Origin of the sequence: Streptomyces nogalater (assembly GCF_039532885.1) — a bacterium.
GTDB classification, from domain to species: Bacteria; Actinomycetota; Actinomycetes; order Streptomycetales; family Streptomycetaceae; genus Streptomyces; species Streptomyces nogalater.
Map to the genome: position 1 here is coordinate 1 of NZ_BAAASM010000075.1, position 55767 is coordinate 55767.

The 55767-nt window shown below is 73.8% G+C and carries 54 protein-coding genes and 1 pseudogene (1 of these 55 only partly in view); 29 read left to right on the forward strand and 26 right to left on the reverse strand.

Features of this window, described 5'->3' with window-relative positions; genetic code table 11:
• Positions 1–178: 178 nt before the first annotated feature.
• From ABD350_RS36060 to ABD350_RS36100, 9 genes are all read left to right on the forward strand, one after another.
• A complete protein-coding gene (locus ABD350_RS36060) occupies positions 179–1174 on the forward strand; it encodes a PfkB family carbohydrate kinase (RefSeq protein WP_344353370.1) in 996 nt (331 codons plus the stop codon).
• Between the two features lie 203 nt (positions 1175–1377).
• Entirely contained in the window at positions 1378–2289 is a 912-nt protein-coding gene (locus ABD350_RS36065; protein WP_344353372.1) for an ABC transporter substrate-binding protein, read from the forward strand.
• 19 nt (positions 2290–2308) lie between these two features.
• Positions 2309–3364, forward strand: coding sequence for a beta-ribofuranosylaminobenzene 5'-phosphate synthase family protein (locus ABD350_RS36070; protein ID WP_344353374.1), 1056 nt, complete (start codon positions 2309–2311; stop codon positions 3362–3364).
• Between the two features lie 33 nt (positions 3365–3397).
• Positions 3398–4402 (forward strand): phosphoribosylaminoimidazolesuccinocarboxamide synthase, encoded by a 1005-nt coding sequence (locus ABD350_RS36075; protein ID WP_344353375.1) that lies wholly within the window; start codon positions 3398–3400, stop codon positions 4400–4402.
• A gap of 79 nt (positions 4403–4481) precedes the next feature.
• Complete coding sequence (locus tag ABD350_RS36080) at positions 4482–4784, forward strand: hypothetical protein (protein ID WP_344353376.1); 303 nt, start codon at positions 4482–4484, stop codon at positions 4782–4784.
• Positions 4781–6034, forward strand: coding sequence for an amidohydrolase family protein (locus ABD350_RS36085; protein WP_344353377.1), 1254 nt, complete (start codon positions 4781–4783; stop codon positions 6032–6034). Before ABD350_RS36080 ends, ABD350_RS36085 begins: the two co-directional genes overlap by 4 nt.
• 56 nt (positions 6035–6090) lie before the next feature.
• Positions 6091–7185 (forward strand): LLM class flavin-dependent oxidoreductase, encoded by a 1095-nt coding sequence (locus ABD350_RS36090; RefSeq protein ID WP_344353378.1) that lies wholly within the window; start codon positions 6091–6093, stop codon positions 7183–7185.
• A complete protein-coding gene (locus tag ABD350_RS36095; protein WP_344353379.1) occupies positions 7185–7928 on the forward strand; it encodes an acetoacetate decarboxylase family protein in 744 nt (247 codons plus the stop codon). Before ABD350_RS36090 ends, ABD350_RS36095 begins: the two co-directional genes overlap by 1 nt.
• Positions 7915–9192 (forward strand): CaiB/BaiF CoA transferase family protein, encoded by a 1278-nt coding sequence (locus ABD350_RS36100; protein WP_344353380.1) that lies wholly within the window; start codon positions 7915–7917, stop codon positions 9190–9192. The genes ABD350_RS36095 and ABD350_RS36100 overlap by 14 nt, the downstream gene beginning before the upstream one ends.
• Positions 9193–9209: 17 nt before the next feature.
• Here the strand turns inward: ABD350_RS36100 and ABD350_RS36105 are convergent, their stop codons facing one another.
• The 5 genes from ABD350_RS36105 to ABD350_RS36125 are packed head-to-tail and all read right to left on the reverse strand — an operon-like array spanning position 9210 to position 13499.
• The gene (locus tag ABD350_RS36105; protein ID WP_344353381.1) at positions 9210–9767 is read right to left on the reverse strand and encodes a TIGR03086 family metal-binding protein; all 558 of its coding nucleotides are present in this window, start codon (positions 9765–9767) and stop codon (positions 9210–9212) included.
• 60 nt (positions 9768–9827) lie between these two features.
• Complete coding sequence (locus tag ABD350_RS36110; RefSeq protein ID WP_344353383.1) at positions 9828–10412, reverse strand: hypothetical protein; 585 nt, start codon at positions 10410–10412, stop codon at positions 9828–9830.
• A 36-nt stretch (positions 10413–10448) separates the two neighbouring features.
• Positions 10449–11003, reverse strand: coding sequence for an NUDIX hydrolase (locus ABD350_RS36115; RefSeq protein WP_344353385.1), 555 nt, complete (start codon positions 11001–11003; stop codon positions 10449–10451).
• 55 nt (positions 11004–11058) lie between these two features.
• Positions 11059–12357, reverse strand: coding sequence for an acyl-CoA dehydrogenase family protein (locus ABD350_RS36120; RefSeq protein WP_344353387.1), 1299 nt, complete (start codon positions 12355–12357; stop codon positions 11059–11061).
• A 23-nt stretch (positions 12358–12380) separates the two neighbouring features.
• Positions 12381–13499: an acyl-CoA dehydrogenase family protein gene (locus tag ABD350_RS36125; RefSeq protein WP_382466662.1), complete on the reverse strand. Its 1119-nt coding sequence runs from the start codon at positions 13497–13499 to the stop codon at positions 12381–12383.
• A gap of 322 nt (positions 13500–13821) precedes the next feature.
• Between ABD350_RS36125 and ABD350_RS36130 the strand changes: the two genes are divergently transcribed.
• From ABD350_RS36130 to ABD350_RS36155, 6 genes are all read left to right on the forward strand, one after another.
• Positions 13822–14691 carry an isopenicillin N synthase family oxygenase gene (locus ABD350_RS36130; RefSeq protein WP_344353390.1) on the forward strand — a complete coding sequence of 290 codons (870 nt, stop codon included), beginning with the start codon at positions 13822–13824 and terminating at the stop codon, positions 14689–14691.
• A 67-nt stretch (positions 14692–14758) separates the two neighbouring features.
• A complete protein-coding gene (locus ABD350_RS36135; protein ID WP_344353392.1) occupies positions 14759–15496 on the forward strand; it encodes a phosphoribosylaminoimidazolesuccinocarboxamide synthase in 738 nt (245 codons plus the stop codon).
• A complete protein-coding gene (locus ABD350_RS36140; RefSeq protein ID WP_344353393.1) occupies positions 15486–16193 on the forward strand; it encodes an SDR family oxidoreductase in 708 nt (235 codons plus the stop codon). The genes ABD350_RS36135 and ABD350_RS36140 overlap by 11 nt, the downstream gene beginning before the upstream one ends.
• A gap of 150 nt (positions 16194–16343) precedes the next feature.
• Entirely contained in the window at positions 16344–17261 is a 918-nt protein-coding gene (hisG, locus tag ABD350_RS36145) for an ATP phosphoribosyltransferase (RefSeq protein WP_344353394.1), read from the forward strand.
• 93 nt (positions 17262–17354) lie between these two features.
• Entirely contained in the window at positions 17355–18872 is a 1518-nt protein-coding gene (locus tag ABD350_RS36150; protein ID WP_382466675.1) for a glycoside hydrolase family 43 protein, read from the forward strand.
• A gap of 133 nt (positions 18873–19005) precedes the next feature.
• Positions 19006–19407 carry a tetratricopeptide repeat protein gene (locus ABD350_RS36155; protein WP_382466676.1) on the forward strand — a complete coding sequence of 134 codons (402 nt, stop codon included), beginning with the start codon at positions 19006–19008 and terminating at the stop codon, positions 19405–19407.
• A 307-nt stretch (positions 19408–19714) separates the two neighbouring features.
• On the opposite strand, the gene ABD350_RS36160 is transcribed toward ABD350_RS36155, so the two are convergent.
• A complete protein-coding gene (locus tag ABD350_RS36160) occupies positions 19715–20770 on the reverse strand; it encodes a type I phosphomannose isomerase catalytic subunit (RefSeq protein ID WP_344353397.1) in 1056 nt (351 codons plus the stop codon).
• Positions 20771–21217: 447 nt separating this feature from the next.
• Between ABD350_RS36160 and ABD350_RS36165 the strand changes: the two genes are divergently transcribed.
• On the forward strand, positions 21218–23299 hold the full coding sequence (locus ABD350_RS36165; RefSeq protein ID WP_344353398.1) for a SpoIIE family protein phosphatase: 2082 nt from the start codon (positions 21218–21220) through the stop codon (positions 23297–23299).
• A gap of 34 nt (positions 23300–23333) precedes the next feature.
• On the opposite strand, the gene ABD350_RS36170 is transcribed toward ABD350_RS36165, so the two are convergent.
• The 4 genes from ABD350_RS36170 to ABD350_RS36185 are packed head-to-tail and all read right to left on the reverse strand — an operon-like array spanning position 23334 to position 26909.
• Positions 23334–24578, reverse strand: a complete 1245-nt coding sequence (locus ABD350_RS36170; RefSeq protein ID WP_344353399.1) for a cytochrome P450 family protein — start codon at positions 24576–24578, stop codon at positions 23334–23336.
• Positions 24575–25690 carry an amidohydrolase family protein gene (locus ABD350_RS36175; protein WP_344353400.1) on the reverse strand — a complete coding sequence of 372 codons (1116 nt, stop codon included), beginning with the start codon at positions 25688–25690 and terminating at the stop codon, positions 24575–24577. The genes ABD350_RS36170 and ABD350_RS36175 overlap by 4 nt, the downstream gene beginning before the upstream one ends.
• The gene (locus ABD350_RS36180) at positions 25687–26574 is read right to left on the reverse strand and encodes an NAD(P)-dependent oxidoreductase (RefSeq protein WP_344353402.1); all 888 of its coding nucleotides are present in this window, start codon (positions 26572–26574) and stop codon (positions 25687–25689) included. Before ABD350_RS36180 ends, ABD350_RS36175 begins: the two co-directional genes overlap by 4 nt.
• Positions 26571–26909, reverse strand: a complete 339-nt coding sequence (locus tag ABD350_RS36185; RefSeq protein ID WP_344353404.1) for an antibiotic biosynthesis monooxygenase family protein — start codon at positions 26907–26909, stop codon at positions 26571–26573. The genes ABD350_RS36180 and ABD350_RS36185 overlap by 4 nt, the downstream gene beginning before the upstream one ends.
• 298 nt (positions 26910–27207) lie before the next feature.
• Here ABD350_RS36185 and ABD350_RS36190 point away from each other — a divergent pair, with 298 nt between their 5' ends.
• Complete coding sequence (locus tag ABD350_RS36190) at positions 27208–27945, forward strand: SAM-dependent methyltransferase (protein WP_344353406.1); 738 nt, start codon at positions 27208–27210, stop codon at positions 27943–27945.
• Positions 27946–28294: 349 nt separating this feature from the next.
• A complete protein-coding gene (locus ABD350_RS36195; RefSeq protein WP_344353408.1) occupies positions 28295–29392 on the forward strand; it encodes an enoyl-CoA hydratase/isomerase family protein in 1098 nt (365 codons plus the stop codon).
• A gap of 357 nt (positions 29393–29749) precedes the next feature.
• Here the strand turns inward: ABD350_RS36195 and ABD350_RS36200 are convergent, their stop codons facing one another.
• From ABD350_RS36200 to ABD350_RS36210, 3 genes are read right to left on the reverse strand one after another with little or no spacing between them, the layout of a single operon-like run.
• A complete protein-coding gene (locus ABD350_RS36200; RefSeq protein ID WP_344353409.1) occupies positions 29750–30718 on the reverse strand; it encodes a threo-3-hydroxy-L-aspartate ammonia-lyase in 969 nt (322 codons plus the stop codon).
• Between the two features lie 49 nt (positions 30719–30767).
• Positions 30768–31937, reverse strand: a complete 1170-nt coding sequence (locus ABD350_RS36205; protein ID WP_344353410.1) for a DSD1 family PLP-dependent enzyme — start codon at positions 31935–31937, stop codon at positions 30768–30770.
• 14 nt (positions 31938–31951) lie between these two features.
• Positions 31952–32605, reverse strand: a complete 654-nt coding sequence (locus ABD350_RS36210; protein ID WP_344353411.1) for a helix-turn-helix transcriptional regulator — start codon at positions 32603–32605, stop codon at positions 31952–31954.
• Between the two features lie 163 nt (positions 32606–32768).
• Here ABD350_RS36210 and ABD350_RS36215 point away from each other — a divergent pair, with 163 nt between their 5' ends.
• The gene (locus ABD350_RS36215) at positions 32769–33548 is read left to right on the forward strand and encodes a thioesterase II family protein (RefSeq protein ID WP_344353413.1); all 780 of its coding nucleotides are present in this window, start codon (positions 32769–32771) and stop codon (positions 33546–33548) included.
• A gap of 61 nt (positions 33549–33609) precedes the next feature.
• On the opposite strand, the gene ABD350_RS36220 is transcribed toward ABD350_RS36215, so the two are convergent.
• From ABD350_RS36220 to ABD350_RS36230, 3 genes are all read right to left on the reverse strand, one after another.
• Complete coding sequence (locus ABD350_RS36220) at positions 33610–34110, reverse strand: peptidylprolyl isomerase (RefSeq protein WP_344353415.1); 501 nt, start codon at positions 34108–34110, stop codon at positions 33610–33612.
• A 276-nt stretch (positions 34111–34386) separates the two neighbouring features.
• Positions 34387–35460, reverse strand: a complete 1074-nt coding sequence (locus tag ABD350_RS36225) for an NAD(+)/NADH kinase (protein WP_344353417.1) — start codon at positions 35458–35460, stop codon at positions 34387–34389.
• A 145-nt stretch (positions 35461–35605) separates the two neighbouring features.
• Positions 35606–36472, reverse strand: a complete 867-nt coding sequence (locus ABD350_RS36230) for an alpha/beta fold hydrolase (RefSeq protein ID WP_344353418.1) — start codon at positions 36470–36472, stop codon at positions 35606–35608.
• A gap of 106 nt (positions 36473–36578) precedes the next feature.
• Between ABD350_RS36230 and ABD350_RS36235 the strand changes: the two genes are divergently transcribed.
• Positions 36579–37031: a winged helix-turn-helix transcriptional regulator gene (locus tag ABD350_RS36235; RefSeq protein ID WP_344353419.1), complete on the forward strand. Its 453-nt coding sequence runs from the start codon at positions 36579–36581 to the stop codon at positions 37029–37031.
• 168 nt (positions 37032–37199) lie between these two features.
• A complete protein-coding gene (locus ABD350_RS36240) occupies positions 37200–38939 on the forward strand; it encodes a sigma-70 family RNA polymerase sigma factor (protein WP_344353421.1) in 1740 nt (579 codons plus the stop codon).
• A 34-nt stretch (positions 38940–38973) separates the two neighbouring features.
• Here ABD350_RS36240 and ABD350_RS36245 read toward each other — a convergent pair whose 3' ends face one another.
• A complete protein-coding gene (locus ABD350_RS36245; protein WP_344353422.1) occupies positions 38974–39735 on the reverse strand; it encodes a helix-turn-helix transcriptional regulator in 762 nt (253 codons plus the stop codon).
• A 54-nt stretch (positions 39736–39789) separates the two neighbouring features.
• On the opposite strand from ABD350_RS36245, the gene ABD350_RS36250 reads away from it, so the two are divergent.
• A complete protein-coding gene (locus tag ABD350_RS36250; protein WP_344353423.1) occupies positions 39790–40986 on the forward strand; it encodes an MFS transporter in 1197 nt (398 codons plus the stop codon).
• Here ABD350_RS36250 and ABD350_RS36255 read toward each other — a convergent pair.
• Positions 40953–41861: a CAP domain-containing protein gene (locus ABD350_RS36255; protein WP_344353424.1), complete on the reverse strand. Its 909-nt coding sequence runs from the start codon at positions 41859–41861 to the stop codon at positions 40953–40955. The two genes, ABD350_RS36250 and ABD350_RS36255, sit on opposite strands and share 34 nt — an antisense overlap.
• 454 nt (positions 41862–42315) lie before the next feature.
• Between ABD350_RS36255 and ABD350_RS36260 the strand changes: the two are divergent.
• A pseudogene (locus tag ABD350_RS36260) lies at positions 42316–44047 on the forward strand (purine-cytosine permease family protein).
• A 158-nt stretch (positions 44048–44205) separates the two neighbouring features.
• Here the strand turns inward: ABD350_RS36260 and ABD350_RS36265 are convergent.
• A complete protein-coding gene (locus tag ABD350_RS36265; RefSeq protein ID WP_344353426.1) occupies positions 44206–44400 on the reverse strand; it encodes a DUF2795 domain-containing protein in 195 nt (64 codons plus the stop codon).
• Between the two features lie 169 nt (positions 44401–44569).
• Here ABD350_RS36265 and ABD350_RS36270 point away from each other — a divergent pair, with 169 nt between their 5' ends.
• The 4 genes from ABD350_RS36270 (at position 44570) to ABD350_RS36285 (ending at position 47259) form a co-directional block, all read left to right on the forward strand.
• Positions 44570–44716 carry a hypothetical protein gene (locus tag ABD350_RS36270; protein WP_344353427.1) on the forward strand — a complete coding sequence of 49 codons (147 nt, stop codon included), beginning with the start codon at positions 44570–44572 and terminating at the stop codon, positions 44714–44716.
• A 9-nt stretch (positions 44717–44725) separates the two neighbouring features.
• Positions 44726–45049: a DUF2795 domain-containing protein gene (locus ABD350_RS36275; protein WP_344353429.1), complete on the forward strand. Its 324-nt coding sequence runs from the start codon at positions 44726–44728 to the stop codon at positions 45047–45049.
• A 93-nt stretch (positions 45050–45142) separates the two neighbouring features.
• Positions 45143–46648, forward strand: a complete 1506-nt coding sequence (locus ABD350_RS36280; protein ID WP_344353431.1) for a purine-cytosine permease family protein — start codon at positions 45143–45145, stop codon at positions 46646–46648.
• Between the two features lie 212 nt (positions 46649–46860).
• The gene (locus ABD350_RS36285) at positions 46861–47259 is read left to right on the forward strand and encodes an SseB family protein (protein WP_189755302.1); all 399 of its coding nucleotides are present in this window, start codon (positions 46861–46863) and stop codon (positions 47257–47259) included.
• 57 nt (positions 47260–47316) lie between these two features.
• On the opposite strand, the gene ABD350_RS36290 is transcribed toward ABD350_RS36285, so the two are convergent.
• From ABD350_RS36290 to ABD350_RS36305, 4 genes are all read right to left on the reverse strand, one after another.
• Entirely contained in the window at positions 47317–47724 is a 408-nt protein-coding gene (locus ABD350_RS36290; protein ID WP_344353434.1) for a MarR family winged helix-turn-helix transcriptional regulator, read from the reverse strand.
• Positions 47725–47797: 73 nt separating this feature from the next.
• Positions 47798–48175, reverse strand: coding sequence for a VOC family protein (locus ABD350_RS36295; RefSeq protein WP_344353435.1), 378 nt, complete (start codon positions 48173–48175; stop codon positions 47798–47800).
• 191 nt (positions 48176–48366) lie between these two features.
• The gene (locus ABD350_RS36300; RefSeq protein WP_344353437.1) at positions 48367–50676 is read right to left on the reverse strand and encodes an ABC transporter permease; all 2310 of its coding nucleotides are present in this window, start codon (positions 50674–50676) and stop codon (positions 48367–48369) included.
• Positions 50673–51380, reverse strand: coding sequence for an ABC transporter ATP-binding protein (locus ABD350_RS36305; protein WP_344353438.1), 708 nt, complete (start codon positions 51378–51380; stop codon positions 50673–50675). The genes ABD350_RS36300 and ABD350_RS36305 overlap by 4 nt, the downstream gene beginning before the upstream one ends.
• A gap of 140 nt (positions 51381–51520) precedes the next feature.
• On the opposite strand from ABD350_RS36305, the gene ABD350_RS36310 reads away from it, so the two are divergent.
• Positions 51521–52390 (forward strand): sensor histidine kinase, encoded by an 870-nt coding sequence (locus tag ABD350_RS36310; RefSeq protein WP_344353439.1) that lies wholly within the window; start codon positions 51521–51523, stop codon positions 52388–52390.
• Positions 52387–53070, forward strand: a complete 684-nt coding sequence (locus tag ABD350_RS36315; RefSeq protein WP_344353440.1) for a response regulator — start codon at positions 52387–52389, stop codon at positions 53068–53070. The genes ABD350_RS36310 and ABD350_RS36315 overlap by 4 nt, the downstream gene beginning before the upstream one ends.
• 94 nt (positions 53071–53164) lie before the next feature.
• Here the strand turns inward: ABD350_RS36315 and ABD350_RS36320 are convergent, their stop codons facing one another.
• The 3 genes in view from ABD350_RS36320 to ABD350_RS36330 are tightly spaced (each overlapping or abutting the next) and all read right to left on the reverse strand, a layout consistent with a single transcriptional unit that may run on beyond the window.
• A complete protein-coding gene (locus ABD350_RS36320; protein WP_344353441.1) occupies positions 53165–54196 on the reverse strand; it encodes a LacI family DNA-binding transcriptional regulator in 1032 nt (343 codons plus the stop codon).
• The gene (locus ABD350_RS36325) at positions 54193–55098 is read right to left on the reverse strand and encodes a carbohydrate ABC transporter permease (RefSeq protein ID WP_344353442.1); all 906 of its coding nucleotides are present in this window, start codon (positions 55096–55098) and stop codon (positions 54193–54195) included. Before ABD350_RS36325 ends, ABD350_RS36320 begins: the two co-directional genes overlap by 4 nt.
• On the reverse strand, positions 55095–55767 hold the 3' portion of the coding sequence (locus ABD350_RS36330; protein WP_344353444.1) for a carbohydrate ABC transporter permease. Its footprint extends 266 nt past the window's final position; 673 of the gene's 939 nt are visible here — the last part of the coding sequence; its start codon lies beyond the right edge, outside the window; it ends in the stop codon at positions 55095–55097. The genes ABD350_RS36325 and ABD350_RS36330 overlap by 4 nt, the downstream gene beginning before the upstream one ends.

Here is a 55767-nt window from a genome sequence, read left to right on the forward strand (position 1 = left end):
GGACGTGGATGATCGGGAACTCGCCGAAGTCCGACATCGTGCCGGCGCTCGCCGCCGGGCTGGGGGCGGTGTACGTGCCGCATCCCGACACCTGGGTGCTGGAACACCACCCGTTCCCCGAGAGCACCGAACGGCTGCTCCAGGTGGACCGCTTCACCGACCTGGTCGAGCACTTCTGATGGCGCCCGCGAGCCTGGTCGCGCTCGGGGACGCCCTCGCGGACCTGGTGGTCCCCGTCCGGCCGGAGGTGTGCGCCCGGTTCGGCGTGGAGCCGGGCGCCGCGGACTTCCTGGAGTTCGACGCGCTGGCGGAGGTCGTGGCCCGGCTGGAGGGAGAGGGCGCGCGGGCCGTGGTGTCGGCGGGCGGCAGCGCCGCCAACACCTGCGTCGCCTTCGTGGCCGACGGCGGCCGGGCGGCGCTCGCCACGGCGTCGATGGACGACGCGCTCGCCCAGGCCGTCCGGGACGACCTGGCCGGCCGCGGGGTGAGGGTGCCGGTCCGCACCCCGGGCCGGGGCCGCACCGGGCGCTGCCTGGTGCTGCTGCTCCCCGACGGCGAGCGGGCCTTCCTCATCTGGCAGGGCGAGCGCCGACGGCTGCGGATGCTGCCGGAGGCGCTGGAGGCGTGCCTGGCCGACGCCGGCTCCTGCCAGGGGATGCTGGTCGAGGGGTATCTGCTGGCCTCCGAGGACGGCTGCGCGGCGGCCCGCGACGCCCTGCGGCGCGCCGTCGCGCTCGGAGCCCGCCGCGTCCTCGCCCTCTCCGACCCCGCACTCGTGCGCACCCGCCGCCGGCGCTTCGCGGAACTGCTGGCCACCGGAGTCGACGTCGTCCTCGGCAACGAGGCCGAGGCCACGGCGCTCACCGGTGCCGGCGACGCCGAGGCGGCGGCCGCGATGCTGGCCGGGCACGGCATGCTCGCTGTCGTCACGCTGGGCGCCCGCGGCGCGCTCGCCCACGGACCGGGCGGCCGGCACCGCGTCGCCGCGCCCGGCTCCCCGGTCACCAGCGCGGTCGGCGCCGGCGACGCCTTCGCCGGCGGCTTCCTGGGCGGGCTGCTGTCGGACCTGAGCCCTCCCGAGTGCCTCGCGCTCGGCGCGGCCAGGGCGCGGGCGGTCCTCACCGTGCGGCAGGCGCGGGCCCCCGTGCCGCCCGAGCCGGCCCGAAGACCCTGAATCACCCGCACGAGATATTCGGCCACGGTTTCCCCGGCGGAAAATCCGGGAGAACGGCGCGACGGTTTTCCCTGCCCCGATTCGGCGTGTCCCGATTCGACCTCCCCCAATTCGACGGGAAACAGGCGGGGTTGGCAGTCCGCTGCCGTTGTGATACTTCTTCAGTCGGGCGGAATATGGTTTCGGAAGAGGGGTCGTTTCTCATGACGGTTACCGTGCGCACCGAAGGTGTCGGCCCGTCCGCCGTCTTCGCGCTGCCCTGGCTGGTCGCCGACGAACTCGGCTATTTCACCGAGGAAAACGTCGCGGTGGAATTCATCCGGAACCGCGCGGAGCAGAAACTGACCGAACCGGTGGCGGACCACGAGCTGGTCGACTCGATCCGCAACCACGTGCCCTTCGAGGAGGGGCAGGTCGACCTGTACCGCGCCTGCGAATGGGGGCAGATCCGGCGCGCCCACGACAGCCGCCGGGGCGCGAGGATCATCGGGAAACGCTCGTCGGTCGCCGTGATGGCGCTCATGGCGGCGCCCGGTTCGGCGTACCTCTACCCGCAGACCCTGGCGAACGCGCCCGTGGCGGTCAGCTTCCACAACGGCAACCACTACGCGGCGATCCAGATGCTGGAGGGCTTCCTGGAGGCCGACGAGATCAAGACGGTGGGCTACCACACCCTCGACGGCTACCGCGCCGTCCAGTCCGGTGAGGCCGCGGCCGTCGCCCTGTCCGAACCGTGGATCGCCCTGGCCGAGAAGCAGGGCTTCCAGAAGGTCATCGAGACCCACTACGCGGGGCTGGAGCTGGTGGCACCGGACTTCGACCGCGCCGTCTACGCGGCCTGCAACCGGGCGGTCAACCGGGCGGTCGCCGCGCTCGGCCAGGACAAGCGCCCCTACCTGCACTACCTGATCGACTCGCTGCCCGAGGTCTTCGCGGGCGAGATCACCCCCGACGACTTCCACCTGCCCCGGCTGCGCTACGTACCCCCGAGGCCGTACACCCGCCTGGAGTTCGAGAAGGCCTACGCCTGGATGCGCCGCTGGGGCCTGATCGAGCCGGGCGCCCGCTACGAGGACCTGGTGATCGAGGACGCCCAGACCGACGCGGTCCACTGAGGAGACGGGGGAAGACGCCATGTCCGAGGCGCTGTCGCAGGAATGGGGCGTGCGCGTCCGCACCGGATGCCGCGTCAGCTTCACACTGATCGACCTGAACGGCGAGACCGGCCGCCGCAACGGCATGGCGTCCATGGCGCTGCGCTCGCCCGGCCTGGAGGCCGTCGTCCTGCCGCACCACGAGAACGCGGTCGAGGCGGACGAGAACGGCTCCGCCCACCGGGAGGCCGTCGGCGCCCTGCTGGACCGGCTGCGGGAGGCGTGGGGCGGCCCGCCGGCGAAGGTGGTGATCCGCAAGGGCCTCCCCCCGCACACGGGCTTCGGCTCCGGTACCACCACGGCCGTCGCCGTGGGCCGCGCCTACGCCCGGTTCGCCGGTCTCTCGGTCGACACCGCGGAGATAGCCCGGACCGCCGGCCGGGCCGGCACCTCGGGGGCCAGCCCCAACCTCATAGAAAGAGGCGGCTTCCTGGTCGACGGCGGCCATCTCAACCCCGACGACTTCGCCGAGGACCCCAAGCGCTACCTGGTCCCGACCCGGTTCGCGGGCGGCGGGAAACGGCCCCCCGTGCTGATCTCGGCGCCGTTCCCGACCTGGCCGGTCCTGGTGATCATCCCCGACGGCCACCAGATGCACGGCGAGACGGAACGGCAGTTCTTCGCCCGGACGCTGCCCATCCCGGCCGAGGAGGCCCGCCGCACCGCCCACGCGGTCCTGATGAACCTGGCCACCTCGGTCCTCGAAGCCGACTACCCGGCCTTCTGCCGCGCGGTGAACTTCCTGACCTACGAGAGCCACTTCAAGCGGGAGCAGATCGGCATGCAGTCCGCCCAGGTGAAATACCTGCTGGAGGAGGCGCGGCGGGGGCAGGGCATCGACGCCGTCGCGATGAGCTCCGAGGGACCGATGTGCTACGCCTTCACCCGGCGTCCCCGGGCCGCCGTCCGCTGGCTGTCCGAGCTGCGGGACGCGGGCGTCGTCCGCGAGTTCTGGTTCAGCGGCGCCCGCAACGTCCCCGCCGACGTCGACTGGATCCCGGTGCTCGACGACGACGACCGGACCACCGTCGCCTGACCCCGCCGGGACCGAGCACGCGAGGAGGCAGCAGTGCCGAAGAGGTACTCGACCAAGGATCTCGACGTCCGGCGGGCACCGGCCGACGGGCGCACCGGAGTGGGCAGTTTCCGGTTCACCGACGACTACTCGGTCTTCCACTACGGCAAGATGCCCGACTCCGTCCCGGGCAAGGGCGAGGCCTGCTGCCGCATCGCGGCGTTCAACTTCGGCCTGCTGGCCGAGGCGGGCGTGCCCAGCCACTTCCGTGCCTTCCACCCGCCCGACCGGCTGGAGTTCGACCTGCTGAGGGTCGTCGACCCGCGGGAGCGGGCGCTCGGGCCGGCGGACGTCAACCACCTCGTCCCGCTCCAGGTCATCTTCCGCACCATGCTCCCCGAGGGCTCCTCGGTGCTGCGCCGCCTGAGGCTGGGCCGGCTGGAACCGGCCGACATCGGCCTCGCGCGGCCCCCCGTCCCCGGCACCGTACTGGACCGCCCGGTCATCGAGTACACCACCAAGCTGGAGGAGATCGACCGCTTCGTGGGCCGGGAGGAGGCCGCGGCGATCGGCGGGCTGGACGCGAGGCAGCAGGCCGAACTGGAGGACCGCACCCGGCTGGTGGCCGAGGTGGTGGCCGGACACGCCCGCCGCGTCGGGCTGGTGCTCGCGGACGGCAAGGTCGAGTACGGCCGGGACGCGCGGGGCCGGCTGATCCTGGTCGACCACGCGGGCACCCCCGACGAGGCCCGGCTGCTGCTGGACGGCGCCCACGCCGACAAGCAGGTGCTGCGCGACCACTACGCGGCCAGCGGACTCCAGTCCCGCGTGGAGGAGTGGGTCCGGGAGGGCCGCCCCCGCTCGACGTGGCCCGCCCCCGACCCCCTCCCGCGCGAAGTGGTGGACCTGGTGGGCGAGATGTACCGGTCGCTGTGCGAGCTGTGGACCGGCACCCGGGTGTGGGGCGCCGAGGACCTGGACCGGGTACTGGCCCGGCTGGCGGCCCTCGCGCCCACCGCCCCCCGTACCGAGCGCGGGACGGGTGCGGCATGGACCTGATCATCGCGGACTGTCAGGCGGGCGGCGCCCGCGACGACGCCCCCGCACCGCCGCGGGGCCGCCCGCCCGGAGGTGGCCCGTGCCCGTCGGGTGCACCGCGGCCGGCGCGATGACCGTGGAGCGCGAGCGGCTCGCGGACCGCACCGCGCCGGACGCGCGGCCCGGCACCACCAGGGCCTCCGGCACCGGACACCCCGGCCGCTCCCCCGGCCGCGGCAGGGGCCTCGCCGGACCTCCGCCGCGGAGAACCGCGCGCGGCCCGAAGACCCGGCCGGCCGGGCACGGCGAGCGCCGCGTGCCGCTGCCGCACGACCCCGGCCGGCCCGCCCGCCCGGCAGCGAGAACGCCGGCCACCGCACCCAGCGAGGAGGGGCGAGCGTGAACGAGCGGGAGAGCAGCGGGCGTTGGCTCATCACGGCCGACCGGGTCTGGGACGGGACCGCCGGCACACCCCTCCGGCACGGCTTCGTCCTCCTCGACGGCGACCGCATCGCCGCCGTCGGCCGCCAGGCGGACCTCGGTACCGGCGACACCACGGCCGGCCCCCGGCTGGACCTGCCCGGGGCCACCCTCATGCCGGGACTCGTCGACGCCCATGTGCACCTGACCTTCAGCGGCTCGGACGTGCCCGTCCGCGACTACCGGCGGGAGGCCCGTACCGGCGCCGCCGCCCTCGCCGTACGCGCCGTGGTCAACCTGCGGGCCGCCGTGGAGGCCGGCGTGACCACCGTCCGCGACCTGGGCACCCTGAACGAGGTCGCCTTCCCGCTGCGCGCCGCGGTGGCCGACGGCCGGATCCCCGGGCCCCGGGTGCTGACCAGCGGCCGGCCGATCACCGTCACCGGCGGCCACTGCCACTGGTTCAGCCACGAGTGCGACTCGCCCACCGACATCCGGGTGGCCGTCCGGACCCAGGTACGCGACGGCGCGGACTGGATCAAACTCATGGTCAGCGGCGGCAACCTGACACCCCGGACCAACCCGGTGCGGCCCCAGTTCAGCGAGGAGGAGGTCCGGGCCTGCGTCGACGAGAGCGACCGGCTGGGCCGCCCGGTCGCCACCCACGCCTACGACCCGCTCAGCATCCGCCGGGCCGCCGCCGCGGGCGCGCGCACCATCGAGCACTGCCTCTTCGAGACGGCCGACGGCATCGCGTACGACCCGGCCACCGCCGACCTGATGGCCGCCCGCTCCATCGCCTTCGTCCCCACGATCAGCGGCGCCCTGCACCGGATGCGGGACGGCACCGGGCTGATCGCCCCCCGGTTCCGGGACCGGCACCAGCGTGTCCGCGAGGTCTTCCGGCTGCTGCTCGCCGCCGGAGTGCCCATGGTCGCGGGCTCGGACGCGGGCGTCCCGCACCGCGCCTTCGACGGCTTCCCGGCGGACCTGGCCGCCCTGGTGGGGGAGGACGGCATCGGACTGACCCGGCACCAGGCGCTGGTCGCCGCCACCTCCGGCGCCGCGGCCGGGCTCGGCATCGAGGACGCGGGGGTGCTGACGCCCGGACACCGCGCCGACCTGCTCGCGGTGGACGGCGACCCGCTGCGCGACATCGGGGCCCTGCTGCGCCCGCGGCTGGTCGTCGCCGCCGGACGCCGGGTGCGCGGGCCGGAGACAGGGGCCGGCTGACACACACGGCGGCACCGCACGCAGCCGGCCTCGGGACGAGCCTGACGGGAGCACGCATGAAATTCGGCATCTTCTTCGAACTGTCGGTACCGCAGCCGTTGGGCCACGCCGACGAGATACAGGCCTACCAGGACGCCCTGGAACAGAGCAGGCTGGCCGACGAACTGGGGTTCACCACGGCCTGGGCGGTCGAACACCACTTCCTCCAGGAGTACTCGCACTGCTCGGCCCCCGAGGTCTTCCTCACCGCCGTCGCCATGTCGACATCGCGGCTGCGCGTCGGCCACGGGGGCGTGGTGTGCGTGCCCCAGATCAACCACCCCGTGCGCGTCGCCGAACGGGCCGCCGCCCTCGACATCCTCTCCGGCGGCCGGTTGGAGGTGGGCACCGCGCGTGCCTCGACCATCACGGAACTCGGCGGCTTCATGGCGGACCCGGACAGCACCAAGATGTCCTGGGACGAGTACATCGACGTACTGCCCCGCATGTGGACCGAGGAACGCGTCCGCTACGACGGCACCACCTTCACCCTGCCCGAGCGCCCCGTGGTGCCCAAGCCGGTGCAGGACCCCCATCCGCCGCTGTGGGTGACGGTGACCTCGCCCGGCACCGAGCGCGACGCGGCCGACCGGGGCATCGGCTGCCTGGGAGTCGCCGCGGCGGGCTTCAAGGAACAGGAACGGCGCACCGGCGAGTACCGCAAGCGCATCCAGCAGTGCGACCCGGCCGGACGCGCGGTCAACGACCAGGTGGCCACCATGAACTACCTCTTCTGCCACGAGGACGACGCCACCGCGAGCCGGATCGGCGGCACCATGTTCAACGCCTTCGGCATGCTCAACAGCCAGCTGCTGTGGGCGCGGGAGGTCTATCCCACCCCGGCGTACCGCTCGCTCGGCAACCTCGCGCCGGGCGGCGTCGACCTGGTCCGCGACGACGACCCGGCGGCCCGGCGCCCCGTTCCCGAGGGCGTCGCCATCGGCGACCCGGACCGCATCGTCAAGGCCATCAAGATCTGGGAGAGCATGGGCGTGGACGCGATCAACTTCCTGCTGAACACGGCGAACCTGGTACCACAGGACCAAGTGCTGGCCAGCATGCGGCTGTTCGCCGCCGAGGTCATGCCGCACTTCGCGACGGGCGGCAACTGATGCTCAGCGGGACCGCCGACCCCGAGGCGATGGCGGCGTCCGCCCCCTACGTCGCCGCCCCCGCCACCGAACCGCTGGTCTGCCACGGCGCGGAACTCCTCCAGATCGTCTACCAGATAGACGGCCACGCCCGGCAGGAGGTCCTGCCCCCGGCCCTGCACCCGGTGAACCCCCCGGTGATCATCGTGTCCGTGCTGCGGGCCGCCGAGAGCGACGCCGGACCGTTCACCCTGGCCGAGACCCGCGTCGTGTGCCGCAGCGGCGCGCGCGGCAGGGGTTTCCACGTGTCGGATTTCATCGACGGCGAGGAGGCCGCCCGGCTGCTCGCCCGGCGCTGGGGCTACCGGGCCCGCCCGGCCGCCGTAGCGCTGCGCCTGCGCTACCACGGCGCCGCCGCCGAGGTCCGCGCCGACGGCCGCCTGCTGCTCGACGCCCGCCTGCTCGACCCCGTCCCGCTGGCCCCCGCCGACCTCCGGTTCACCGACTCCATGCACCTGGCCCGCACCCCGCGCGGCAGCCGGCTCATCCAGGTCGAACGCGCCTACGACGTCACGGCCGCCCAGCGCGGCCGGCCGGTGCTGGCCGCCTTCGAGGCCGCCGGCTGGGGCGAGCCCCGGCTGCGCCCCTCGCACCCGATATCGGCCGTCTCGCTCACCGGTGACGTGGTGTTCCGGCCGGTCCGGTACCTCTGCCGCGCCGACGTGAGCGCCTCGGAAGGGACGGAACGCCTTGACCACGCCTAGCTTCGAGGACGCGCCGGACGGCGGGAGCGCCCACCTCACCGGCCACGAGCACGCCGCGCCGATGCGGCCCCGCCCCACCGGCCCGCTCAGGGGCGTCCGGGTGGTCGACCTCACCCGCGCCGTGTCGGGCCCGTTCTGCACGATGATCCTGGGCGACCTCGGCGCCGACGTCGTCAAGGTCGAACCGCCCGCCGGGGACCTGCCCCGGTTCGCCGGCCCGTTCACCAGGGACGACACCGGCCGGCACTACGGGGGGCTGTTCGCCAGCATCAACCGCAACAAGCTGGGCATCGTCCTGGACCTGGGCGTGCCCGCCGACCGGGAGCGGCTGCTGCGGCTCGTGGACACCGCGGACGTGCTGGTGGAGAACTACCGGTCGGGCGTGATGGAGCGCTGGGGACTGGAGTACGAGGCGCTGCACGCCCGCAACCCCCGGCTGGTGTACGCGGCGATCCGCGGCTTCGGCGACCCGCGCACCGGCGCCAGCCCCTACGTGGACTGGCCCGCCTACGACATCGTCGCGCAGGCCATGGGCGGTCTGGTCAGCATGACCGGTCCGGCCGGGCACGAGGGCGTCCGCGCCGGCCCGACCATCGGCGACCTGTACCCGGCCACGCTCGCGGCCATCGGCATCCTCTCCGCGCTGCACCACGCGCGTGCCACGGGGGAGGGCCAGATGGTCGACGTGGCCATGGTCGACTCGATCGTGTCCCTGTGCGAGACCGCCGTCTACCGCTACTCCTACACCGGCGTGGTCAGCGCCCCCACCGGCAACAGCCACCCGCAACTGGTGCCGTTCGACATCTTCCCCACCAAGGACGGCCAGTGCGCCATCGCCGCCCCGACGGACAACCACTGGAAGGTGCTGTGCGAGACGATCGGACGCCCCGACCTCGTCGCCGACGAGCGGACCCGCACCAACGGTGACCGGGTCGCCAACGCCGTGCTCGTGCACCACGCGATCGCCGGCTGGACGCTGGAGCGGACCACCGCCGAGATCGCCGTGGAACTAGGCGGCCGGGTCCCGCTGGGACCGGTGAACGACGCCGCCGACCTGTTCACCGACCCCCACGTCCGGGCCCGGGAGATGCTCGTCGCCGTGGAGCAGCCGGGCGACGCCCGCCCGGTGGTGTTCCCCAACTGCCCGATCCGCTTCACCGCGACCCCGTCGGGTGTGTACCGGCGGCCGCCGCTGCTCGGTGAGCACACCGAAGAGGTCCTGGCGCGACTCGACGCCGACGGCGCGGACCCGGCACAGCGGTAGACGACGGTCAAGGGGGCTCAGGGGCGGCGGCCGGCGAGGGCGAGCAGCCGGGTCTGCGGATCCGCGCCCGGTTCCACCGGCACCTCGGCGAAGCCCCACTGGGCGAACATCCGCGGGCGGCTGTCGAAGAGTTCCAGACAGGCGTCGACCAGACCGGCCGGCAGCCGGGGATCGGGCTCCCGCGCGCGGCCGATGTCCCAGCCGTGGATCAGCACGTCCACGAACCGCTGCCTGGCGTACACCCGGCCCGGCCGCTCGCCGTAGGACAGCGGCCACAGCCGGTCCATGGCGTCCTCGGCCGCGAACGCTCCGGTTGCGGCCGCGACGGAGGCCGCGTGCGCGGCGGCCGGGTCGTCACCCAGCAGATCGCCGTCGAGTTCCGTGCCGACGTCCTCGATCGTCCGGCCCTCGCCCAGCGCGCGCACCCACAGGTTCCCGGCCACGAGATGGTTCACGACCTGCCGTACGTTCCACCGCTCGCACGGGGTCGGCGCCTCCCACCCGTCGGCCCCGACGGCGGCGACGAACCGGTCCGTCGAGAGGAGGGCTTGCGCGTGCAGGGCCCGGATGTCCATGGCAGAAGACCACCGTTCTCGATGTCGTCGGTACAGGGGCTGGGCTGGGCGGGGCGGGGCTCAGGGCCGGGGCCGCCCCGGCCGGGACTCCGCGAGGCGGGCGAGGAACCGGTGGACCGACCGGTCGTAGGCCGCCGTACGGACGAACGCCTTCACGGCCAGCCGGCGCCGGAACCCGGGGTCGGTGGCGCCGACCCGGCCGCCGGCGGCGGTCAGGGCGTCGAGGACGGCGCCGTAGTCCGCGGGATCCACCACCGCAAGCACGTCGGCGTGGTTCTTGGCGGCGGCCCGCACCATGGCCGGACCGCCCACGTCGATGGAGTCCAGCACGCCCTCGGAGGTGTCGTCCGGCGGCAGGTCACGGAAGTTGCACACCAGGACGTCGATACGGGGGACCCCGTGCCGCCGGACGTCCGCCTCGTCGGCCGGATGCCCCCGGCGGTACAGCAGCCCGCCGAAGACGGACGGATGGAACGCCCGGACCCGGCCGCCCATCAGCTCGGGCACCCCGGACAGATCGCCGACGACCGTGGCGTCCAGCCCGGACTCCCGCAGCAGTGCGGCGGTGCCCGAGGTGGCCACCAGACGCAGGCCCAGACGGCTCAGGCCGGCCCCCAGCTCCGTGATGCCCGTCTTGTCCGTCACTGACAGTACCGCGTACATCCGGGCCCCTCCGGCCGGTCAGCCCGCGAGCAGTGGCTCCACGCGGGACAGCGTCTCCTGGATGTTCTCCTCGGTGATCACACGGTGTGCCTCCCGCGGCGTCAGCCAGCGCAGCGGCGCATGCGGATTCTCCGGGCGGACCGCCTCGGGGCTGCGGGTGGCCAGCACGAAGCGGATGTCGGCGTGCTCGTGCGCCTCCTCCCGGGCGTTGGCCGGCACCGGCACGATCACCAGGTGCCGGACCTCGGCGTCCGGCCAGGGCACGAGATCGGTCAGGCCCGTCTCCTCCCGCCCCTCGCGCAGGGCGATGGCGAGCGGGTCGGACTCGTCCGGGTCGGCGTGCCCGCCGACCAGCAGCCAGGAGGCGTGACGCTGGTGCCAGCGCAGCAGGACCCGGCCGCTCTCCTGGTGCACGATCAGGGCGGACCCGGTGACGTGCAGCGGACTGGACCGCCGCCACGGGTCGCCCGAGGCGACGAGGGCGCGCACCCGCTCCACGTCCGCGCGTTCGGCGGTGCTCTTCGGCTCGTAGCGGGCAAGGAGATCGAGGACTGCGTGATGGGCTGTGACCATGCGCGGCATCCTAGTGACGGGGCGTGAGCCGGGCCGCGCGCTCGCGCGGGACCGATCACCTTCGGCCATCCGGGACTCCGGCGCCGGACCCGGCGGGGGAGCGCTCCGCGGGCAGCCCCAGGAGGCGTTCGGCGATGATGTCCCGCAGGACCTCACCGGTGCCGTCGCCGATCGTGTCGCCCCGGCCCGACAGGAACAGCCGCTGCCAACGGCCCGCCGGGTCGTCCTCCTCCCCGGGGCCCGGGCCGAGCAGACCGGCCGCGCCGGTGACCGCGAGGGCGATCTCGCCGAACCGGCGCCGGTACTCGGCCCGCATCAGCCCCACCACGGCCGCCCCGGCACCCGGCGCCCCGGCCGCCGGCGGGTCGGCCACCGCCCGGCGCAGCAGCGCCAGCCGCGTGTACGCCTCCGCCAACTGGCCTCTGACCAGGGGATCCCGCGTTCGCCCGGCCTTCTGCGCCTGCCTGACGAGGTCCTGGAACGCGGCCTCCAGACCGGTGAGCGCCGCCGCCGCGCGACCGGCCCGCTGGTGCGCCAGGGCGGTCATGACCACCGGCCAGCCGCCGCCCGGCCCGCCGACGACATCGCGCAGCGCGGCGCGGGCGCCGTCGAACACCACCTCGCACAGGTCCGCCGACCCGTCCGCCGACCGGACCGGACGCACCCGGGTGCCGTTGCCCTCGGCCAGCCGCACCACCACGCACGACAGGCCCCGGTGACGGCCCGCGGCCGGACCTGTCCGGCACAGCACCAGCGCCCGGCCGGCCCGTCGCGCACCGTGGACCCACGTCTTGCGGCCGCTGATCACGATCTCGTCGCCGGCCACCGTGCCCCGGGTCTCGACGGAGGCCGGGTCGGATCCGTGGGACGGCTCCGAGTACGCCTGGCAGTACGTGTCCCGGCCGGTCCTGATCCCGGGCAGCAGCCGGGCGCGCTGCTCCTCGGTGCCGTGTGCCAGCAGGACCGGCCCCACGACCAGTTCACCGGCTCCCCGGCCGATCCTCGGCACCCCGGCGCGCGCGCACTCCTCCTCCAGCACCAGCACCTCGGGCACCCCGAGCCCGGCCCCGCCGTACCGCCGCGGCCAGGCGGGACACACCAGCCCCGCGTCGAGCAGCCTGCGCTCCCACTCCGCGTACGCCGCCGCGCGGGGCCCCGGGGCCTCGCCAAGGCCGCCGTACGCGGCCCGCGCCGCCCCCGGATCCTCCCCGGGGCCGCCGTCGTGTGCCGCCGGGGGGCCGTCCGCCGTGAGGCCGGGCGGGACGTTGGCCGATATCCAGGCCCGCACCCGGCGGCGGAACGGCTCGGTGCCAGGCGGGTGCGCGAACGCGGGCGTGCCCGGGGCTGCTTCCAACGTCTCCTCCGGTCCGTCGGTGCTCAGACTCCGATCCGCCGAGCCAGCAGCTCGCGGTGGTGGGCGGCGTCCCCGAAGAGCAGTTCGCTGCTCTTGGCCCGCCGGAAGTACAGATGGGCGGGGTGCTCCCAGGTGAAGCCGATGCCCCCGTGGATCTGGATGTTCTCCGCGGCGGCGTGGAAGTACGCCTCGGAGCAGCAGGACTTGGCCAGGCTCGCCAGGACGGGCACCTCGTCGTCGCCCTCGGCCACCGCCCAGCCTGCGTGGTAGGCCGCCGCCCGCGCCGACTCCACCTCCAGCAGCATGTCGGCGCACTTGTGCTTGATGGCCTGGAAGCTGCCGATGGGCCGCCCGAACTGCACCCTGACCTTGGCGTAGGAGACGGCCATCTCCAGCACCCGCTGTGCTCCGCCGGCCTGTTCGGCCGCCAGCGCCACGGCCGCCAGGTCCAGCATCCGGGCCACGGCGGGCCAGCCCTCGCCGTCGGCGCCGACCGGGCGGGCCCGCACCCGGTCGAAGGAGAGCCGGGCGAGCTTGCGGGTCGGGTCCAGGGTGGCGACCGGGGTGGCGGTGAGACCTACGGCGCCCTTCTCCACGGCGAACAGCGACACGCCCGCCCTCGACCTGGCCGCCACCAGCACCAGATCGGCGACATGACCGTCCAGGACGTAGTGCTTCTCCCCCGACAGCCGCCACGCCCCGTCCGGCGTGCCGGTGGCCTCCAGGGTGATGCCGCTCTCCCCCCAGTCCCCCCGCCGTTCGGCGAGCGCGACGGTGGCGATGGTGCGGCCGCTCGCGATGCCGGGCAGATAGTCCGCCCCGGCCGACTCGTCCCGCGAGGCGAGCAGCAGATTGGCCGCCAGCGCCACGGTCGCGAAGTACGGCGCGCACAGCAGTGCCCGGCCCATCTCGTCGAGTACGACGCTCAATTCGGCATACGAGTAACCGGCCCCGCCGTATTCCCCCGGAATGATCAGCGCCATCAGTTCCAGTTGTTCCGCCATCTGCCGCCACACGGCCCGGTCGAAGCCGTCCGTCCGCTCCATCAGACGCCGGACCTCGGTTTCGGGTGATTTATCGGCGAGAAAACGGCGTACCGTTTCGCGCAACCGCTCGTGATCGTCATGGAACGGGTGGGTCACGGCAACCACTCCCGCCGTCCGCGGCAATTCGTGCCAGCAACGTAATGGATGGCCGCAACGGGCGGAAGTACGCGGCGGCATCAGGCCGGTTGTCGCTGCCCGGCGTACCCGCCGACGGTGCCGATCCGGCCAAGGGCGAACAGGCCCCGATCGCCGAAAGACGACTCCTTGACGGGTGGACCGGCCTCGGTAGACTGTTTTGCCCTGTGCGAGGCCATCGGCGTGTTCCACAAAACGCTCGTCTGGAGTGCCAGTGGGTGTTCCTCCCATGAAGCTCAGCGGCCGTATCCCTTCGATAAGCACCGGAAATGCGGAAGCGGACATGCGGTCCGCGGCCGGGGAAATCACCACCCAGCTCACCGACTGGGGTTTCATGGCCGTCGAGGTACCGGGTATCGGGGCCCGCGTCGAAGCGCTGACACGCGGTTTCTCCGAAGCCTGCGACTCGGCCGCACCCCGCCTGTCCGACTACGCCTACCAGCGGGTGCCCCAGATCTCCAGCGGCGGCACCCACGGGTTCTTCCCCTACCTGTCGGAGGTGCCGCGCCTGGCGGCCGGCGTGGCCGACCCGAAGGAGTTCATCCATGTGAGCGGCGCCATGATCGCCGACCGGCCGCCGGGCGCCGCACAAGTCCTGCGCGCCTTCCCCCGGTTCGGGAAGGCGGCCGCCGGCGTCTTCGACACCGCCTTCACCCTGGTCCGGCTGTTCGCCGAGGTGATCCACGGCATGCTGCCCCCGAACGCGCCCCCGCTGCGGCTGTCGCGCGACGCGGCCAACCTGCGGGTCATCCGCTACCGGGACACCGGCGGGCGCGAGGTCCTCGCCCACGAGCACTCGGGCATCCAACTGCTCGGCCTGCAACTGCCGCCCAGCGACCAGGGGTTGCAGTACGTCCTGCACGACGGCACCTGGGTCGAACCGGTGATCGCGCACACGGACGTCGTGCTGTGCAACATCGGCAGGATGCTCGCCCAGGCCTCCGACGGCCGCTTCCGTCCCTCCACCCACCGGGTGCACCGCCCGGACACCCAGGCGGGCTACGAACGGCTGTCGGCCGTCCTGTTCGCCTACCCGCCGCACGACGCCCGCCAGTGGCGGATCACCACGGACGGACACCTGACCGTCCTGGACGCCACCTGGGCCGACTTCATCGCCGACAGGTTCTCGGGCCTGGGGAGCACCCCCTCCTGACCGCCCGCACAGCGCCCGGCACCGCCCCGGCGTCCCCCGAACAGACCCGCGAGCGGGAGGCAACGACATGAGCACCGGCCCTCTCGGCCCCTACGACACCGAGCAGTTGACGCGGCTGGCGGAGACGAAGCCGCCCGACATCACCGGCCGCAGCAAGCACCTGTGGCTGCTGCCCGACGACCTCTGCCTGGTCCGGCTCATCCCCAGCCTGCGCAGCTTCACCTACGCGCGGGACGAGATCGTGGCCGAGACCGGCCCGTTGCGCCTGGACTTCTACGAACGCGCCGCCGCCCGGCTCACCGAGGCCGGCGTGCGCTGCGCCTTCCGCGGCCGGGTCGCCGAGACCCTGTACCTGGCGGAGTACCGGCCCGCCCCGCCGTTCGAGGTCATCGTCAAGAACGTGGCGACCGGCTCCACCACCCGCAAATACCCCGGGCTGTTCCCGGACGGACAGCCCCTGCCGCGCCCGGTCGTGAAGTTCGACTACCGGGTGGATCCGGAGGACCAGCCCATCGGCGAGGACTATCTGCGGGCGCTGGGCCTGCCGGTCGGGACCATGCGGGAACAGGCGCTCGTCGTCAACGACGTGCTGCGCGACTGGCTCGCGCCGCTCCAGGTCTGGGACTTCTGCCTCGTCTTCGGCACCGGCGCGGACGGTGAACTGTGCCTGATCTCGGAGGTCTCCCAGGACTGCATGCGGCTGCGGCACGCGGACGGCTCGCCCCTCGACAAGGACCTGTTCCGCGACGGGGTACCGGGCGCCGAGATCGTGCACCAGTGGAAGCGGGCCTTCGATGCCCTCTGAGGCGGAGCGCCCCGTGGCGCTGGTGACCGGCACCAACCGGGGCACCGGCAGGGCCATCGCCGCCGCCCTGCACCGGCGCGGCTACCGGATCCGGTCGCTGAACCGCACCCTCTCGGGCGAGGACTGGCTCGGCGAACTGCGCTGCGACCTGACCGACCCGGGGCGGATCGCCGAGTGCGTCGCCGAGGCGGTCGCCGGGACCGGGCGGCTGGACGTGTGCGTCGCCAACGCCGTCGACCGGGCCTTCGGGCCGCTGGCCGACCTGCCGGCCCGGGACTGGGACCGGCTGGTCGCGATCAATCTGACGTCGGTGTTCCACCTGATCCGGCACACCCTGCCGGCCCTGCGCACGAGCGCGGGCCTGTTCGTCGCGATGGGCAGCCACGCGGCGACCCGCTTCTTCGAGGGCGGGGCCGCCTACAGCGCGACCAAGGCGGCTTTGAAGGCGCTGGTGGAGACGCTGCTGCTGGAGGAGCGCGGGAACGGAGTCCGCGCCTGCCTGATCTCCCCGGGCGCCATCGCCAACCTCGACGGGGACGAAGCGCCGTACAAGATGAGCACCGGGTCGGTCGGCGACTGCGTCGCGGCCGTGATCGACGGCTGGCCGCGTGACGTGGTCGTCGGGGAACTGGAGATCCGCCCGGCCGGCCTCCCCGCACCCCCGGTGACCGGTATCGACCGGCTGCTGCACGTCTGAGTCCGAAGCGGCCGTCCCTCCCGCACCCGGCCGCCCGCCCCGCACCCGGCCGCCCGCCCCGCACCCGGCCGTCGGCGCGGACGAGGACGGCGGCGCACTGTTCAACGGAACGCACGCCCGCAGACCGCTTACCACGCTCGGGGTGAAGACATGGTTTCTCTCGCGCTCCCCACCGGTTCCCTGGAAGCGCCGACGCTCGAACTTCTCGCCGCCGCGGACCTGCCCGTGAGCAGACACGCGCCACGCGCCTACCGCGGGACCGCCGGCCACCCGGCCGTCGACCGGGTGGTCTTCCACAAGCCGCGGGAGATCCCCGTGATCGTGGCGGGCGGCACCTGCGACATCGGGCTCACCGGCGCCGACTGGGTCGCCGAGACGGGCGCGAAGGTCGAGGTGGTGGACACCCTCGACTACTCCAAGTCGACCCGCTCCGGGTGGCGGGTGGTGCTGGCCGTGCCCGAGGACCACCCGGCGCGGACGGTGGCCGACCTGGCGGACGGGGTGCGGGTGGCGACGGAGTACCCGGCCATGGCCCGGGAGTACTTCCGGCGCTCGGGCGTACGGGCCACGGTCCTGCACTCGCACGGGAGCACCGAGGCCAAGATCCCCGACCTCGCCGACGCCGTCGTGGAGGTCGTCGAGACCGGCTCCTCGCTGCGGCAGAACGACCTCCGGGTGCTCGACACGGTCAGACGGTGCGGGGTGAACCTCGTCGCCAACCCCTCCGCCTGGGCCGACCGGACCACCCGGGCGACGATCCGTACCCTCTCCACCCTGCTGCGCGCCGCGTACGCCGGCCCCCTGCACCGGCTGCTGACCATCGTCCTGCCCACGGACCGCTGGGCGCACGCCGAACCCCTGCTGCCGGCGCGCTGGTGGCGCCTGGACACCGGCGCAGCCCCGGGTCTGGTGGTCCTCCAGGGGGTCTGCGCCGCCCCCGAGGCCGCCGGGGTGATGACCTCCCTGGTGGAGCGGGCCGGCGCGATCGAGATCGTGGAGACCCCGATCCGCAGACTGGTCCGCGACGACCTTGCGGGAGCGCCACCGCGCCGGGACGCCACCCATTGACCGCTCCCACGGCTGTCGATAGCCTCACCGGGCATCATTCGAACGTTCAAGCGAAACTTTCGCTCGCCCAGGCGCGGGTCACCCCGGAGAGGAATCGATGTGCCGAGCGCGCCCGAGAGCGGCATCAGCCTCAGCGACCCCGTGATCCCGGGATTCCACCCCGATCCGAGCGTCTGCCGGGCCGGGGAGGACTACTACCTCGCCTGCTCCAGCTTCGAGTACTTTCCCGGCATCCCCGTCTTCCACAGCCGCGACCTGGTGCACTGGACCCAGATCGGCAACGCCCTGGACCGGCCGGAGCAGCTGCGGCTGCCGCCCGGCAGCCCCTCGTCCGGTGGCCTGTACGCCCCCACCCTGCGCTATCACGACGGCCGCTTCTGGCTGATCGTCACGAACGTCAGCGGCGACGGCAACCTCCTGTTCACCGCCACCGACCCGGCCGGCCCCTGGTCCGATCCGGTCCGGCTGCCCGGGGTGCGGGGCATCGACCCGGACCTCGCCTGGGACGACGACGGCACCTGCTGGTGCACCGTGGCGGGAGTCAGCCAGGTCCGCATCGACCCGCACACCGGGGAGACCCTCGGTGAGCCGCGGCGCGTGTGGTCCGGGACTCCCGGCGCCAAGGCCCCGGAGGCCCCGCACCTGTACCGCATCGGCGAGTACTGGTATCTGCTCATCGCCGAGGGCGGCACCGAGCGGTGCCACGCCGTCTCGGTCGCCCGTGGCCGCACCCCCGACGGTCCGTTCGAGCCCTGCCCGGCCAATCCCGTCCTGACCCATCGCGGCACCGACCACCCCGTGCAGAACACCGGCCACGGTGACCTGGTCCAGGGACCCGACGGCTCGTGGTGGATGGTGTTCCTCGGGGTCAGGCCGCGCGGCGGGTCACCCGGCTGGCACGTGCTGGGCCGGGAGACGTTCCTGGCCCCGGTGACCTGGGTCGACGGCTGGCCGGTCGTCGGCGAGGTGCCCTCCGCCCCCCTCCAGCCCCCGTGGCCGCTTGGCCGTCCCGCCCCGGCGTCGGTCCGGGACGACTTCGACGGCGGCGGCCTCGCCCCGGGCTGGATCTCGCCGCGCTCGCGGCGCGAGGAGGACTGCACCACGAAGGAACGCGCCGGCTGGCTGAGCCTGCGCGCCCGCGGGGCCTCGCTGGACGACACCGACGTCACCTTCGTCGGCCGCCGCCAGCAGCACCTGTCCTGCCGCGCGCGGACCCTCGTCGACCCGGCGGAGGGGAGCGGCGGCCTGGCCGTCCGCCTGGACGAGCGGCACCACTACGGGATCGAGGCCACGGCGGGCGAGGTGCGGGTGATCGCCCGGATCGGCCCGCTGCGGTCGGTGGTGGCCTCCCGCCCGTCGACCGGCGGCCCGGTGGTGCTCGGCGTGGAGACGACCCCCGCGCAGGGGGGCACCGACCCGCGCGAGGGACCGGACACCGTCGCACTCGGCGTGTGGGAGGCGGACGGCACGTTCACCGAACTCGCCAGGCTCGACGGCCGGTACCTGTCCACGGAGGTCGCCGGCGGCTTCACCGGCCGCGTGATCGGCCTGTACGCCGCGACGGGAGCCGCGCGCTTCGACTGGTTCGACTACGAGCCGTACGGGGACTGAACCGAGGCGCCCGGAACACCGGGAATACCGGCGGACCGGCACGGGTTGGGGCCGAGTGGTTGATGAATCAACTACCGATCGCGTACCGCAGAGGTGAGGACCCGTGAGCGACACCTTCCAGGACTACTCGGCGATGGGCGGGGTCGCGCCGGACCGCTGGGCGAGTGCCCTGCACCTGTTCGACAACGGCCCCGGCGTCCCGCACGAGGAGACCACGGCCGAGCGCTGGGAGCGCGCCCGGCTGCTGTTCGACGCCAAGGACTACGCCGGGGCGGCCAAGCTGCTCCCCGCCGTGGTCGAGGAGGCCCCCGAGCAGACCGCGCCCCGGCTGCTGCTGGCCCGCGCCTACTACCACTCGGCCCAGCTGCGGCGGGCCGAGGAGCAGCTGCGGCTGATCATCGACCGGGACCCGGTGGAGCACTACGCCCATCTGATGCTGGGCCGCACCCTGGAGCGGCAGGGCCGCCACGAGGAGGCCACGCCCTGGCTGCGCATGGCCGCGGCCTTCGCCGGCGAGACCCCCGCCGACGACTGACGAGCACCGCCGGGGCTACGGCGGGGCGGGGCGCCGGCGGGCGCCGGGGGCGGTGACGCGGGGTCGGCGGAGCGGGGCGCCAGGGGGCGGTGGTGCGGGAGTCGGCGGCGCGGGCCGCGGGGGCAGGCGGCGCGGGGAGTCGGCGGAGCGGAGCACCGGGGGCGATGCCGGGGGTGCTGAGTCGGCCGGAGCGAGGAGTCGGCCAGAGCGGGGGTGCGGGGTGCGAGGGCGCGGGCGGTGCGCCGCCCGCGCCCGGCCCCGCTTTCCCGCGGCGATCCGATGCGGCCGTCCCGGCCGGCGGTTCCCCTCAGGCGCCGAGCGCGGTGATCGCGGCCGGGCCGTGGCCCGCGGCGAGCAGGGGCGCGCGGATGTCGGTGGGGAGATCGGGGACGTAGCCGAGCAGGACGTCGGCCGGGCCCTCGATTCGCAGCCGGCCCAGCGCGGCCGGCAGCAGCAGGCTCTCGGCCCGGCCCAGCCGCTCCCGTCCCCCCGGCGTGGTCACGGTGACGGGCGCCCCGGCGTTGCTCAGGACCATCGCCGTGGAGAACTCGTGCACCAGCGGGGCCGCGGTGCCGGCCCGCCACCGCTCCAGCGCGAAGTAGGGCCCGGCGCACAGCACGGTCCGTTCCACGCCGTCGTCCACCGGCACGCTCAGACCGGAGTGGAAGTCGGGGCGCGGCTCGGGCCGCCACTCCTCCAGGAGCCGTTCGATGGCGGCGTGCCACTCCCGGTCGGGGATCGGGGCGCCGTCCTCCATCCGGTGGCGCATGGCGTGCTGCTGGGTGTCGGAGGTCTGCTCGATCTCGTAGACGAGTGTGCCGGGGCCGAAGCTGTGCAGGGTGCCGCCGGGGACGTAGAGGGTCTGCCCGGCGCGCACAGGCAGGCGGCGCAGGACGGCGTCGAAGTCCTGTGCCAGCAGCGCCCGGTGGAGCCGGTCGCGGTCCACCCCGCGCCGGACACCGGCCAGGGCGGTGGCCCCGGGGGCCGCTTCCAGGATGTGCCACGCCTCGGTCTTGCCGTTGGGCTCGCCCTCGATACGGCGGGCGGTCTCGTCGTCGGCGTGCAGATGGACCGGCAGCGGTCCGGTGGCGTCGATGAATTTCGTCAGCACCGGGAAGCGCCCGCCGTGCGGGCCGCGTCCGAGCAGCTCCTCGGGGTGCTCCCGCACCAGATCGCGCAGCGCGCGTCCGGCCAGCGGGCCCCCGGTCACCACCGCGCCCTCGCCGTCCACGTCGCTGACCTCCCAGGTCTCGGCGACCGGGCCGTCCGGCAGTCCCGCGCGGCCCCACCGGTCGGCCAGCACGCGCCCGCCGAAGACGTGCTGCTTGACCGGCGTGGTCAGGCGCAACGGGTACCAGTCCATGGGCTCCCCTCCCCGTGTCGGTCCGGCGTCGTCCGCTCCGGGGTTCCCGCCGCCCTTGGGCGCAAAACGGGACGAAGGCCGGTCACGGGGCATTCGCCGGCGGGGCGATACACGGCCCTGGGCGGCGCGGACACACGGGGCTCGGGGCGTCACCCCTGGTAGGCCGGTCGCGGTTCGTTTCGGCGAGGCGGCGGGCGGTCTCGACCACGGCCGCGCGGTGGACCACGTCCGCGCGGTGCCGCGCGGGTCCCTCCGCGGTGTAGCCCCCGGCGCGCCGCGGTGGGGGTTCCCGCCCGCCGCCGTGGCCGTCCCCGGCGCCGTGCCGCATCGTGGAGAGGGCTGCCGATCCGCGGGGAAGACCGTCTTGCCCGGTCCGCGGGGGCGAGCAGGCCGCACCGGTGGTACCGGTGGTGCCGTTGGTGCGGCCGAGGGAAGGAGCGCGTTTCGATGAGACGAGCAAAGCGGCGCCCGGAGCAGGCCGATCCGCTGGCGGGCGCCGCGGCCGATCCCAGCGGGCTGCTGGACCTGCTGGGCGTCGCCGCGGTGCTGCTGGAGGCCGACGGCAAGATCGACATGTGGAGCCCCCAGGCCGAGGAGCTGTTCGGCTACACCGGCGGCGAGGCGGTCGGGCAGTACGCGGCACCGCTGCTCCTCCACCCCGAGCACCAGGACGCGGCCATCACCCTGTTCGCCGAGGTGATGCGGACCGGCCGGCGCTGGGCGGGGGCCTTTCCCGTCCGGCACAAGGACGGCAGCACCCGGATGGTCGAATTCCGCAACGTCCGGCTGACGGACAGCCTCGGGGACCACTACGCCCTCGGGCTGGCCGTCGACCGTGTCGCGCTGCGGCAGATGGAACGCAAGCTGGCCCTGTCCAACCGGCTGGTCAGCCAGGCGCCGATCGGGCTGGCCGTCATGGACGCCGAGCTGCGCTATCTGGCCGTCAACCCCGCCCTGGCGGCCATTCACGGCGTGCCCGCGGCCGACCACGTCGGCCGCGGGTTCCGCGAGATCCTGTCCGACCCGGCCTTCGACGGTGCCGAGGCCCTCATGCGGCGGGTCCTGGACACCGGTACCCCCGTGGTGGAGGAGCAGGTGGTGGGCCGTACGCCCGCCGACCCGGAGCAGGACCACGCCTGGGCGGTGTCCGTCTACCGGCTGGAGGACCACCGCGGCCGGGTCCTCGGCATCGCGAACGTGGTGGTCGACGTCACCGACCGGTACCGGGCGGCGCGCAAGGCCGACCAGGCCCAGCGGCGGCTGCGCCTCATCGCCGACGGCTCGGCGCGGATCGGCACCACCCTGGAGGTGGACCGCACCGCGCGGGAACTGGCCGACGTCCTGGTGCCCGGCCTGGCCGACATGGTCTCGGTGGACCTCCTCGACTCGGTCCTGGAGACCGGCCGTACGGACCTCGGCGACGGCCCGGCGCTGTTCCGCGTCGTGGCGGTGAAGACCGCCTACCCCACCGACGCCGGCCGGGCCATGGTGCCGCCCGGCCGCCTCACCACCTACCACGCCGACCACCCCGCCTCGCACTGCATCCGCAGCCGCCGCCCCCTGCTGATCACCCACCTGGGCGGGGGCGACCACTCCCGTATCGCCGCCGACCCCGAGGCCGCCTCGCTGTTCGCCCGGGCCGGTGTCCACACCGACATGACCGTCCCGCTCATCGCCCGCGAGAAGATCATCGGCGTCATGGGCCTGGCCCGGGCCCGCAACCCGCTGCCGTTCGACGAGGACGACCTCACCCTCGCCTGCGAACTGGCCTCCTCCGCCGCGCTGAGCATCGACAACGCGGTGCTGCACCAGCACATCCGCAGCGCCGCCGAGACCCTCCAGCGCAGCCTCCTGCCGCAGCCCCCGCCCCGGCGCCCCGGCCTGGAGGTCGCCGTCCGCTACCGCCCCGCCCAGGCCCGCGACGAGGTGGGCGGCGACTGGTACGACGTGATCCCGCTCGACGGCGACCGCACGGCCCTCGCGGTGGGCGACGTCATGGGCAACGGCATCCCGGCCGCCACCACCATGGGCCGGCTGCGCACCGCGACCGCCACCCTGGCCGACCTCGACCTCGACCCGGCACGGATCCTCACCCACCTCGACAAGATCACCCGCGAGCTGGACCCGTACATCGCCACCTGTGTGTACGCGGTCTACGACCCCCACCGCGCCCGGCTGCACGTGGCGTCCGCCGGTCATCTGCCCCCGGCCCTGGTGCGCACCGGCGAGCAGCCGCGGCTGCTGGACCTGCCCACCGGCACGCCGCTCGGGGTCGGCGGCGTCCCCTTCGAGAGCACCACCGTCGACCTGAAGCCCGGCGACCGCCTCGTGCTCTACACCGACGGGCTGGTGGAGACCCGCGACGACGCCATCGACGAGCGCCTGGCGGCCCTGCTGCGTCTCCTGGCCCTGCCGGACCGGTCCACGGAGGAGACCTGCGACCGGCTCCTGCGCCTGCTGCGGCACCCGGCCGACCCCGACGACGTGGCCCTCCTGATCGCCTGCGCGCAGCCCCTCGCACCCGCCTGAGGGCCTCGGCGCCGTCGGCCGGTTTCCGGTGCCCTTACCCGGCGGGGTCCAGGACGACCGGCAGTTCCGCCAGGCCGCGGAAGGCGGGGAACGGCACCTCCAGCCACCGTGGCCCGGCGGCCGGGTCGGCCAGGGCCACCCGGGGGAACCGGTCGAACAGCAGCGTCAGGGCCAGCTGCGTCTCCAGCCGGGCCAGCGGGGCGCCCAGGCAGTAGTGACCGCCGTGTCCGAAGCCGAGATGGGCGTCCTGCGCGTTGCCGGGCCGCCGCACGTTCAGCTCGTCGGGGGAGTCGAACTTGGCCGGGTCGCGGTTGGCCGAGCTGAGCGCGATCTGGACCAGGGCGCCCTTGGGGATCAGGGTCCCGCCGTACTCCACGTCCTCGGTCGCGTAGCGGAACGTCGCGGTCTCCACCGAGCCGTCGTAGCGCACCAGTTCCTCGACCGCCGCGCGGATCAGCTCCGGGTTCTCCCGTACGGCGGCCCACTGCGCGGGGTGGCACAGCAGATGGTGCACGGCGTTGCCGATGAGGTACGCGGTCGTCTTGTGGCCCGCGAACATCAGCAGGAAGGCCGTGGAGACCAGTTCGTTCCGGGTGAGCGAGCCGTCCGCGCCGTCCCGCACCGCGATGAGCGCGCTCAGCAGGTCGTCACCCGGGCGTTTCCGCTTCGCGGCGATCAGCTCGGTGAAGTACCCGTGCAGGTCCTCCTCCGCCTGCTGCTGGGCCCGCTTGAACTCCTCGCCGAAACCGGTCTGCGCCACCGTGGTGGACAACCGCTGCATCCGCGACCGGTCCTCGGCCGGCACGCCGAGCAGGTCGCAGATCACGGTGATCGGCAGCGGGAACGCGAACGCGGGCAGCAGATCGACGGCCTCCCCGGGCGGGCACGCGTCGAGCAGCTCGCGGACGATCTCCTCGATGCGCGGCCGCAGCGCCTGCACCCGCCGCGGGGTGAAAGCCGAGTTCACCAGCCTGCGCAGCCGGGTGTGCTTGGGCGCGTCGGAGTTGAGCATGTTGTCGTCCAGCGCGATGGACGAGTCCCCGAAGATCCTCCGGTAGGCGTCCATGGCCCCGTACATGTCCTTGCTCAGCCGCGGATCCGACAGCGCGGCCCGCGCGTCCTCGTACCGGGTGATCAGATACGTCTCGTTGCCGTGCGGCGGTGTCATCGGGCAGACCGGCGCCTCGGCGCGCAGCCGGGCGTACACGGCGTGCGGATCGCGGCGGAACTCGGGGGTGCACCGCTCGGCCGCGGTGACGGCCTCCTGCGTGGTGGTCACGGACGGCTCCTGAGGTCGAAGAGGGCTTGGGCGTTTCCGCCGAGGACGAGCTGCTGGGACGCCTTGTCGAGCGGCAGCTTCTCGATCATGTGGACGAAGTCCTCCAGCGGCGCGGCCATCGGCGGCGAGTCGGTGCCGAACAGCATCCGCTCCGGCCCCAGCACCTCCGCGTTCAGGCTCAGGTGCGCCGCGCTGAACGGACTGGTGTCGACGTACATGCGCCGCAGGGCGGCGGCGGGGTCCGGAGACGGGGTGAGGGTGGGGGCGGAGGCTGAGGCGGGCGCGGACGCGGACGCCGGGGGAGCGGCGGGCGCTCGGCGCGGACCGGACGCGCCGGGTGCGCCGGGTGTGTGGGGCGCGTTCGCGGCACCGGGGGCGCCGGAAGCACCTGCGGCACCAGGGGCCTTGGGCGCTCCGGACCGGCCGGCGGGGGGCGCGCCCCCGGCCCAGTGCCGGGGGCGCGCCGCGGTCCCCAGGCGCTCGGGCAGCAGTGCCAGCGCGCCGCCGCCGGTCGCGCCGATCAGCCGCAGACCGGGGTACTTGTCCAGCCATCCGGCGAACGCGATCATCGCCATGCCCAGGGTGACGTCGCCGAAGCGGCCGATCTGCTCGACGAAGGGTGTCTGCTCGACCCGTTCGGTGCCGGCCGGTTCCGCCGGGGCGTGCACCAGCACCGGCACCCCCGCCTCCGCGGCCAGCGCGAAGAACGGGTCCGCGCGGGGCGAGCCGAGCAGCTCCCCGTGGACACTGGAGGTGGTGATCAGGCCGACGAACGCGGGGTCCGCCAGGGTCTCCCGCACCCCTTCCAGATGATCGTCGTCCCCGAACGGGTTGGCGTACACATAGCCGCGCAACTGGTCCGGGAACCGGCGGATCAGGCCCGACATCCAGGCGTGGAAGGCACGCAGCCGGTCACGTGGCTGCGCGTAGTTGTCCACGCCGGGCACCCGTGCCATCGCCCCGGCTCCGACGGGACTGCCGATGATGGTCAGGTCGATCCCGGCCTCGGCGCGGGCGGCGAGCATGCCGTCGACGTCGGTCAGGGCCGGGGGCATGGGGAAGCGCGCGGCGGCTTCCGGTGGGGACAGGTGCCCGTGGATGTCGATGATCACGTGTCGGTTCCCGGTTTCGGTCTCAGTGCGCGGGTGATCGCGGCACAGTCCTGGTCGCCCAGTCCCTGCTCGGTGGCGCGGACGTGGGTCTCCGCCGCGGCGGTCGCCAGCGGCAGGCTCAGGCCGGCGGCTGCCGCCTGCTTGGTAGCGAGCATGAGGTCTTTCGCCATCAGCCGCAGCCGGAAGTCCGGCTCGTCGAAGCGGCCCGCCGCCAGCCGCCGCGACTTGAACGCCATGACCGGCGAGGCGAAACCGCTGCCCGCGACGGTCTTCAGGACCAGCTGCCGGTCCAGTCCGCAGGCCTCCGCCAGTTCGGTGGCCTCGGCCAGCGCCTGCACCTCGATCCCCATCAGCAGGTTGAGGAGCAGTTTCATCCGCATGCCGGAACCGAGTGCGCCCAGATGGACGACGTCCTTGCCCAGCGCCCGCAGCAGCGGACCGGCGGCGGCGAACGCCTCCCGCGGACCGCCGACGAACAACCGCAGCTCGCCGTCGCGGGCGTGGTCGCGGTTGCCGAGCATGCCCACGTCCAGCGCGGAGGGCAGGTCCCCGGCGATCTGGACGATCTCCTCGGGGGCCACGGTGCTGGCGCACAGCAGCGTGCCCGGGTAGGGGCCGTGGGCCAGCACGCCGTCCGGTCCGCGCAGTACGGTGCCGAGGGCCTCGCCGTCGGCCACGACGCAGATGGCGGCGCTGGTCCCCGCGACCGCTTCGGCGGGGTGGGCGGCGACGTGCGCGCCGGCCTGGGCGAGCGGCGCGGTCCGGTCCGGGGTACGGTTCCAGACCCGGACCGGTATGCCCTGGTCGAGCAGGCGATGGGCCAGCCCGGCGCCCATCGCGCCGAGACCGAGCACGGCGACGGGGCCGTGGGCGGTACGCGTCACGACGCCACCCCCCGCGTCTCCTTGACGACCCGGTAGCGCAGTGACTGCCGCTGGTCGACGAACTCGCGCAGCGGCGCGACCAGTTCACGGTGCTCCTCGCTCTGCTGCCAGGCGAAGAACTGCTCGGCCGACTGCCACTCGCTGGTGATCACCCACTGACGGGAGTCGTCGGCGGGCCGGCCGAGCCTTTCCACGATGTGGCCGGGGGTGCCGGCCACGGACTTCCGGAGCTGTTCGTACAGGTCCAGGAAGCCTTGTTCCCGGCCCTCGATGACGCGGACCGCGAAGACGACGCCCAGCGTGTCGGCCGGTCGGCCCTGGTGGTTGGTGCCCATGTCTCCTCCTGAGTGAGATCCGGTGGGACACGACTCCCACGGACTCATGTCGCCCGTACGGCCGCAACTCCGAACGGGGGAGGGCCCAGTGGGCACAAGGGGTGCACGCTGCGTCATTAGTCGTTTCGGGTGAGCGGGGGGGCCGGTCCCGGGTCCGGCGGCGGTCGTCCCGGGCCCGCGCCGGACGAGGCCCGGCGCGTGCCCCTTTCGGGTGGCGGAGGGTTTCGGCCCGCCCCGGGCGCGCCGCCCCGCGGAAATCCGGGTGCGCGGGTGCCGCCGGACGTGTCAGGCTCCGCCGATGGACCGTGAGGAGATCTCCAGGCGCGCTCACGCGGATCATCCGATAGCCGCGCCGCTCGACGACGACGCCGTGCGCGGGCTGCTGGAGCGGGCCCTGCCGCGCGCCGACGGGCGCGTGCTCGACCTCGGCTGCGGCGGCGGGGAGTGGCTGCTGCGGGCCCTGACCGCGCGTCCGGAACTGCGTGGCGAGGGCGTCGACCTCTCCGAGCGCGCGCTGGAGGACGCCCGCCGGGCCGCGCGCCGGCTCGGTGTCGAGGACCGCCTGGTCCTCCACCGCGAGGACGCCGCCGGGTTCACCGCCCCGCACGCCTTCGACCTGGTGCTGTGCGTGGGGGCCACGCACGCGTTCGGCGGCCTGCCCGCGACGTTGGCGGCGGCACGCCGGCACCTCGCGCCCGGCGGACGCGTACTGGTCGGGGAAGGGTTCTGGGAGCGCGAGCCCGCCGCGGAGGCCGTCGCGCTGCTCGGTGACCTCGACGACCTGCCGAGCACGCTGGACCGGGTCGCCGCGGACGGCTGGACACCGGTCCACGGGCACGTCAGCACCCGCCGGGAACTGGACGACTACGAGTGGGCCTGGACGGGGTCGCTCGCCTCCTGGGCGCTGGACCACCCCGGCCACCCCGACAGCACCGAGGCGCTCGCGACGGCCACGGCCCACCGCGACGAGTGGCTGCGCGTCTACCGGGACGCCTTCGGCTTCGTCTGCCTCGTGCTGAGGCCGACAACGCCCTGACCCACCGACGCCGGCGCGGCCCCGCACTGGCTCGTTCACCGCGCGGCGGGCGAGCGGCGAGGCGCGCGGACCCGGCGCGCACGTCCCGGGCCCGCGCGCCGGTACGACCGGATCACCGGCCTCGCACACACGGAGGCGGCCCGCGCGTGCGGGCGGCCCGGAAGCGGAAGGCGCTGGTGAGGTCGCCGGAGGTGGCGCGCCGCCACTCGCCGCTGACTGCGCGACCCCGGCAGGAGGGTCTGCGTCACCCTCTTGAGAAGATCGTTCGCGACCGTGGGTGCACCCGACCCGGAAGGAAGCGACGAGCTATGCGTGTCATCGTGGCCGGTGGTCCGATGGAGGCCTCCGGATGACCGGCAGCGCGCGGACCGACGCGCCCGAAACCCCCGAACCCGTCCTGCTGCGCACGGAAGGGCGCGCCGCGTACCTCACGCTCAACCGGCCGGGGGCACTCAACGCCCTGAACCATGTCATGGTCCGCCGGATCGACGAGGCCCTGACCGCCTGGGAACACGACCCGGCCGTGCGGACCGTCGTCATCACCGGCGCGGGGGAGCGCGGCTTGTGCGCGGGCGGCGACATCCGCGCCATCCACGACGACGCCCGCGACGGCGACGGCGCCGCCTCCGCCGCGTTCTGGCGCGACGAGTACCGCCTCAACGCCCGCATCGCCCGCTACCCCAAGCCGTACGTCGCCGTCATGGACGGCATCGTCATGGGCGGCGGAGTCGGTGTCTCCGCGCACGGCCGCGTCCGCGTCGTCACCGAACGCTCCCGCATCGCCATGCCCGAGACCGGCATCGGTTTCGTCCCCGACGTCGGCGGCACCCACCTGCTCGGCCGCGCCCCCGGCGAACTGGGCACCCACCTCGCGCTGACGGGCATCCCTGTCGGTGCCGGGGACGCCCTGCTCTCCGGGCTCGCCGACCACTTTCTGCCGTCCGAGTCCCTCCCCTCCTTCGTGGCGGACCTCGCCGCCCGCCCCGTGGCCGACGCCCTGGCCCGCCACGAACAGCGGCCGCCGCGTGCGCCGTTGGCCGATCAGCGCACCTGGATCGACGCCTGCTACGCCGCCGGCACGGTCGAGGAGATCGTCGGACGGCTGTCCGCCCACGGCGACCCGGAGGCGAAGGAGGCGGCCGAGACCCTGCTCGCCAAGTCGCCCACTTCGCTGAAGGTCACCCTGGCCGCGATCCGCCGCGCCCGGCGCCTCGGCTCGCTGGAGCGGGTCCTCGACCAGGAGTACCGCGTCTCCTGCGCCGCCCTGGGCAGCCCCGACCTCGTCGAGGGCATCCGGGCGCAGATCGTCGACAAGGACCGCCGTCCGCGCTGGTCCCCCGCGACCCTCGCCGAGGTCACCGACGTCGACGTGGAACGCTTCTTCGCCCCGCTCGGCGACCGCGAGCTGGGGCTCGGGGGCGCCGGAGCCGAGGAGGACCGGCGCTGAGCGGGCGCTGAGCACCCCGGCGGCCGGGCCGCGCCCGGCGGACGGGCGTCCGGCGGGACGGGCAGGACAGGCAGGACGGCGGGACGGGCGAGGCGACGGGACGGCGGCGACACCGCCGAGTCCGCCACCGCCCCGGTGCGCCAAGCCCCCGGCACGCCGAGCCCCCGGTGCGCCGAGGCCCTGGCACGCCGAGCCCCCGGTACGCCGAGCCCCCGGTACGCCGAGCCCCCGGCGCGCGGACTCGGCGGGCCGTGGTGCCCGAGCCGGCCGCCTCCTGGGCGCCGGGCACCACACTCGTGTCGGCCTCACCGGTGGCGCGTACCCGGTGTGGCGGTCCGAGCCGCGGCCGGCGGGGCGTCAGCCGCCGACGAGGGCGGTGAAGCGGCCGGCGTCGATGTTGCCGCCGGAGGCGATGACGCCGATCCGCCGCGGGAGGCGGTCCACGTGGCCGGCCAGCAGCGCGGCCAGCGCCGTGGCACCGCTCGGTTCCAGGACGATCTTCAGCCGTTCGAAGGCGAACCGCATCGCGGTGACGATCTCGTCGTCGCCGACCAGGGCGATGGAGTCGACCAGCCGCTGGTTGACCGGGAAGGTGAGCTCGCCCGGGGTGGGCAGCGCCTGCCCGTCGGCGATGGTGCGGGGCACCGGGACGGTGACGCGCGCACCGGCCGCCAGGGAACGCCTGGTGTCGTCGCCCGCCTCCGGCTCGACGCCGACGACCCGGATACCGGGGTGCAGCGCGGTGGCGGCGGTGGCGCATCCGGCGATGAGGCCGCCGCCGCCCACCGGCACCACCAGCGCGTCCAACGGGCCCGTCTCCTCCAGGAGTTCCAGGGCGGCGGTGCCCTGTCCGGCCATGACGTGCGGGTGGTCGTAGGGCGGGATCAGCGCCAGACCACGCTCCTCGGCCAGGGCGTGGCCGAGCGCGGTGCGGTCCTCGGTGTAGCGGTCGTAGGTGACGACCTCCGCCCCGTACCCGGCGGTCGCCTCCCGCTTGGAGCGGGGAGCGTCCTCGGGCATCAGGATGACCGCGCGGGTGCCCAGTTCGCGGGCGGCGAGCGCGGCGGCCTGGGCGTGGTTGCCGGAGGAGTAGGCCGCGATGCCCTTCGCCAGCTGCTCCGGGGGGAGTTGGGCGATGGCGTTGTAGGCGCCGCGGAACTTGAAGGCGCCGATCCGCTGGAAGTTCTCGGCCTTGATGAACACCTCCGCTCCCACCAGGGAGTTCAGGGTGCGGGAGGTGAGGACGGGGGTGCGGTGGGCGACGCCCTTGAGGCGGGCGGCGGCCTCGCGGACGTCGGCGAGCGTGATGGGCGGTGCGTCGGCCATGGGCTGGTCCTTCGGGCGACGGGACGGGAAGAGGGAGAGGGAGAGGCGGTCACCAGCCGGAGACGCGGGGCCAGTACGCCTCGATCGCGGGGGACGCCGACGTGTCGCGGCCGCTGTCGACGACGTGGTAGCCGTGGTGCTGGGCGGCCGTGGCGCAGGCGTGGTTGGGCAGGACGCGCAGCCGGGTGCCGATGGGCAGCTCGGGCAGGGCCGCGCCGTCCCGGGCGGTGAGGGTGCCGTGCTCCTGGCTGGCGGCGGTCATGACCAGGCCCGGGATCAGGGTGCCGGACAGGTCGGTGACCAGGCCGTAGCCCTGGTCCTGTGGCTGGCCGGCGGTGCCGCGGTCGCGGGAGAGGGCCATCCAGCCGCCGTCGGTGACGATCCACCCGTACTCCGGGCGGTGCCCGATGACGGTGACCACCACCGACAGGGCGAGGTCGTCCAGCGCGCAGACACCGAGGCCGGCCATCACCAGGTCGAAGAACACGTAGTTCCCGGCGCGCAGTTCGGTGACCCCGGCGAGGTCGTCGGCGGCGTGCGCGGTGGGGGTGGAGCCCACGCTGACGGTGCGCACCGGAAGACCGGCCGCCCGCAGCCGCTCCGCCGCGGTGACCGCCGCGTCGCGTTCGTTCCGTGCCGCCGCGCGCCGCTCCTCGGCGGTGAAGGCGGAGTACGACTCGCCCGCGTGCGTCAGGACGCCGTCCAGGCAGCCCGCGTCATGCAGGATACGGCCGATCCCGGTGAGCCCGGGGGCGTCGGGCTTGAGGCCGCCGCGATGGCCGTCGCAGTCGATCTCGATCAGCGCGGGCAGGGCGATCCCGGCCTCCCGGGCCGCCGCGGCGACGAACTCCGCCTGCTCGGTGCTGTCCAGCAGGACGCGCAGGGTGACACCGCGCCGCACCAGGGCGGTCACACGCGGGAGTTTGCGCGGTTCGACGCCGACGGCGTAGGTGAGGTCGCGGTAGCCCGCGTCGGCGAACGCCTCGGCCTCGGCGAGGGTGGAGACGGTGACCGGGCCGGGCGCGCCGTCGTGCAGGAGCGCGGCGGCGTCCAGGCTCTTGGCCGTCTTCACATGCGGGCGCAGGCCGACCCCGAGGCGGTCCGCCCGGGCCCGCAGGCGGGCGATGTTGCGCCGCGTCCGGTGCGCGTCCACGACGGCGAACGGCGTGTCGGGGCCGGCCAGGGTCCGGACGGCGGCGGGGGAGAAGGCGGTACTCATGGGCGGGCGTTCCCTCACTTCGCGTAGTTGTAGACCGTTGCCCGGGACACGCCGAGCAGGTCCGCGATGGTCTGCGCGGCGTCGCGCGAGTCGAAGTAGCCGTCGCGCTGCAACTGCCGTACCAGCGCCTTCTTCTCCTCCCGGCTCAGCGTGCGCGGGGTGGCGGCGCGCTCGGCGGCGCGGGCCTCCACCGCCTCGCGCAGCTCGCGCGCGGTGCGGTCGCGCAGCGTCTCCAGGGGCCGCTCGCGGTGCTCGCAGTCCGTCGCCACCAGGTTCGACAGGGCGAGGGTGACGGGGGAGAGGACGGACACGTCGAGGTTCAGGCACAGGGCGGCGACGTACTCGCCGGCCGCGTTCTTGATGCCGATGGACGTGCTCTTGGCCGGACGGCCGTCGGGGAACCGGTTCGGGTAGTTCTGCACGACGCCGGGGTAGTCCGGGTCGGCGATGCGGGCCAGGCCCAACTCCGTGGCGGGGTCCCCGACCTGACGGCCAGACAGGTTGTTCTCAATGGCGCGGATCGCGTGGTCCGGGTCGCGCAGGTCGTGCAGCACGACCTCGCACAGGCCGGGGAACATGCGGCCCAGCGCGACCGCGATCTTCTCCGCCTCCCGGATGAGGTGTTCGTCCGCGCGGTCCTCACCCGTGGCGTCCGCCCGCTGGTCCATGGGACCCTCCCCCGCCGACCTCGACATACGGTCTACATCTGGACGCGAAGTCTAAGCTGTGCGGTGTTCCGCTGTCCAGGCGTTCCGGCCCGCACCGTCGCCCGTCGTCAACTACCCTCCGTACCAGCAGGTTTCGCATGGCACGTACCGTCTAGGGGGACGCATGGCAGACCGGTCCAGCGCGGGGCACCCGAAGTGGCTGCGCCGCTTCCACGATCCGGAGCCGGGGGCGCCTCGGCTGCTCTGCCTGCCGCACGCCGGCGGCTCCGCGAGCTTCTACTTCGCCGTCTCCAAGGCGCTGTCGCCCGCGGTGGACGTGCGCGCGGCGCAGTACCCCGGCCGTCAGGACCGCGCCGACGAGCCCTTCGCGCACTCGGTGCAGGAACTCGCGCAGGGGGTGTTCGACGAACTGGACGAGCGGGACACGACACCGCTGGCACTGTTCGGGCACAGCATGGGCGCCATGGTCGCCTTCGAGACGGCCCGGCTGCTGGAGAACGCCGGCCGGCCCCCCGCGGTGCTCTTCCTCTCCGGCCGCCAGGGCCCCACCGCCGAGCGCGCCGAGACCGTCCACCTGGACGACGACGCGCGGCTCATCGAGGAGGTCATGCGGCTCGACGGCACCGACGCCGCCGTGTTCCAGGACGAGGAACTGCTCCAGCTGGTCCTGCCCGCGCTGCGGGCCGACTACCGCGTCGTGGAGACCTACCGGCCCGCCCCCGGACCACGGCTGAGCTGCCCCCTCGTCGTCCTGACGGGCGACGCCGACCCCCGGGTGACCCCCGACGAGGCCCGCGCCTGGGCCCGGGAGACCGACGGCCCGTTCGAGTGCCACGTCCACCCCGGAGGCCACTTCTACCTGGTCGCGCGGCAGCAGGACGTCCTGGCCCGGATCGAGGCCGGGCTGCGGCGGTTCGCGCCCGGCGCCGGGGCGGCGGTCTGAGCCCGGCGGACGCGTGCGCCGGGCGGCACCGGTCGGGACGGTGCCGCCCGGCGGGAGGGCGTCAGCCCCTGATCGTGGCGGACTCGATGACCACCGGCTGGACGGGAACGTCCTGGTGGCCCCTGCTGCTGCCCGTCTTGACACCCTTGATGGCGTCGACGACGTCCTTGCCCTCGACGACCCGGCCGAACACGGCGTAGCCCCAGCCGTTCGGGGTCTTCGAGGAGTAGTTCAGGAACGCGTTGTCCGAAACGTTGATGAAGAACTGGGCCGTCGCCGAGTGCGGGTCGTTCGTCCGCGCCATCGCCACGGTGTAGTTGTCGTTCTTCAGCCCGTTGTCGGCCTCGTTCTGGATCGGCGCCAGGGTGGGCTTCTGCTGCATCTCCGGCGTGAAACCGCCGCCCTGGATCATGAAGTCGTTGATGACCCGGTGGAAAATCGTGCCGTCGTAGTGGCCGCTGCGCACATACGCCAGGAAGTTCTCGACCGTCTTGGGCGCCTCGGCGTCGTTCAGCTCCAGCACGATCTGGCCGGCGCTCGTGTTCAGCTCGACTGTCGACATGAAAAAATCTCCTCATTCCGGTGGGACTCGCCCACGCTACAGGTACGGACCGGCCGGCCGTTCTCCGGTGCGACCGACGGGCGCGCCGGTCAGACGGCCCGAGGGCCCCATGGAATATACGACCACAGGGCACGCGTACGACGCCGCGGCGCCCGGCCTCGAACGGCCATCCGGGTCATGACGAGGCGCCCGGACGGCCGCGCGCACCCATGTCCGCGGCCCTTCCCACCCCGTCGTGGCGCCGCCGCGTCGTGGCGCCGCCCCGTCCAGTCGGTGTCAGGACCGCCGGTGCGTGTCGCCGGGGGCCGGGGGCAGCGCCAGATGGGCCAGGTCGCCCGGCGGCGGCGTGGTCACCGGCCACAGCGGGGCGGCCTCCCCGTCGGCGAGCGCGGCCGGCGCGTCGGTGAGGTTCATCCGTTCCCGCAGCCGGCCGTAGAAGTCCATCGGACCGAGCCGGACCGCCTTCAGCCGGCGCGGAGCGGCGTACACCCCGATCCAGTCCCCGGGGCCGATCACCCCGCGCAGCTGGCCGTCGACGCTGACCGCGGCCCGCCCCGACCGCTGGAGCACCCGCAGCGCGATGGGCTCGTCCGGCGCGGCCACCACCGACCGGTTGAACACCATGTGCGGCGCGACCGGCGTGAACACCAGGCCCTCCGCGCGGGGCGAGACCACCGGACCGCCCGCGGCGAAGCTGTACGCCGTGGACCCCGTGGGCGTGGCCACCAGCAGCGCGTCCGCCGAGTAGGAGGCCAGCAGCCGGCCCGCCAGATACACCCCGACCGACACCTGCCGGTCCCGGGAGAGCTTCTCCAGGACCACGTCGTTCAGCGCGGTCACGTCCAGGGCGACCCCCCAGTCCCCGCCCGCCTCGCACTCGGTGCGCACCGGCGGCGGGGGCAGCAGCGGCCCGCGCCCGTAACCCAGCAGCGCCTCCATCTGCGCGGGCACCTCCAGCCGGCAGGACGCGCGCAGGGTGAGCAGCATCCGGTTCTCCACATGGATCCGGCCCTCCCGTACGGCGTCCAGGGCGGCCCGGACCGCCGGGGCGGGCACCTCGGTCAGAAAGCCGACCCGGCCCAGGTCGACACCGAGCACCAGGGCGTCGTTCTCGGCCGCCAGCCGGGCACCGCGCAGGAACGTGCCGTCGCCGCCCAGGGTGACGATGAGGTCCGGATCGCCCGCGCTGTCCAGCTCCTCGCGGGCGCTGTGCCGCGCGCCCTCGCGCCACACGTCGATGTCCGCGCAGCCCACCCCGTGCCCGGCGCACCACGCGCGCACCTCGCGCGCGGCGGCCACCGCCTCGGCGTGCCCGCCGTGCACGACCAGGCCGACACGGTTCACCGTCATACCCGCACACCCGCCTCCCAGCCGGTTTCCTGCCCGGCGTCATCCTCGCCGCGGACGGCACCGGCCCGGCGCACGCCACGCCGCCGGGCGGCACGGTGCCCCGGACATGCCGTACGGAGGGCCGCCGCCGGGCGTCGGCGTCGGCTCACCCCTGGGCATCGTCTGCCGCGAGGAACGGCGCCAGTACGGCCAGCAGCGCCTCCGGGCGGTCCAGCGGGATGATGTGGCCGCAGTCGGGGATCACATGCCCGGTCAACCGGTCGGCGTGCGGCCGCAGTTGGTGTTCCAGCGACCGGCCCACCGGGTGGGCGCCGACGGTGAGGGCGGGCACGGTGAGGCGGGCCCCGGCCACCGCATCCCGGATCTGCCGGGCACCGGCGGGCAGCGCCCGGTAGGGGCCGAACGCCGCGCGCAGCGCCTCACCGCCGGTGTGGGCCCGGACGAACTCGGCGCGCACGTCCGGCCGTACGCCCCGGCCCAGCGTGCCACGTCGGAGGAACCAGTCCACGTACGCCTCCTCGTGGCCCGTCAGCACCGACTCGGCCAGGCCGGGCGCCGCGTGGAACCCGAACCACCACGGCGGCCCGGCCGCGAGGAACTCCTCGGCGCCCGGCAGGTCGCCCAGCAGGGACTCCATCAGCACCAGCCGCCGCACCAGGTCCGGCCGCCGCATGGCCAGCAGGAACGCGGGCGGGGTGCCCAGGTCGATGCCGACCACGGCGGCCGGTCCCGCGCCGAGCGCCTCCAGCAGGCCCGCGGCGTCGGCGGCGAGCGTCCCGGCGTCGTAGCCGTCCACCGGCCGGTCGCTGTCGCCGAACCCGCGCAGGTCCGGCGCGATCACCCGGTACCGGCGGGCCAGTGGCCCGATGACCTCGCTCCACAGCCGCCAGGTGTGCGGGAAGCCGTGCAGCAGCAGCACGGCCGGGCCCGTGCCGGCCGTGGCGACGTTGAGTCCGGTCCCGTCGACGGTGACCCGGCGCAGCCGCACGCCGGGCAGGGAGGTGACAGTCATGAGCGGTCCCTGGAATTCCGTGGGTAACGAATAGTGACAAGGGAACGGTAGGTAACTAAGGTCGGCGGCAACAGACCGCACTTTCCCGTCAGTTGGTGAGCTTCAGGTGACCTCCCAGGCCGAGAACGCGTCCGCCGTGCGCGGCGACCTGTTCGACCCCGCGTGCCCGACCCGCCGGCTGCTCGACCGGATCGGCACGAAATGGACGTCGATGGCGGTGAAGGTGCTGGCCCAGGCCGCGCCGGGAGAGGTGCGCTTCGCCCAACTGCTGCGCCGGATGCCGGGCGTCTCGCAGAAGATGCTCTCGGCGACCCTGCGGAGCCTGGTCCGCGACGGCCTGGCCGAGCGCCGGGTGGAGCCCTCCGTGCCGCCCGGCGTGTACTACCGGCTCACCCCGCTCGGCCTGTCGCTCGACACGGTGCTCGCCGCCGTACGGGACTGGGCCGAGGAGCATATGGCCGAGGTCGACCGGGCCAACTCGCTGAGCGACCGGCCGGAGAAACCCGCCGAGCGGCCGGCGGGGGAGGCGGGCGACGACGCTCCGGTCCGCCCGGTGTGATCTCCCTCCTTGCGGCCGTCGCACCGCCCTGTGAGCCTCCACTCGAACGATTCTGCGAAGAACTGTCCTGCGAAGAACTGTCCCGCGAAGAAGTGTTATCGGCCCCGCGCCGGACGGTCTCCCAGGTGACGCACACCATCGTTCGGCGCAGAGGACAGGGAAGCTTTGATGAGGACACAGCACACGGTGGATACGGCGGCACTGGTCGACGCCGCCCGGGCGGGAGACCCGGCGGCCCAGGACGCCCTGGTCGGCGCCTACCTGCCGCTGGTGTACAACATCGTGGGGCGGGCCCTGAACGGTTCGGTCGACGTGGATGACGTGGTCCAGGAGACCATGCTCCGGGCCCTCGGCTCGCTCGGCGGCCTGCGTACCCCGGAGAGCTTCCGCTCCTGGCTCGTGGCCATCGCGATGAACCGGGTCCGGGCGCACTGGCGGGACCGCCAGCTCGCCCCCGGCGCCGTGGAGGAGGCCGCCGACGTCGCCGACCCGGGCGCCGACTTCGTGGATCTGACCATCGTCCGGCTCCAGTTGTCGGGCCAGCGCCGGGAGACGGCGCGGGCCACCCGCTGGCTGGAGCCGGAGGACCGCGAGGTGCTCTCGCTGTGGTGGCTGGAGTGCGCCGGCGAGCTGACCCGCGCCGAGGTCGCCACGGCCCTCGGGGTGTCACCGCAGCACACGGCGGTACGGGTGCAGCGGATGAAGGCGCGGCTGGAGTCGGCCCGCGTGGTGGTACGGGCGCTCGACACCCGGCCCGCCTGCGCCGAACTGGGTGGTGTGCTGGCCTCCTGGGACGGCCTGCCCTCCGCCCTGTGGCGCAAGCGGATAGCCCGGCACGCCCGCGACTGCGGGCGCTGCGGCGGCCTGTGGAACGGCCTGCTCCCGGCGGAGGGGCTGCTCGCCGGGCTCGCGCTCGTCGCGGTGTCCGCGGCACTGCCGGCGACGATACGGTCCGCCGTGGCGGCGGGCCTCCACCCGACCGCGTACGCCGACCCGACCGCGTACGCCGACCCGGCCGCGCCGGACACGGAGTTCACCGGACCGGATGGCTCGCACACCGGGACCGAGCGGGCCGGTGACAGTCCTGCGCGCGCCCGGACCGGGCGGCCGGGTCCCGTCGGTGTGCGCGCCTCCCGTCGTCGTACGACCGTCCGCGGCGAGGCACGGCGACGGCGGCGGACCCGGCGCCGGGCCGTCGGCGGGGCCGTGGTGGCGGCCTGCGTGGCGGGCGGCGGCCTGTGGTACTTCGGCGCCGGCTCCGGACCGGAGACCAAGGAGGCGACCGCCACGCCCACCAGCGGTGCCTTCATGGCCGACCTGTCCGCCCCCGGCCCGGTCCGGACCTCGGCGCCGCCCTCGGCCTCCTCGTCGCCGTCGCCCTCGCGGTCGAAGAAGCCGAGCCCCGCGAAAAGCCCCCGCCCCGCGCACACGACCGGCACCCCGAAGGCGCAGCCGTCCGCCCCCGCCGCCGCCTCCGCCACGCCGAGCCCCTCCCGGACGGTCCCGCGGACGCGTCCGGCGCCCGCCGGCACCGTGGCGCAGGTGGTCGCGCTGGTGAACAAGGAGCGGGCGGCGGCCGGCTGCGGCCCGGTCACCGAGGACCCGCGGCTGGATCGGGCCGCCCGGGGACACTCCGACGACATGGCCGCGCGCGGCTTCTTCGACCACACCAACCCCGACGGCGCCGGGCCCGGCGAACGCGTCACCGCCGCCGGCTACCGCTGGTCCACGTACGGCGAGAACATCGCCCGGGGCCAGCGGACCCCGCAGGCCGTGATGGACTCCTGGATGCACAGCCCCGGCCACCGGGCCAACATCCTCAACTGCTCCTTCAAGAACATCGGCGTAGGCGTCCACGACGGCTCGGGCGGCCCCTGGTGGACCCAGAACTTCGGCGCGAAACTCTGAACCGCGGGCCGTCACCCGTCCCTCCGCCGGCCCGTCACCCGTTCCCGGGCCGGGCCGCCGTGGGAGCGTTGCCCGGCGTGTGACCGAAGGCGCGCCGGAAGACGTCGATGAACGCGCTGGCCGAGGACCAGCCGCACCGGTGCGCCACCGTGGTCACCGGTGTCCCCTCGGCCAGCAGGACCAGCGCGTGGTGCAGCCGCAGCTGGGTGCGCCACTGCGGGAACGTCATCCCGAGGTCGCGACGGAACAGCCGGGACAGCGTACGGTCGCTCGCCCCGACCTCCCGGCCCAGCTCCGCCAGCGTCCGGCGGTCGGCCGGATCGGCGCGCAGGATGTCGCACAGCGCGCGCAGCACGGGTGACGCGGGCGCCGGCAGATGCAGCGGCTGCTGTGGCGAGGCGCGCAACTGGTCCAGCAACACCGCGCGCAGGCGGGCGCGTTCGGGGCTGCCGTCCTGCGGGCCACGGGTGTAGGCCACGATCAGCTCGCGCAGCAGCGGGCCCACGGCCAGCACGGTCGGCGAGTCCAGGCCGAGCGGGTTCTCCGCTGCGGGCAGCCCCAGCAGGTGCAACTCCAGCGCGCCGTGCGCCTGATGGGCGTGCACGGTGCCGGCCGGCACCCACAGGGCGCGGGTGGCCGGGGCGATCCAGGAACCCGTGTCGGTGGTGACGGCCAGCACGCCCCGGCCCGCGTAGACGATCTGGTGGTCGTCGTGCCGGTGGGCGTCTATCGCCGCGCCGGAGTCCAGCCACTGGGTCCGGGTGGGTGCCACCGGCTGATGGCGGATCCGCGTCATCACATGGCAGTTTATCGAAAGCGCGACAGACGGCCGGGGCCGCAGCATGACCGGGTGCGAAGGAAAACATCGATCACCCTGCTGTCCGTGGGGCATGCCTGCGTCGACGTCTACCAGGGAGCCGTCGCGTCCCTGATCCCGTTTCTGGTCGCCGAGCGCGGTTACGGCTACGCGGCGGCCTCGGGTGTCGTCCTCGCCGCCTCGCTGCTGTCCTCGGTGGCGCAGCCGCTGTTCGGTGCCCTCACCGATCGCCGCCCAATGCCCTGGCTGCTCCCGGCCAGTACGCTCCTGGCCGGCCTGGGCATCGCGCTGAGCGGCGGCGGCGGTTCGTACGCGCTGACGCTGGCGTGCGTGGCGGTGTCCGGGCTCGGCGTGGCCGCCTACCACCCCGAGTCCGCCCGTGTCGCCCGGCTGGCGGACGGCGGCCACAGCGCCATGGGCTGGTTCTCGCTGGGCGGCAACGTGGGCTTCGCCCTGGCCCCGTTGCTGGTCACGGCCGTCGTCGGCACCGGCGGGCTGCGCTGGACCCCGCTGCTGGCGCTGCCGGCGCTCGCCGGTGCCGCGCTGAGCCTGGCCGTGCTGCGCGCGCCCGGGCAGCGGCAGCGCCTGTTCGCCCCGGCGCCGGCCGCCGGCCCCGACGACCGGGCGTCCTTCGTGAGGCTGTCGCTGGCCGTGGTGTGCCGCTCCATCGTGTTCACCGGTCTGAGCGGCTTCCTGGCCCTGTACGCGGCCCAGCGCCTGGGCGGCGGCGTGACGGCCGGTACGGCCGCGCTGTTCGTGCTCTATCTCGGCGGCGCGGCCGGCTCCGTGCTGGGCGGCCGGCTGGCCGGGCGCCTGGACCGGGTGACGGTGTGCCGCTGGTCGTACCTGCTGACGGCCGCCGCGGTCGCGGGCGTCGTGCTCGTCCCCGGCCCCGCCCTGTACCTGTGCGTGGCGCTGACCTCGGCCGGCCTGTACGTCCCCTTCTCCCTCCAGGTGACGCTCGGCCAGGACTACCTGCCCTCGCGCGTCGGCACCGCCGGCGGCATCACGCTCGGGCTGACCGTCAGCGTCGGCGGACTGGTGAGCCCCCTCATCGGCCGGGTCGCCGACGCCACGTCCCTGCGCACCGCGCTGGCCCCGCTGGTGCTGATGCCGCTGCTGAGCTGGCTGCTGCTGCGCGGCCTGACCGAGCCCGCGGGCCCCGGCCGGCGGACGGACCCGCCGGCCGGCCCCGGTCAGCGGGCCGTGCCGAAGTCCTGGGTCCAGTAGCTGCCGGGCTGCGCCAGACCGACACCGATCTCCTGGAAGCCGCAGTTGAGGATGTTGGCCCGGTGTCCGGAGCTGGCCATCCAGCCCGCCATGACCTGCTCCGCCGTGGTGTAGCCGTAGGCGACGTTCTCGCCGTAGCTGCTCCAGGTGTAGCCGGCGCGCGTGATGCGCAGGCCGGGGTCGGACCCGTCCGTTCCGGTGTGCGACATGTTCCGGTGGGCGGCCATGTCCTCGCTGTGGGCCTGCGCGGCCTTGGTGAGCGCCGGGTTCAGGGTCAGCGGCCGGCAACCCACCTTGTCCCGCTCGGCGTTGACCAGCCGCAGGATCTCGGCGGTGACCCCGGACGCCGTGGCGGTGGGCGCCGGGGCAGCGGGCGCGGCGGCCGTCGGGGCCGCGGGGGTGGCGGCGGCCGTCGGGGCGGCCTCGGGGGTGCCGGGCACGGCGGTGGGCCGGGGCCGCTGTGCGGTGGGCCGGGCCGTCACCACCGGTCGCGTCCCGGGCTGCCGCACGGCCGGACGCGCGTGCGTGGGCCGCGCCTTGGCCGGGGGCGTGACCGGCGCGGACGGGGACGGCACGGTGGCGACCGGCTCCGAGGTCTGCGGCGCGGTGGTCTGCGGTGCGGAGGTCTGCCGTGCGATGGCTTGCGGGGTGGTGGTCTGCTCCGCGGCCGCGTCCACACCGTTGCGATGGTGATTCCTGTGAAGGTGCTGCTGCTGCGTCCCGGGCGTACTCGTCGCGCCGGCCCGCGGACGCGCGTCCGTGCCGTACGGCCAGTCGGAACAGGCCAGGGCGACGGATGGCACGCCCACGGCGCCGACGGCGGCGGCGGTGATGACTATGCGCCGGTAATGCTTGGTCTTGCGGTGCTGTCCCATACGTCAACCTCACTCGGTGATCGCGGAGCGCCCATTCTTGGGACGGCCTCATACGGGACGCAAAGAGACCGGCTACTACCGAGCCTCGTAGCACCGCCCGGGCCTTGCCAGCCGTGTCGGGAGATGCAGAAGTTCGCGACCGCGATGTTTGCCCGGCGCTGTCGGATCCTCAGGAGGCAGGCATGGGCGAGGAATACGGCGAGCCGCCCGTCGGCTGTCCCGGCGTCATGTGCGCCATGTCCCACCCCCACGGCAAGACGGACAAATCCCATATGTCGTGGGAGCCGCGTCTACTATCCGGCCCCCTTAGTGGCCGACAGCCCTGTGACGGTTGTCACCTCCGGCCGGGACCCTGTTCTTAAAGACGGGGAAACGGCGGGGCAACACGGCGGCACGAACCTTCCCTGCAACCTGCCCGGCACATCCGGGCGCAGCGCAGGACGAGGGGAGTGCCGTGACGGAGACCGTCGACAGCCAAGCGCCACCGGCCCCGCCCGGCAGCCGTACGTACAACGGCTGGACGCGGAACGACACGCTGGAGGACTACTCGCTGCGCTACGCGCCCAAGTCCTTCCGCCGCTGGACGCCGTACGTCGTGGCCACCACCGCCCTCGGCGGCATCGCCTACCTCGCGGACTTCGCCATCGGCGGCTCGATCGCCGTCGCGCACGGCTTCTCCAGCGCCCTGGTGGCGATCCTCACCGCCGCGGTGGTCATCTTCCTGACCGGCATCCCGATCTCGTACTACTCGGCCAAGTACTCCATCGACATGGACCTGCTGACCCGGGGCGCGGGATTCGGGTACCTCGGCTCGACCCTCACCTCGGTGATCTACGCGAGCTTCACCTTCATCTTCTTCGCCCTCGAAGGTTCCATCATGGCGCAGGCGCTGGAACTCGGCCTGCACATCCCGCTCCCCGTCGGATACGTCGTCTGCTCGCTGGTCATCCTGCCGCTCGTGATCCACGGCATGACCGCGCTGTCGAAGATGCAGGTGTGGACGCAGCCGGTCTGGCTGGTGCTGATGGTCGCCCCGTTCGTGTCCATCGCGATCCAGGAGCCCGGGAAGTTCTCGGAGTTCACCCACTTCGCGGGCGACTCGCCCACGGGCTCGAACCTCGGTGCGCTCGGTGTGGGCGCGGGCGCGGGTGTCGCGCTGTCGCTCATCGCGCAGATCGGCGAGCAGGTCGACTACCTGCGGTTCATGCCCGACAAGACCCCGCGCAACGGCAGGCGGTGGTGGGCCGCCGTGCTCGGGGGTGGTCCTCGGGGCGCTGAAGCAGATCGGTGGCGCCTTCCTGGCCTTCTGCGTCGCCGGAACCGCGGGGCTCGGCAAGGCCGACGAGCCGATCCGGCAGTACGTCCACGGGTTCGGCACCTTCGCCGCGCCGGTCGCCCTGGGCCTGGCGACCTTCTTCGTCATCCTTTCCCAGGTGAAGATCAACTCGACCAACGCGTACTCCGGTTCGCTGTCCTGGTCGAACTTCTTCTCCCGCCTGACACATCGTCACCCGGGCCGGGTCGTCTACATCTTCCTCAATGTCGGCATAGCGCTCGCGCTGATGGAGGGCGGTGTCTTCGGCTTCCTCAACACCGTTCTCGGCTTCTACTCCAACGTCGCGATCGCCTGGATCGGCGCGGTCGTCGCCGACCTCGTCATCAACAAACCGCTCGGACTCAGCCCGTCGTACATCGAGTTCAAACGGGCCCACCTGTACCACTTCAACCCGGTCGGCTTCGGCTCGATGCTGATCGCCTCCGGGGTGTCCATCGCCGCCTACTTCGACGCCTTCGGCGCCTACGGCAAGGCGTTCTCGCCGTTCATCGCGCTGTTCCTGGCCATGGCACTCTCGCCGCTGTTCGCGGTGCTCACCCGGGGCCGCTACTACCTCGCCCGCCCCGACGGCCTGGACGAGCCGCTGCTCGGTGCGGACGGGCTGCTCTCGGCCGCCGTGCTGACCTGCACCGTGTGCGCGACCGGGTTCGAACGGCCGGACATGGCGGGCTGCCCTTTCCATCAGGGGCCGGTCTGTTCGCTGTGCTGCAGTCTGGAGAAGGACTGCCACGACTCCTGCAAGCGCGGAGCCGGGGCGCCGGGGCCGGTCGCCCTCGGCCTGCCCACCGTCCGAACCGGCGACGGCCCCGCTCCGGGGGTGGCCGGCCGGGTGACTCACGGGGGCGGGTGACCGGGTGGCCGGGTGACTCGCAGGAGCGGGTGACCGGGAGCGGTGACCCGGTGACCGGATGCGCGAGTCGCCGGTGGCCGTGGGACGGCGTGCGCGGCGGCCGGAGCCTGGGCGGCCGGCCGCCGCGCATCCGTCCCCACGCTGTCGGCCGTGCGCCGTCACTCGTTCTGGAAGACGGCCTTGCTGACCTCGGCGGGGTTCTCGAACTTCTTCTTCCCGAGGTGGGAGATCCGCTCCGTGATCTCCTTGGGCGCGTGGTTTCTCTCGGCCGCCTTCCGAAGGTCGTCGGTACCGGCCGGGTAGTCCACGCCGGACAGGGCTTTCTGCAGGTCAGGTGGGGTGATACCCGCCATGGCTCCTCCTGGCAGTGAATCGGGATCGTCGGCGCGGATGCCGCGCCGGGACTGCTCAGGTACCCCTCCCACGGAAGCGGATTCAAATATTCCGGTTGGTGATGGGCCGAGCCGGGCGCGGGTACCCGACGGTTCCGCGACAGGCACGGGACCACGAGGAGAGGACCGGATGAGCGAGAACACACCGTCCCAGGCCGAGGGCGAGCGCGAGACGGACGCCCCGGACACGGAGCAGCCGGCCCGCACCACCCCCTCCCAGGCGGAGGGGGAGGACACCGCCGAGGAGACCCCCGACGAGGAAGACGACGACGCGTAGGGAGGCATCATGAGCACGGCACACACCAGCGTGCCGGAGGTGCTGGACGCGGTGAAGGACGTGACCTACCCGGCCGGCAAGGAACAGCTGGTCTCGGCCGCCCGGCGGGCCGGCGCCACGGAGGAGGTCGTCAAGGCCCTGCGCGGCATGCCCGCCGAGGAGTACGCCGGCCGCGCCGAGGTCGCGAGGTCGGTCCGGGTGGACCCGGACTCCGACCTCGGACCCGACGCCGGCCGGCGGGCCGGACAGGCCCGGCGCGGCGGCAAGCCGGGCCTCTCCCAGCACCTGCGGGAAGAGCCGAAGACACCCATCCACGAGGAGTTCGACCGCTGAACCGGCCCCTGGGACGGCCGAAGGAGCCTTGACCGCTTCGAGAGCCCCGCCTAGCGTGACGCACCCATCAGAACAGGCAGGGCAGGAGGCTCGGTGACGGCCCATCCGCACGGCACCCCGGACGGGGCGTCCGCCGGCCGCCCCCTGCGGGTGGAGACACACGGCCTCGACGTGATCGAGGACGCGGAACGCAAGGGCACCCCGCGCACCCTCTTCTGGCCCTGGTTCGGGGCCAACGTCTCCGTCCTCGGCCTCGGCTACGGCGCGTTCGCGTTGGGCTTCGGCATCTCCTTCCGGCAGGCCCTGGCCGCCGGCGCGCTCGGCATCGTCGTCTCGTTCCTGCTGTGCGGCTTCGTCGCGGTCGCCGGCAAGCGCGGCTCGGCCCCGACCATGGTGCTCAGCCGGGCCGCGTACGGCGTGCGCGGCAACCGGCTGCCGGCCGTCGTGTCCTGGGTGCTCACCGTCGGCTGGGAGACCGTCCTCACCGCGCTCGCCACCATGGCCACCGCGACCGTCTTCGGCGCCCTCGGCTGGGGCGGCGGCACCGGGACCAAGGCCGCCGCCCTCATGGTGGTGGCCGCGCTGACCGTCGTCGGCGGAGTCATGGGCTTCGACCTGATCATGCGGCTGCAGACCTGGATCACCCTGGTCACGGGCATCCTCACCATCGTCTACGTCGCCCTCGTCGCCGACCGGATCCACTGGAGCGCGGTCGACGCCCTGCCGGCCGGTCCGGCCCAGCGGTTCATCGGCGCGCTGGTGTTCATGATGACCGGCTTCGGACTCGGCTGGGTCAACGCCGCCGCCGACTACTCCCGCTATCTGCCCCGGGGCTCCTCCAGCCGGGGAGTCATCGGCTGGACCACGTTCGGCGCCTGCCTGGCCCCGCTGGTGCTGCTGGTCTTCGGCCTGCTGCTGGCCGGCTCCGCCCCGGAGCTGAGCCAGGCGATCGCGGCCGACCCGATCGGCGCGCTGGCCACCGTCCTGCCGCCCTGGTTCCTGGTGCCGTTCGCCGTGGTCGCCGTCCTGGGCCTGGTCGGCGGCGCCGTCCTCGACATCTACTCCTCCGGCCTGGCCCTCCTCTCGGCCGGCCTGCGGGCGCCCCGCTACCTGGCCGCCCTCCTCGACGGCATCCTGATGATCGCCGGCTCGGTCTACATCGTGTTCTTCGCCGACGACTTCCTCGGCCAGTTCACGGGTTTCCTCACCACACTCGGCGTGCCCATCGCGGCCTGGGCCGGCGTCATGCTCGCCGACCTGGCGCTGCGCCGCCGCGACTACGACGAAGCCGACCTGTACCGGCCGCACGGCCGCTACGGCGACGTGCCCCTCCTCCCGCCGGGCGTGACCCTCGCCGCCACCGCCGTCGGCTGGGGCCTGGTCACCAACACCGCCGCGCACTGGCTGGCCTGGCAGGGCTACCTCCTGGCGCCGCTCGGCCTCGGCGGCCGTACCGGCCCCTGGGCGTACGCGAACCTGGGTGTCCTGGCCGCCCTGGTCCTCGCCTTCCTGGGCACGCTGTCGACCGGCCGGGCCCGGATACGGCGCCAGGAGGCGCGAGTCCCCGGCCCGGCGCGCGAGCAGCTGCCGCTCCCATGAGTCCCGGAAACGGCGCCGTGACCGGTTGCCCGGCCCAGGGGCGCCCCGCGACCTGTGTGCCGGCGATCCATGTGCTCGCGATCCATGTGCCGGGGATCCACCTGTCGCGCGTACGCATGCCCCGCACCCCACCGGGTACGCGACGCGGGAGCACGCCCGGGGCGCCGAGCCGTCCCGGCAGCCCGTACGACCGCCGAACCTGGGGACCAGCCATGGAGACACCCGCACACGCCGACCCGCCGACGCCGGCCCAGCAGGCACTGGACGCGCTGACCGTGAACGCCGAGGACCAGGCCGCCCTGGACACCCTCGCCCACAGCGACGTACTCGTCCCGGTGCCGGACGACGCGCTGGACGGAGAGGGCGCCGATGCAACGACGGTGGCCCTGCCCGTCCTGGAACAGCCCGGCGGCGATGCGGTCGTCCCGGTGTTCACCACGGAGGGCGAGATGGCCGATCTGCTGCCCTTCGTCTCGCGCTACCGACTGATCCCGCTCGGCGCGCTCGCCGCGCAGTGGCCCGACGAGAACCTGTCCCTCGCCATCGACGGCAGCTCGTCCCACGCGCTGACCCTCACGTCACAGGGGGTCCGCACACTGCTGGCCCGCTGAGCGCACGGCCACCGTCCGCGGGCATCGCCGGGGCACCGACCCCGGCGGCGCCCGCAGTCATGCCCCCTGGAGTTCCTGCCCGGCCAGCATGCGCCGCAGCACCGCCCGCTGGAGCGGCAGTACCTCGGCGTGCAGGGCGCGGCCCTTGGGGGTGAGCGCGACCCACACCCCGCGCCGGTCCTCCGCGCACACCGAGCGTTCCACCAGACCGTCCTTCTCCAGCCGGCCGATCAGCCGGGACAGCGCGCTCTGGCTGAGGTGGACCCGGCCGACCAGGTTCTGCACCCGGCACTGCTCACCCTGCTCGGGCGGCTCCGTGGCCAGCAGGTCAAGCACCTCGAAGTCGCTGGCGCCCAGCCCGTGCGGGTGCAGGACGCGGTCGATCTCGCACATCGTGCGCGCGTGCACGGCGAGGATGTCCCGCCAGCGTTCCTCCAGCCGGGTCTCGGCCGTGTTGACTGCCATAACCGCACGGTAGCACCGTCCCGGCTATTCGTTGAGTATGCAACTAGTGCCGGGGCGGGTGGGCGCCCCGCACTCAGGCCGCCGGGTCCGAGGGGTCCGCCGGCGCCGACGGGTCCTGGAGCAGCCCCAGGTGGTTGCCGTCGGGGTCCTTCACGAAGGCGATCAGCCGGCCGCCGCCGACGTCCTGCGCGTCCTGGAGCAGTTCGGCGCCCGCCGCCAGCAGCGCCGCGAGCCGCTCCCGCAGATCCGTGACGTGCCAGTACGGCACCGGACCGGTCATGCCCTTGGCGTGCCCGGCCGGGTCCAGCCCGACGTCCTGGCCGGCGGCCTTGAAGCCCACGTAGTACGGCTCGTCCGCGTACGGCTCGACGCCCAGCAGCGCGCCGAACAGGGCCTTGGCGCGGTCCAGGTCCTTCACCGGGTAGATGATCGTCCGCAGGCCTGCGGTCATGATGCCCACTCCTTCGCACAGCGGTCGCCCGGCCTCACGGGACCGGGGCACCGACGGGCTCCCCGCCGGTGCCCCCACGCTAGGACGGGCGAGCCCGCGGCGGCTTCTCCGATCCTGACCGGTTGCCGCCACCCGCTGTGCGGCACATCTCCCGGATCCACTGTGCGGCACGTTGCCGGCCGGTCGCGGTGTCATTCGTTGTGCAGCACCTCGGCGACGGTGAGCCGGGCCGCCCGGCGCGCGGGCACCAGCGCCCCCACGACGGCGATCAGCACCCCGGCGAGGGCGAGCACGGCCAGGAGAGGCGGATGCCAGACCTCCGTCATGGAACCGGGCAGCGTGATGTCCAGCCCGGCCGCCATCCGCGGCACCACCATCCGGTGGGCGGCGATGCCCAGCGGGACCCCCAGCAGCGACCCGAGCACGCCGAGCACCGCCATCGACGTCACCGTCATCACCGTCACCTGGCCCGGGGTCATCCCGATCGACTTCAGCATCCCGAGGTCACGGCGTCGGTCGTGGGTGTTGAGCACGGCGGTGTTGAAGACACCGAGGGAGGCGACCAGCGCCAGCATCAGGGTCAGCGCGGTCGCGGAACCGACAATGGTGCCGGTGACGCTGTTCCCCCCGCTCAACTGCACGGACAGCCCCCGGTCGGCGGCTTGGACCGCGCGGGCGTACGCCTCCTGCTCCACGCCCTCGCCCAGCTTCACGTGGTACGCGATGGGCCGCACCTCGGGTATCAGCGCGGTGACCGTCGGCCAGTCGCCGATGACCAGCCGGTCGTCGGTGTCCAGGGTCTCGCCCACGACGGTCACCCGCTCCTCGTGACCGTCCTTGCGCAGCCGCAGCCGGTCCCCGAGCCGCACCCCGTTGCGGCGCAGGAACGGCGACCCGGCCACCACCTCCCCCGTCCGGCTCATCCAACGTCCCTTCACCAGCATGGTGTCCAGGGACCGGCCGCCGCGCCGGCCCTCGAACATCACCACGTTCGTACTGCCCACGAGGAGCACCTCGTCGTCCGACCGCGCCGTGATGTGACGCGCGCCCGGCAAGGAGGCCAGCAGCGCCTGGAGTTCACGGTCGCCGCGCGCCGGCCGCACCTCCTTGCCGTTGTGGTGCGTCCCCACGTAGACGGTGACGTCGTAGGTGCGGTCACCGCCGTCCCCGAAGCTGTTCAGCGTCGCCGCCAGCCCGGTCGCGAAGGTCACCGTGGTCACCCCGAGGACCACGGCGGCCAGTGTGAGCGCGCTGCGCGCGGGCCGGGCGAACGGCAGCCCCGCGCCGAGGCTCACCGAGCGGGGCAGCCGGGTGCCCGCCAGGCGCCGCTGAAGACCGAGCGCCCGTCCGGCCCGGGGCGCGCTGCCCGCGCTGATGGCCCGCGCCGCCGGCAGCCGCCGCGCCCGCACCGAGGGGCCGAGGGCGGCGAGCACACAGACCAGGGGCATGCCGAGCAGGGCCACCAGGTTCACCCGGAGCGGGATCCCCAGGCTGTCGTGCAGCACTCCCGAGGCCGGTCCGGAGAACACGAAATCCAGGAACGGCTTCGCCAGCAGATTGCCGGCCACGGTGCCGAGCCCGCAGCCCAGGACCGCCGGCACGGAGATCATCGTCAGATAGACGCCCAGCACCTGCCCCGGGGTGAAGCCCAGCGCCTTCAGGATGCCGATGTGCCGGAACCCGGAGACCACGGCCCCGCCGACCACATTGGCGACGATCAGCACCGCCACCAGGATGCCGAGCACCCCGAACGCCATCAGATACGGCGCGTACGCGCGCGCGTTGCCGCCGATCCGGTGCTTGAGCGCCAGATACGTCTGCGACCCGGCGAGCGAGCCCGGCGGCAACTCCTTCGTCACCGCGTCCAGTTCCGCGCGCAACTCCCGCTCCGACCCCGCGTCCCGGAACCGGAACAGCATCTGCCGGCCGGCCGGGTGCAGCGCTTCGATCTGCTCCGGCGCGACCCAGGCGTCCGCCGTGTGGCTCAGGTCGAAGGCGAATCCGACGATGGTGAGCCGTGGGCCGGACGGCACCTGGAACTCCTTGCCGAGGTCGTCGGCGGTCCAGTCGCGCTGCCGGTTCAGGATCATCTCGCCCGGCCGGGTCGGCCAGCGGCCCGCCCACAGATCCACCCGGTCCACCGGCCCGCCGGGACCGGGACGGCCCACCACGGTGATCTCACCGCCGAGCCCGAAGTCCGCCGCACCGCGCGGAATACCGACCGTCGCCCGCGCGAACGGCCCCGCCACCGCCTCCACCCCGGGCCGCCGGGCCGCGCGCGCCAGCCGGGCGTCCGACACCTTTCCGCTGTCGAAGGCGGCCACGACATGCGGCCCGTGCAGCTTCTCGAAGGCGCGGTCGAAGGGTGCCGACGCCGCGTCGACCAGCCCCAGCGCCACCACCGTCGACCCCGTCGACACCAGGGTGACCAGCCAGATCACCAGCGTCTGCAGCCGCCGCCGGCGCACGGCCGCCCGCGCCGCCTGCCACACCGCCCTCATACCGACGGCTCCAGGGTGTGCCCGCCGGTCACCCGGCCGTCGGCCAGCAGCACCAGCCGGCTCGCGCAGCGCTGCGCCAGATGCTCGTCATGGGTGACGATGACCAGGGTCTGGCCGATCTGGTTCAGGTCGATCAGCAGGTCCATCACCTGCTCCCCGGCCCGGCTGTCCAGCGCGCCGGTCGGCTCGTCGGCCAGCAGCAGCGCGGGCCGGTTCATCAACGCCCGAGCCACCGCGACCCGTTGCCGCTCGCCGCCGCTGAGCACCGCCGGATACGCGTTGCGCCGGTCCGCGATCCCCAGCTCCTCGAACAGCTCCAGCGCCCGCCGCCGGGCCTGCCGGGCCGGCGTCCCCGTCAACTGGGCGGCCAGCGCCACGTTGTCCAGCGCCGACAGGTCGTCGACGAGGTTGAAGAACTGGAAGATCATCCCGATCCGGCGCCGCCGGTACAGCGCCAGCCCCTTCTCGCCCAACTCCCCGACGTTCTCGCCGTGGACGACGATCCGCCCGGCCGACGGCCGGTCCAGTCCGGCGATCATGTTGAGCAGCGTGGACTTGCCGCACCCCGAGGGGCCCATCACCGCGACCGCCTCCCCGGCCCGGATCTCCAGCGACACCCCGTCGAGCGCGACCGTCTCGCCGTACTCCTTGCGTACCCCGTCGAGCCGTATGACGGGGTCTTCCGTTCTCACCTCGGTGACCATGGGCAGGACGCTAGACGCGAGCCCGCGTCCCGGGCATCCCTCCCCGGATGGCACTGGGCCGCGGGACTCGTCCCGGGGATGCAGGGCGCTGAATCCCCAGGCCGATGCGGATGTCAGTGGTGTCTGCGACAGTGGTGGCCATGGGGGAGTACGAGGTGCTGACGGCGGCGCTCGCGGTGGCGTGCGCGGCCGTCCTGGGGCTGGCCGTGGCGCTGGCGCGGGCCCGGCGCCGCTGGCAGGCGGCGGTCGGCGAGCGGGGCTGGCTGCTGGAACGGGAGCGGGAGAGCGCCGCCGAGGCCGCGATCGCGGCCGAACGGGACCGGATCGCGAGGGAGTTGCACGACATCGTCAGCCACAACGTCAGCCTGATGGTCGTCCAGGCGAGCGCCGCCCGCGAGGTGCTCGGCACCATGCCGGACGAGGCGGCGACCGCGCTCCGCGCCGTGGAGGACGCGGGCCGGGGCGCGATGACCGAACTGAGACACCTGCTGGGCCTGCTGGCGCCCGCGCAGGACGGCACGGACGGCGACCCGGGACCGGGCGGGCCGGCGGTGGAGCCGCTCGCCCCGCAGCCCGGCCTGGACCGGCTCGGCCCGCTGGTGGACCGGATATCGTTCGCCGGACTGCCCGTCGAGGTCCACGTAGCGGGCGAGCCGTGCCCGCTGCCGCAGGGCGTCGATGTGACCGCCTACCGCATCATCCAGGAGGCCCTGACCAACGCCCTGCGGCACGGCGACGGCGGCAAGGCCCAGGTGACCGTCCGCTACGCCGGCCACGCCCTGCGCGTCGAGATCCTCAGCACCGGCCCCAGCGTGCTCACCGGCACCGCGCGGTCCGCCCCCGGCAGCGGCAGCGCGCCCCCCGCTCCGCGACCACACGGCGAGGGCACCGGACGCGGTCTGCTCGGCCTGCGGGAACGGGTCGCCGTCTACGGCGGTGAGCTGGACGCCCGGCGCAGACTCGGCGGTGGCTTCCGGGTGCGCGCCCGCATACCCCTGGACCGGCCGTGACCTTGGACGCGCCCGGGCGGGCGCCGCGCGTCCTGATCGCCGACGACCAGCGGCTGATCCGGACCGGCTTCCGGCTGATCCTCACCGCCCGGGGCATCGAGGTGGCGGGCGAGGCCGCCGACGGGGCCGAGGCGGTCACCGCGGTCCGTGAACTGAGGCCGGACGTCGTCCTCATGGACATCCGCATGCCGGTCATGGACGGCCTGGAGGCCACCCGGCGCATCCTGGCCGAAGCACCCGGCTGCCGGGTGCTCATGCTGACCACCTTCGACCTGGACCGGTATGTGTACGCGGCCCTGTCCCTGGGAGCCAGCGGCTTCCTGCTCAAGGACGTCACCCCGGAGCATCTGGCGGCGGCCGTACGGCTGGTCGGCACCGGCGACGCCCTGCTGGCCCCGCAGATCACCCGGCGCCTGGTGGAGCGGTACGCGGCCGACGCCGGCCGGACGGCCCCGGCCGTCCCCGCCGACCTGGCCGCGCTCACCCCGCGCGAGCGGGAGGTGCTCACCCTGATGGGCCGGGGCCTGTCCAACACGGAACTGGCCGCCGAACTGACGCTCAGCGAGGCCACGGTCAAGTCCCACGTGGCCCGCATCTTCGCCAAACTCGGCCTGCGCGACCGCGCCCAGGCAGTGGTCGTCGCCTACGAGACGGGCCTGGTGAGACCGGGCGCACGGTGACGAAGGGAGGGCCCGAAGGGGTGCGGGGAACCGCGCGACCGGCCACGACGAAGCAGCGGCCGCCCGACGGCGGTTCCCGGCACCTGCCCCGCGACTAAGCGGACTCGCGCCGCACCAGCTCCGTGGGCAGGATCACCGCCGCGGGCTCCTCACCGCCCAGCTGGGCGAGCAGCACCCGCACCATCTCGCTGCTGATCCGGTCCCACGGCTGCCGGATGGTGGTGAGCGCCGGAGTGGCGGCGGTCGCCGCCGGGGAGTCGTCGAAACCGCCGACGGCGATGTCCTCCGGCACCCGCTTCCCGGCCCGGTGCAGGGCCGCCAGCACGCCCTGCGCCATCAGATCGGAGGCGACGAACACGGCGTCCATGTCCGGCGCCCGGGCCAGCAGCCGCTCCGCGCCCGCCTCACCGCTCGCACGGCTGTAGTCGCCGGAGACGACGAGCCGTTCGTCGGCCGGAAGGCCCGCCTCGGCCAGCACCTCCCGGTACCCGGCGAGCCGTTCCACACCGCCCGGGGTGTCCAGGGGACCGGTGACCACGCCGATCCGGCGCCGCCCCAGCGACAGCAGGTGCCGCACCATGTCCCGGGCGCCGTCCCGGTCGTCGGCGGCGACGTAACCCACCTTCGAACCGAGGCCGATCGGCTTGCCGCAGGCGACCAGCGGCACCCCGGCCGCGCGCAGCTCCTCGGCGACCGGGTCGCCGGAGTGGCTGGAGACCAGCAGCACCCCGTCGACGTGCCCGGCCGTGATGTACCGCGTGATCCGGCGCCGTTCGTCCCGCGTGCCCGCCAGCATCAGCAGCAGCGGGATGTCGTGCGCGGCCAGCGCCTGGGTGCAGCCGCGCAGCAGGACGTTGAAGTTCGGGTCCTCGAAGAACCGCTCCTGCGGCTCGGTCAGCAGGAAGCCGACCGAGTCCGAGCGCCCCGTGATCAGCGAACGGGCGTGCCGGTTCACGACGTAACCGGTCTTGCGGATGGCGGCGTTGACCGCCTCCTGGGCGGCGGGGCTGACGTAGTGACCGCCGTTGAGCACCCGCGAGACGGTGCCGCGCGAGACCCCGGCCTCGCGCGCCACATCGTGGATCGTCGGTGCCCTGCGCCGGCCCCCCGTATTGCTCATGGTCATGACTTTACGGCCCCGGACAACAGATCCAGGCTCCAGAACCGCTGGATGACCAGGAACAGCGCGATCAGCGGAAGCACCGCGAGAAACGCGCCGGTGATCACCAGGGTGTACAGCGCGGGCGTGTTCGCACCCTGCTCCAGCAGCGTGTAAAGGCCCAGCGTCAGCGGGAACTTCTCGTCGTCGCTGAGCATGATGTACGGCAGCAGGAAGTTGTTCCAGACGGCGACGAACTGGAACAGGAACACCGTCACCATGCCGGGGATCATCATCGGCAGCGCGATCCGGGTGAAGATCCGCCACTCGCTCGCCCCGTCCATCCGCCCGGCCTCCACCACGTCGGCCGGCACGGCGGCGGACGCGTAGATCCGGGCCAGGTAGACCCCGTACGGCGAGAGGATCTGCGGCAGCAGCACGGCGAGATAGGAGTCCGTGAGGTCGGCCTTCGCCAGCAGCAGGTACTGCGGGATCGCCAGGATCACCGGCGGCATCAGCACGCCCGCGAGCAGCACGTTGAACATCGTCTCGCGGCCCTTGAAGCGGTACGTGGCGAGCGCGTAGCCGCTGAACGCCGACACGGCGGTGGACAGCAGGGCGCCGAGACCGGCGTACAGCGCGGAGTTGCCCATCCACGTCCAGTAGACCCCGCCACGGTAGGCGTCGAGATCCCTGATGTTGTCGGCGAATCCGGTGCCGGGCAGAAAGGTGAACGTGGAGAACAGCTCGTGCCCGGACTTGGTCGACGCGATCACCACCCAGGCGACCGGCAGCAGGGTGTAGACCGCGCCGAGCAGCAGGGTGACCGTCGGCACCAGCGCGATCCGGCGGCGCAGCGGAGGGCGCCGCGCCGTACCCGGGGCGGCACCGGCGGCCGGGGCCGCCTTCTGGACGGCAAATGCGCTCATCGCGCCCCTCCTTGACTGACGTCCCGCTTGTCGCGGCGGTGGGAGGCCCGCAGGAATCCGAACGACAGCACCAGCGTGACCACGGCGATCAGCGTCGCCTCGGCCGCCGCCGAGTAGATGTCGTTGCGGCCGAAGGCGTCCTGGTACACCTTCATCAGCGGACTCCAGGCCGTGTTGACCGAGTTGGTGAGCGGCTTCAGGGTGGTCGGCTCGTTGAACACCTGGAGCGTCGCGATGATCGAGAAGAAGAAGGTCAGCACCAGCGAGGGCGCCACCATCGGGATCTTGATCCGCAGCGCGATCTGCAGCGGGGTGGCGCCGTCCAGCCGCGCCGCCTCGTACACCTCGGCCGGGATCGACCTGAGCGAGGTGTAGATGACGATCATGTTGAAGCCGGTGCCGCCCCACACCGCGATGTTCGACAGGGCGAGATAGAGCGGACCGCCGTCCAGCAGGTCCGGCTGCGGCAGGCCCAGCGTGTCGAGCACGAAGTAGAACGGGCTGACGTCCGGCAGGTACAGGAAGCCCCACAGCAGCGCGGCCACCACGCCGGGGATGGCGTACGGCAGGAAGATCGCGAGCCGGGTGAACGGGGCGAGCCGCACCTTCTCGGAGTCCAGCATCAGCGCGAACAGCAGGGCGAGGCCCAGCATCACCGGGACGACGATG

Excerpts from the sequence above, each read along its gene's own strand:
- ABD350_RS36210 (WP_344353411.1), bottom strand. The coding sequence starts at position 32,605 with ATGGACCAGCGGGCGGACGCCACGGGTGAGGACCGCGCGGACGAACAC.
- ABD350_RS36105 (WP_344353381.1), bottom strand. The coding sequence starts at position 9,767 with ATGGACATCCGGGCCCTGCACGCGCAAGCCCTCCTCTCGACGGACCGG.
- ABD350_RS36135 (WP_344353392.1), top strand. The coding sequence starts at position 14,759 with ATGAGCACCGGCCCTCTCGGCCCCTACGACACCGAGCAGTTGACGCGG.
- ABD350_RS36095 (WP_344353379.1), top strand. The coding sequence starts at position 7,185 with ATGCTCAGCGGGACCGCCGACCCCGAGGCGATGGCGGCGTCCGCCCCC.
- ABD350_RS36240 (WP_344353421.1), top strand. The coding sequence starts at position 37,200 with ATGAGGACACAGCACACGGTGGATACGGCGGCACTGGTCGACGCCGCC.
- ABD350_RS36065 (WP_344353372.1), top strand. The coding sequence starts at position 1,378 with ATGACGGTTACCGTGCGCACCGAAGGTGTCGGCCCGTCCGCCGTCTTC.
- ABD350_RS36310 (WP_344353439.1), top strand. The coding sequence starts at position 51,521 with ATGGGGGAGTACGAGGTGCTGACGGCGGCGCTCGCGGTGGCGTGCGCG.
- ABD350_RS36300 (WP_344353437.1), bottom strand. The coding sequence starts at position 50,676 with ATGAGGGCGGTGTGGCAGGCGGCGCGGGCGGCCGTGCGCCGGCGGCGG.
- ABD350_RS36270 (WP_344353427.1), top strand. The coding sequence starts at position 44,570 with ATGAGCGAGAACACACCGTCCCAGGCCGAGGGCGAGCGCGAGACGGAC.
- ABD350_RS36190 (WP_344353406.1), top strand. The coding sequence starts at position 27,208 with ATGGACCGTGAGGAGATCTCCAGGCGCGCTCACGCGGATCATCCGATA.
- ABD350_RS36090 (WP_344353378.1), top strand. The coding sequence starts at position 6,091 with ATGAAATTCGGCATCTTCTTCGAACTGTCGGTACCGCAGCCGTTGGGC.
- ABD350_RS36195 (WP_344353408.1), top strand. The coding sequence starts at position 28,295 with ATGACCGGCAGCGCGCGGACCGACGCGCCCGAAACCCCCGAACCCGTC.
- ABD350_RS36070 (WP_344353374.1), top strand. The coding sequence starts at position 2,309 with ATGTCCGAGGCGCTGTCGCAGGAATGGGGCGTGCGCGTCCGCACCGGA.
- ABD350_RS36130 (WP_344353390.1), top strand. The coding sequence starts at position 13,822 with ATGCGGTCCGCGGCCGGGGAAATCACCACCCAGCTCACCGACTGGGGT.
- ABD350_RS36220 (WP_344353415.1), bottom strand. The coding sequence starts at position 34,110 with ATGTCGACAGTCGAGCTGAACACGAGCGCCGGCCAGATCGTGCTGGAG.
- ABD350_RS36275 (WP_344353429.1), top strand. The coding sequence starts at position 44,726 with ATGAGCACGGCACACACCAGCGTGCCGGAGGTGCTGGACGCGGTGAAG.
- ABD350_RS36225 (WP_344353417.1), bottom strand. The coding sequence starts at position 35,460 with ATGACGGTGAACCGTGTCGGCCTGGTCGTGCACGGCGGGCACGCCGAG.
- ABD350_RS36215 (WP_344353413.1), top strand. The coding sequence starts at position 32,769 with ATGGCAGACCGGTCCAGCGCGGGGCACCCGAAGTGGCTGCGCCGCTTC.
- ABD350_RS36325 (WP_344353442.1), bottom strand. The coding sequence starts at position 55,098 with ATGAGCGCATTTGCCGTCCAGAAGGCGGCCCCGGCCGCCGGTGCCGCC.
- ABD350_RS36200 (WP_344353409.1), bottom strand. The coding sequence starts at position 30,718 with ATGGCCGACGCACCGCCCATCACGCTCGCCGACGTCCGCGAGGCCGCC.
- ABD350_RS36140 (WP_344353393.1), top strand. The coding sequence starts at position 15,486 with ATGCCCTCTGAGGCGGAGCGCCCCGTGGCGCTGGTGACCGGCACCAAC.
- ABD350_RS36230 (WP_344353418.1), bottom strand. The coding sequence starts at position 36,472 with ATGACTGTCACCTCCCTGCCCGGCGTGCGGCTGCGCCGGGTCACCGTC.
- ABD350_RS36320 (WP_344353441.1), bottom strand. The coding sequence starts at position 54,196 with ATGACCATGAGCAATACGGGGGGCCGGCGCAGGGCACCGACGATCCAC.
- ABD350_RS36155 (WP_382466676.1), top strand. The coding sequence starts at position 19,006 with ATGGGCGGGGTCGCGCCGGACCGCTGGGCGAGTGCCCTGCACCTGTTC.
- ABD350_RS36205 (WP_344353410.1), bottom strand. The coding sequence starts at position 31,937 with ATGAGTACCGCCTTCTCCCCCGCCGCCGTCCGGACCCTGGCCGGCCCC.
- ABD350_RS36160 (WP_344353397.1), bottom strand. The coding sequence starts at position 20,770 with ATGGACTGGTACCCGTTGCGCCTGACCACGCCGGTCAAGCAGCACGTC.
- ABD350_RS36185 (WP_344353404.1), bottom strand. The coding sequence starts at position 26,909 with ATGGGCACCAACCACCAGGGCCGACCGGCCGACACGCTGGGCGTCGTC.
- ABD350_RS36290 (WP_344353434.1), bottom strand. The coding sequence starts at position 47,724 with ATGGCAGTCAACACGGCCGAGACCCGGCTGGAGGAACGCTGGCGGGAC.
- ABD350_RS36285 (WP_189755302.1), top strand. The coding sequence starts at position 46,861 with ATGGAGACACCCGCACACGCCGACCCGCCGACGCCGGCCCAGCAGGCA.
- ABD350_RS36305 (WP_344353438.1), bottom strand. The coding sequence starts at position 51,380 with ATGGTCACCGAGGTGAGAACGGAAGACCCCGTCATACGGCTCGACGGG.
- ABD350_RS36255 (WP_344353424.1), bottom strand. The coding sequence starts at position 41,861 with ATGGGACAGCACCGCAAGACCAAGCATTACCGGCGCATAGTCATCACC.
- hisG (WP_344353394.1), top strand. The coding sequence starts at position 16,344 with ATGGTTTCTCTCGCGCTCCCCACCGGTTCCCTGGAAGCGCCGACGCTC.
- ABD350_RS36115 (WP_344353385.1), bottom strand. The coding sequence starts at position 11,003 with ATGGTCACAGCCCATCACGCAGTCCTCGATCTCCTTGCCCGCTACGAG.
- ABD350_RS36165 (WP_344353398.1), top strand. The coding sequence starts at position 21,218 with ATGAGACGAGCAAAGCGGCGCCCGGAGCAGGCCGATCCGCTGGCGGGC.
- ABD350_RS36265 (WP_344353426.1), bottom strand. The coding sequence starts at position 44,400 with ATGGCGGGTATCACCCCACCTGACCTGCAGAAAGCCCTGTCCGGCGTG.
- ABD350_RS36245 (WP_344353422.1), bottom strand. The coding sequence starts at position 39,735 with ATGACGCGGATCCGCCATCAGCCGGTGGCACCCACCCGGACCCAGTGG.
- ABD350_RS36060 (WP_344353370.1), top strand. The coding sequence starts at position 179 with ATGGCGCCCGCGAGCCTGGTCGCGCTCGGGGACGCCCTCGCGGACCTG.
- ABD350_RS36295 (WP_344353435.1), bottom strand. The coding sequence starts at position 48,175 with ATGACCGCAGGCCTGCGGACGATCATCTACCCGGTGAAGGACCTGGAC.